Origin of the sequence: Marinicella litoralis (assembly GCF_002591915.1) — a bacterium.
Taxonomy (GTDB): domain Bacteria; phylum Pseudomonadota; class Gammaproteobacteria; order Xanthomonadales; family Marinicellaceae; genus Marinicella; species Marinicella litoralis.
The window spans coordinates 5,836-63,506 of sequence record NZ_NIHB01000007.1; the positions used below are offsets into that span (position 1 = coordinate 5,836).

The following is a 57,671-nucleotide window of genomic DNA, read 5'->3' on the forward strand; positions in this document are numbered from 1 at the left end:
CATCGGTGTCATTGCCCGTCAAGTCGACACTGGCCAATGCACTGTCCTCATCGGTTGAGGCTGAGGTATCATCCACTGCATCAGGGGCATCATTCAAGCCATTGATGGTGATGGTGACCGAAGCCGTATCTGAACCGCCGTTGCCATCGGTGACTGTATAGCTGAAAGTATCGGTGGTGCTGGCACCTGCGGCCAATGAATCAAACTGACCGTTGGGATCATAACTCACGGTGTCATTANGAATCAAACTGACCGTTGGGGTCATAACTCACGGTGTCATTATCACCATTGATTGTCACAGCACCCAAAGTACCAGTGGTGTCGATGCTGGAAATTTCAACATCATCACCATCCACATCGGTGTCATTGCCCGTCAAGTCGACACTGGCCAATGCACTGTCCTCATCGGTTGAGGCAGAATTGTCATTATTAGCTACTGGAGGCGTGTTTGACACTGTTGGAATGTAACAAATTTCCAAGCTCCAAGAATCAATACTTCCGCCATCCAAATTGGCCGCATCATTGACAGTCATGGTCCAAACACCGTTTAAATTTTCATTGTCATAATCGGCCAAAGAACCGGTGGGTTGATAACTCAATCCATCTGTAGGTGGACAAGGAGCAGAAGTGACTGGATTCGTTGCATCATCATCAAATCCAATGTCCCAGTCATCTTCATTAGAACATCTTCTTGGCATCAGGTTAACCGTTGAAAGCTCTGGAGATTCCAATCTGAATGACAAATCATTAATCCAGGTGTGGGTTCCGGTGAAATTAATTACATTGACATCTGTGATGGTTCCGTCATCTGCAATGTTCAATACTGAATCCACATCTCCGGCAGCAGGGCTGTCTGTAATCGTTTTAGGCACATCAGAACTGTTGTAAACTTGACAAACCTCAGTGCCTGTTGTGAAAGAATAGACCGTCGATGCACCATTACCACAAGAGTTCACTGCGGTTACCCGCCAAAAATAGGTGGTGTTTCCACTCAATAAAGTTGTTACATCATAAGTAGTGGTATTGAGTCCTGATACTGTCTCAACAATGTTATTGAAACCTACATCTGTTGCCACTTCGATGGTATAACTAGTGGCTTGACTGGCAGCTCCCCAAGTCAATGTTGGCATGGTTGCCACCGATGTTGCATTGTCAGCAGGTGAACTCAGCACTGGATTGCCAGCTGCTGCCAGAACTGAAAATGACAAACTCAAATCATCAGTTATACCAGCATCAATTGAATCAGTTCCCGTAGCTATTAAATTGTAGCTACCTGGTGTAATGGAACCAATACTCGAAATATTTAAATTGGTCGTGTCTGCTGGCGCATTGACCGGATCGACTGAGTAACTGCATGAGCCACCCGATGGGCAACCTGAAACCGTCATTTCAGTGGAATTTCCGAAATCTGCCAAAGTAAGGGCAAAAGCAGTTGAGCCTTGGTTGGTACAAACTGAAATTGTATCATTCGCGGTTGACAAAGTGGCTACAGGACCCACGTTAACGGCCGCAATGGCAGCGGCTGCATCAATGATGCCATCGCCACAATCATAAGTGGTGATACAATCCGACCCGCCAGGAAAACTACGGGCTGATGATTTAATGGCCGCTTCTACTTCAGCTGGTGTCACAGCCGGGTTCACTTGAAACATCAAACCGACCACCCCGGCTACATGAGGGGCTGCCATCGAAGTACCTTGATAATAGACATAGGTATCCGCACCTGGTGTCGTCGTTCCATCATTTAATGTGGATGCCACACCATCTTGACCAGTGCCAACTGTGACATCACCACCAGGAGCGGCAATATCAATCAAACTTCCATAGTTGGAATAATAGGCCCTGTCAGCATTTCGATCGGTTGAAGCCACTGAAATCACATTGTTACAGTTACCTGGGTTAAAACCGGATACATCCGCATTTGAATTACCCGATGCGACGACCACGACTGAACCATTGGCAACCGCTGTATCAATCGCTGTTTGTGTGGCGGCACTACATGCACCAGACCCACCTAAACTCAAATTCATCACTTGTGCAGGGTTGGGATTATTGGGCACTCCAGTAACAGTACCTCCAGAAGCCCAAACCATACCATCCGCTATGTCTGAAGTATATCCGCCACACTTGCCCAAAACGCGCACAGGAACCACCTGAGCATCAAATGCCACCCCAGCAACACCCGCATTGTTATTTGTCACCGCTGCAACCGTACCAGCCACATGCGTTCCATGCCAACTAGAATCACTGGCAGCTCCACAACCATCAGATGCAACAACCCAATCACCAGGATCTGAAGCATCAGCATCTCGGGCATCACCATCATTACCCACAAAAGGGTCATCAATCATGTCATAGCCACCCACAATATTGGCCGCCAAATCAACATGAGGCCGATAACCAGTATCCAATACTGCAATGGTTACGCCAAGCCCAGTACTGACATCCCAAGCAGCCTCTAAGTTGATTCCACCGATGGCTTCATAATAATGCCATTGCAAATTGTAAAAGGTATCATTAGGTATAAAAGACTTTTGCATGAGTTTATCTTCTTCTACATATTCAATGGAAGAAGAAAGAGACAGTTGCTTGATGATGTCCATCATTTCAAGATCACTGTAATTTTGAGTCAATTTAATCACTTGAGAGCCATCATGCATAAATCGTGCATGCGCCAATGGAACCCCTGCCAGTGATGACAAAAGACTTAAATTTTGTGAAGATTCATAGACAATCGCACCGTTCCCTTGTTTGTATTTGATAATGAGTCTATCGACAAGTCCGCTGGCATCGGCTTGCGGTGCAAACACCATACCTAATGCAACTGACAATGCGGTGGGTTTTAAGTACGATTTATATTTCATTGTGGTTTCCTCTATTTTTGATTTCTGCATTGTTTCTTCAAACCCATTGAAATCATGGTTTTGAGAACCATTGCGTGCCTATGACACATGATTAAGATTGAAAAAATGATCAATATCAAAGTTATATCAAAAATAAAGAAAACAAGCAATCAGCCACATTCAAAAACATAGAATGTCAGACTGATTTATAATAAAAACTGTGACCGAACACTTGTTTCAGCCACTGTTATGTTCACGCCCCAAGAAGTATTAAATATTCTTTAAAGGGCTTGATTCCTTGTGCCAGTAATTTTATTTACTGACAAACATCAACCTGAAAACCATCTATAAACAAATAATCCTGAACATGCACGTAGAAGGTATGATCAACCGAGGTGTCATCACCACCATTTGCCGTGCCACCGTCATCTTGAAGGACTACAGTCACCTCAACCACACCACTGTTGCCACTGAATCAATAATTCATTGCCCCGCAGCTAACCATTTTGATGATATTCAATATGCCATCAGCATCATTTAGAATCACTACCAAATTTGTCACCGCTTGTGAAGCAATATAGAAAAAGGAAAGGAACAAATTAATGGAAAAGCACCTGCAAACTGAATGAGGCAAGTGCTTTATTTAAATTTTTAAGTTATTGAATCAGAGGATTGACAAAATTTTCCATAACCACTTTTGACAGCAAATCCGGTGGCAAAAGGCCTTGTTTCAAAATAAAATCATGAAAATCTTTTTGCTTGAACTGGTCTTTGAGTTTCAGCTCTGTGCTGGCACGCAGTTGCAACAGTTTTTCGTACCCATAATAATAGGCAGTGGCCTGAGCAGGTGAACGGAAGGTATACCGATCAATCTCAGTTTGGGCATTTAAGTCATCTTCACCCACATCCTCCATCAACACACGTTTGGCTTCCGCAGGCGTAATCAAGCCTAAATTAAGCATCGGATCCAGCCAAATTCTTGCCGCGCGCAACAAACGGGCTTGTAATGAATAAAGCTGTCCCTCTAGGGGCATATACTCTTTACTGATGGCCTCTGCATACAATGCCCACCCTTCAACATTGGCAGAATTGAAGGCAAACATGGCTCGCGCTGTGGAGACTCCGCCGCGTAACATGGTGGTGAATTGCATCTCATGACCTGGCCTGGCTTCATGCGCAGACAAAGTCCACATCATGGCTTTGAAAGCATAGTCATTTTTAGGCCAACTGCCATCTTCATTTTGTTCAATTTTTGGCACAATGAATTCAGGAAATTCACCGGTATTGCCCACCAGCCTGGGTACATCTAAATGTGCAGCTGGTTGTTGTGCGGTTTCTGCTGCCGTTGCCATTCTGGCACGAGCAGGTTCATTAGGCAGTGAAATCAACCCATGCCTTTTAATGATGTTATCCAGTTCACGCATCACGGCGGCATATTCTTCCATCAATGCATCGCCATGGATTTGCTCTTCTTTTAATAATGCCATCACTTCACGATAGTCACTGGTTTCATAACCCATTTTCTGGGCCACCAAAGGCGCCAATGCCATCATTTCAAAACGAATGTTCATGAATGCCACCTGGCCAATTTTAATCAATTCTTCAGGGGTCGCATTCACGCCATAATTTTTTAATTGCAACTCATACAATTCACGCGGCAACATGGCGTTTTCTCGGGTATGAGGTAAAATATTTTCTTTAACCCACACGTTATAATCAGACAGTTGACGCTGTAATAACTGCAAAGAATCTTCGTATCCAGTTAAATCTGTGGCTGCAAAAACTTGAGATAAACCTTCAATAAACACTGGGGAACGTTGGATGTCTTGTTCAACCTCTCCTTTGTATGGCTTAATCAGTCCCTTTTCGCCCATGCGTTCAGTCAGGCGTTTTTTAGCCAGTTCAACCAAAGGTTCATAACCTTTCGCTTCTCCGGTGTATTTTTTCAACCTAACCAAAGCGGCTTTTTGCCTTTCAAATGGCACTTGCTTATCCAGTTGACCATTGAATCCAGCGAACACCAGACCAATCACATTGCCATAAGGCAGTACTTTTGCATCATTGACTTTAGTGGCTTCAATGCTGTCCTTAACCGACTGGATCATGATTTCAATGTCTTGTTTGACTCTTGGGTCTTTTTCCTTTGATAGGTGCTTATGCAGCATTTTTAAATTGGCTTCTGCATTTTTAAGCTGTCGTTGAACCAAGTTGTCTTTTAAATCAAAAATCTCTTCATCATAACCATCAACGCCAGATTGACCGGAAAATTCAGGGGCGAATTTTGCACCTGATTCTAATATTTTATATGCAATTTCATTCGACCTCTTAACCCAGTCTTGTTCTTCAGCAAAAAGCTGAGCACTGAAAGTGAGCAAAGCGAATGTGATCAAATAATTCATTTGTTTTTTCATTGATATCAACCCTAAATAAGTCAAATAATTATAAAGTCAACTAGACATTATCGCATGGGCTGGAGGTAACGAATTCAGTGTTTGCTTGCTTACGTTGTGAAAAAATTGTCTGATGCGACTCCTTCAATCAGACTAAACATCACAATTGTTTATAAATCAAATCCTGCCAGGACCAAGTCATGATCTGACGATGCGAAAGGGCTGATTTGATAAAAACTGGCGGGTTTAATCTCACCCCCTTCTTCCCAAGGTTCTAAGTTATAGTCTAACTCCCTGAGGTGAATTGAATTGATGTGCCATTGTACCAAACCAGTGGCAACCTTGGCCGCTGCTGAATTGACCAAGACATAATCCAATGAACCCAGTTGGCCTCGAAAGCTGGTGGTCCAGTTACTGGGGTTTAGGTATGAATCAGCTAAGTTTTCAAATCCATTTTCTTGCAAAACAAGTATTGGATCTTCTTGCTGATAAGCATTTAAATCACCGGTCAAAATACTGATTTCCACCCTTTCTCCTGTGGGGTCATTATTTAGCCATGTTGAAATTTGCTGTGCGACTTCAACGCGAACCGCATTGAAGCAGCCTTGGCCATCTTGTTGGTCTTTATTGTCACCTTCTGCATCCCTGCAGTTTTTTGACTTCAAATGTGCAGTGGCTACATTAAAAAGGTTGTTATTCTTTGATTTAAACGTCTGCACGACCACAATTCGGTTTTTATTTTCTTTAAATTTTGGATTGGTTTTGGCATTCAGTAAAGCGTATTCCCCTATGGCAGACACTTCATTCGCTTGATAAATCAAACCCACTTTAATCACATCTTCACCCAAAACACCGGTATCGACATAAGCCCATTTTTTAGATCCTGCAGCTTGGTTCAAAGCTTCAACCAAGCGCAAGCCTGAAATGTTATTGTTCTCCAACTCTTGAAGCCCAACTACACTGGCATCAGCTTGGTTAATAACATGTACTATTTTTTCAAGTTGCCGGTCGTATTCATCCATTGAATCAGCACCACGACAACCAAAGTTTTTCAAGGGTCCACATATGTCTTCACCCTGATCGATGGTTGTGAAATAATTTTCAAGATTGAAATTAGCGATTTTTACCAAACCACCTGGATCGGATGGGGCAGATTGGTTTTCCAATTTTGAAAATTGTAATGCTTCCGTTGGTTGTAATTTATATTTTCCAAAAGCAAAATGCATCACACCTACAGTATTCAACATTTGCCCTACGGCTAAAGGATTCAGTCCATTGACCTCGTTCACACCATCGCTACCTACAGGTAATGGCACAGGAAATTGACTGTTGCGTCCATCGTCAATGGTTAGCCTATTTGCCTTGTTGTACTTACTGTGTTTATTGATTGCTTTTCCTGGGCGATACATTGCCGTTGGTGCCATCAACAATTCGGATGAAACAATCAACTCTCCGTATTTTAAGTATGGGTACAAATCTGTGACAACCACAGGTTGGTTGAAACCAACACGCATGCCTTCTACTTGTTCCAAGTTAAATCCATTCAGAGGCATTTTCAATAAGTGTGCAGCTGGTAATTTGACTTTTTTAGCACAGGTTTTCATGGCGGAAATTGACACCAATTGCGTTACGTCAAATTGCTCGCTTACCCTGCCCTTAATAAGCATCAAATCGCCCAATTCAATCAACCTCTTTGCATCGTTGCTTTGAATGAACAAGCCCTCAGAAGTTTTGCTGTTGCCATCTGATTGTGGTTGCTGGACAAAAAAGCCACCCAGCCGTTCTTTGCCTCTGAAATCACCAGTCACTACGCCTTTCACAATAACCTCTTCATCAAGCAGCTTTGAGGCCGACTGCGAACCTTGAATCAGGTGGATGGGAGTAAATTGACTTTCACAACTAAAATCAGTTGCTTGAATTGACCCGTTGAATATCAACAGCAGGGTGATTAAAGAAAATTTCATTGGGTGATTTCTTGACTGGTAAATTGATATATTAGCATGCCAAAGGGCGCAATCAAATCTCAGTTTTTATTTGAGTAAAAAAAACCCAGGCTATGACCTGGGTTAAGGGGGGATTTAGACCCGAAGGCCTATGAAAAATCTATTCAATACCTGGAGAGCATGCATCTGAATTTCCGGCATGAATATTATCATCAATGCATGCAATTAAATGTGAATCACTGTAAAATCATTGTCTTGTAACAAATCACAACCTTTCATTTGCTTGAAAAGTGATACCCTAACGACTGAACACCCTATAACAACGGAGAAAACATGAAACAAATTTTAACTGTATTAATGGCTGCATTGGCATTGAGCTTAAGTGCATGCAGTGATAATAATGCCGATGAAGCTGAAACCAAAGTTGAAGAAGCACAATCTGAATTGAGCCAAGCGGTTGAAAAAACAGCTGACAAAGCGGAAGAAATAAAAGACAAAACAGTGGCTTTAACTAAAGAAGGCTTTGATGATACCAAAGATGCTGTCAACGATTTATCTACAGCCACCAAGGATCAATACCAAGAAGGCAAAGAAAAGGCTGGCGAGATGATTGAAGACGGAAAGCAAAAAGTAGATGAAATGGCTACAGCGGTCAAAGAGAAAACCAGTGAAGTGGTTGAAGACGCCAAGAAAAAAGCCGATGAATTAACAGATGACGATGACGATGGTAACTGATTCCAAAAGTTAAGTCATATTTTCTAAGCCATTGCTGTCTTTTACTGCAATGGCTTTTTTAATGCCTGACATTCTATGGAATTAATAAACTTTTATTTATAGATTGAGTCTATAGAAGGATTAAGCCACAATAGCCATTGACTCAGTGGAACTGTTTATGAACCTACCTTTATTTATTGGACTAAGATACACCAAAGCCAAAAGAAAAAATCATTTCATCTCTTTCATATCATTGATTTCAATGGCTGGAATTGCTTTGGGTGTGATGACTGTGATTGTTGTGATTTCAGTCATGAATGGATTCAACAAGGAATTTCAACAGCGGATGTTGAGTACCGTTTCCCATGCCACCATTTCTGCCTTCAGCGGAGATCACTTAACCGATTGGCAACAGGCCATTGAAAAAGTCACCAAGAAACCGGAAGTTTTGGGAGCAGCTCCATTCATCAGAACAGAAGGCATGCTACAAGGATACAAAACTGAAGGTGCAATGATACAAGGGGTGATGCCAGAACTAGAAACTGAAGTCACCGAATTTCAGAATGCCATGCGGTATGGCGCCCTTGATGATTTACAGGCTGGTGAATTCAACATGATATTGGGGGTTGATTTAGCTGCCCACCTTGGTGTTGGACCAGGAGATACCGTCACTTTATATGTACCAGAGTTTCGCACCACAGCCGTGGGAGTCACCCCTCGACTGAAACGTTTTACCGTGACAGGCATATTTGAGGTGGGTATGTATGAATATGATTATAAATTGGCTTTGATCCACTTAGAAGATGCCAGAAGATTGTTGCGCATTCCAAAAGGCTCAGCCGAAGGCGTCAGAATCAAAGTCAATGACTTGATGCAGGCTCCCAAAATTGCCCGTGATTTGGCACCTGAATTAGACGGTTTTTATCGCATCAGGGATTGGACCCAAGAGCATGTTAATTTTTTCAAGGCCACCAGAACTGAGCGCATGGTGATGTTTATCATATTATCCATGATAGTAGCTGTGGCTGCATTCAACATATTATCCACCTTGGTGATGTTGGTGACAGAAAAACAGTCAGATGTGGCTATTTTACGTACACTGGGTATGTCGAGCAGTCAAATCATGGGAGTGTTCATGGTATCCGGCACCTTAATTGGGTTGATTGGAACCGCCATAGGTACTGGCTTAGGTATCATCACAGCCATCAATATCAACAGCATCATGCAAACATTAGAAGGTTGGTTTAACACCGAGTTTTTATCGAAAGATGTCTATTACATCACTGAAATCACAGCAGACCTCAGATCTGCTGATGTGATGATGATCGTATCAATCGCTTTTGGTTTGTCAATTTTAGCCACGCTTTATCCCGCATGGCGAGCATCTAAGGTTGAACCAGCGGAGGCATTGAGGTATGAGTGATTCAGTGGTATTAAAATGTGAAAACTTAAGCAAGTTTTTTACTGATGGACAGCGAAAAATACAAATTTTTGAGGGTTTAGACTTTCAAGTCAAAGCCGGTGAATCTGTAGCCATTATGGGAGCATCTGGATCAGGAAAAAGTACCTTGTTGCATTTGCTGGGTGGTTTAGACACTGCCAATGCGGGTGATATCAATATCCAAGGCCAACAGCTGTCAAAGTTGAGCGGTAGACAACGAGGCCTTTTGCGAAACCAACATTTGGGCTTTGTTTACCAGTTTCATCACTTGTTGCCAGAGTTTTCTGCCCTCGAAAATGTCATGATGCCATTGCTGATTGGTAAGACAGCAAAAGCCGCAGCCAAACAACAAGCCACTGAAATTTTACAACAGGTAGGACTTTCCGATCGATTAACTCACCGACCCGCGCAATTATCCGGCGGGGAAAGGCAAAGGGCCGCCATAGCCAGAGCCATGGTTACTTCTCCAGCTTGTATTTTGGCCGATGAACCCACTGGCAACTTAGATGAAAAGACTGCCAGTTCGGTCATGGATTTACTGATCAACCTCAAAGAACAGCTGAACACATCGTTGGTACTGGTCACCCATGACCAAAAAGTGGCCGACAAGATGCAGCACCAATATTTATTACAACAAGGGGCATTGATCAAATTAAGTTAAAACTGACTCCAATGGATGCACTCATGTTTTTATTGGGTGCCATGCAAATTCTGTGGTGGCCACTGCTCACTGAAGTGACACTGATGATTGCCACTGGGCTGTTGTTCCTCTGCTCATTATTAAAAGCCCGATTCAATCATTTAATTCCTGTAATATTTTTTATATCTGGTGTGCTGTATGCCATGTTGGCCTGTCAAATTCAACTGCAAAGTGAAATTGAAACGCCCCAAAAGCGTTCTTTTCAAGGTCGCATAGAATCCTTACCAAAACACACGGCACAAAAGGTCAGCTTCATAAGCAGCCATTCGGAAAGCAAACAATCCTTTTTACTTAATTGGTACTCAAAAGGCCAATCAAAACAAGTCGACTTCGAACCCGGAAACCTGTATCAATTTGAAGTCAGTCTAAAACCGCCCCATGGCATGGCCAATGGCATCGGCTTTGACCGTGAAAAATGGTTGTTTCGCAACAGAATCGATGGCATTGGAACCATCAAAAGCATGGACTTGATTGCTGAAAAAACTCGCCCACTTTCTTCAAATATATTGAATCAATGGCGCGCTACAACTGGAAAATCAATTGATCAACATTTTAAAGAACAAAGAATCAATGGTCTTATCCATGCACTTTCTATCGGCGATAAATCACATTTTGAGCATCAGGATTTCCAATTATTTCAAAACACAGGTACTGCGCATTTAATCGCCATTTCTGGTTTACACATCGGTATGGTTGCGCTTTTGGGTTGGTTATTGGGTGGGCTGGTGTTTCAACTCTTGCCACAACAAATCATCCCAAAATCCTTGATTCAAATTTATCTTGGGCTCTTATTTGCTGTACTTTATGCCGCATTGGCTGGCTTTGCGGTTTCAACCCAAAGGGCGCTGATTATGTTATTGGTTTACGCCTTGTTTAAAATTTTCAGGAGAGCCAGCTATGCCTGGGATGTGTGGTCAACTTCATTGTTGGCGGTGCTGTTACTGGACCCATTGAATGTGTTGGATGCTGGTTTTTGGCTTTCCTTTACAGCGGTTGCTGTGTTGATTTTATCGTTCAATGGCATTTCTAATACACACAGCCGAACAAGTAATTTCATTGTTATGCAGTGGCGATTATTACTTGGTATGTTGCCATTGAGTTTATTGGTATTCTCCAGAGTAAACTTGCTGGCACCGCTGATTAATTTATTGATGATTCCATTGATGACTTTTTTACTGGTACCGATGATTATGTTGTTGCTAATCATTGGTACTTTATTCAATTTCATGCCTGAAACATTGATCGATTTACTGTCCTGGAGCAGTCAACTTTTTCTTGACTTGCTGACTTGGTTTGCACATCATGCATCATGGCCAATCCATGTTGCTGTCAACTCATGGTGGCAATTGGCCTTGTTGGGCATGGGAACAACCTTGTTTATTTTACCCAAAGCCATTCCACAACGTTTTTGGGGCCTTCCGCTGATTCTGATGGCAATAATCCCCATTGAAGACAGAATTAAATTGGGCCAATTTAATGCTTATTTTTTAGATGTGGGCCAAGGTTTATCGGTGGTCATTAAAACCCAAAGTCATCAGCTCATCTACGATGTGGGGTCAGCCTATGAAAGTGGATTCAATATGGCTGATGCAATCACCCTTCCATGGCTACAACAACAAAACATCACTGACTTGGATGCATTGGTGCTTTCGCATCAAGACAATGATCACTCTGGTGCTGAGGACTCATTGTTAGACAACACCTCTGTTGAAACCATTTGGGGAACTGAAAAACACCACCTTCCCTGTATTGCTGGCACGCAATGGCAATGGGACAATGTTACATTCAGTTTCTTAAGCCCTTACAATTTGACACCTTATCTGAAGAACAACAGTTCTTGTGTGTTAAAAATCAGCGGCACTGACTTCAGTTTATTACTCACTGGTGATATTGAAACTCCGGTTGAATACAGGTTGTCACAAGCCGCTCCTGAACTCATCCAAGCTGATGTGTTATTGGTACCTCATCATGGCAGTAAGACATCATCATCTGCTGAGTTCATTCAAGCCGTTAACCCACAATTAGCCATTAACTCATCGGGCAAATACAATCCATTCAACCACCCAGCCAAGCAGGTGGTCGATCAATACACCCAACTCGGCATCCCACTGATCGATACCCAAGACAGTGGCATGATTACCTTGAATACTTATCCAACACTACAATATAAAAGATTTCGCAATGAATCAGTCAGAATTTGGCGCAAAAAAAAGCCCGAATAATTCGGGCTTTTCATACTATACATAAGGACTGTTTAGTCTTGTATAACCAATTCAGTTCTTCTGTTTTTAGCGCGACCTTCTGCCGTATCATTGGTGGCAATTGGGCTTAACTCACCATAACCTTTCCAAGTCATGCGATCAGCTGCAATGCCATGATCGACCAAGTAGTTATAAACCACTTTAGCACGTCTTTCTGAAAGATTTTGATTATAAGCTTCTGAAGCAGTTGAGTCAGTATGACCGGCCACTTCAACCACCAATGTGCCATGATCACCCATGGTTTTAACCGCTGCATCTAAAATGGCTATAGACGTAGGCTTTAAAGTGGCTTTATCAACATCAAAATGAACACCTTGTAATTCAATCACAACTTGAACTTCGCAACCATCGGCATCAACCACAGCGCCAGCTCTTGAATTTGGACATTTATCAACAGAGTTCATCACACCATCATTGTCATCATCGCCATCAACATCGTGACAACCATACATGTCGACTGCCATACCAGCTGGTGTGTTAGGACAACGATCGGCTTGATCACTTACACCATCACCATCTGAATCCAGCTGAGGTGCTGGTTCAACAATGGGAGCAGCAGCTTGGCTTGTTTGTGCATCACCCAAAGCAATACTTACACCCATGCTGTATTGAAAATCATCATAGCTATTCGAATTATTGGTGTAATCATCCGTATCAAGTCTGTATTTAACTTCTGTAATGAAACCAACACGGTCAGTCATTGCTTTGCGGATACCTACACTGACATTCAACATTAAATCAGAAGAATCGACACCTCTGGCTGCACCACTGCCGTTGTGGTCCAAATAACCAGCACCCAATCCAATAAATGGTCTTAAGCTGGTTCCATCATTAAAATGGTAACGGCTCATCAAACCCAATCCAGTTTGCTCAACTGCACCACTGCCACCTTCAACATCAAAATTAACATTGTCCAACTCTAAATCCAAAGACCAATTTTCATTGATGAATTTACCAAGACCTAAACCAAGCCCAAAATCAGACTCTAAATTTTTTCCACTGTCCGGTGCATTAAAGATAAAACTTGGTGAAAACATCCAACGATCATCATAATCATTGGCTAAAGCAGCCCCTGCAACGCATGACAAAGTTAATCCTAACAATGTTTTTTTCATTTTTCTCTCCTAACGAGTTTATAGATTTAATAGCTAATTATAACATATACAACACAATTGGAATATTTATGACAAACAAATTAACATTTAAATGGCTTTTAAAAACCTGAGACATAAAATAGGTATTTTTAGATGTTAATATGACTGAATGTTGGTGCCTGGCTGGATAATAATCATTGGAAGTCTTGTTGGTCTTATGTTGTTAGGCTTTGCCCTTTATTACTGGCATCAAATCAAACAAATTAAAATCGATATGCTGGCTAAAACCAATGAATTAAATTCATACAAGAAGCAACAGCAGGTGGCCAAAGCAACCCATTTGAGTGCGGAAGCCGCCAATGCAGCAAAAATCAAATATTTATCCGGCATTTCTCATGAACTCAGAACCCCGTTGAATGTAATCATGGGTTATGCCCAACTGTTAGAAAACAAAACAGCAACAGACGACCCCAATCACCACAGTTTTCAGTTAATCAGAACCAATTGTGAGCACCTTACACATTTGATTGAAGGCATTTTAGAATTTTCTGCCATTGAATCTGGAAAGCTGCGTGTTCAATCCGACGTCTTAGACCTGAAACAGTTACTGAACCACATGGGTCATATGTTTTCTTTGCAGGCAACCCAGAAAAACCTTCAATTCAAATACCACATCAACGAAAACTTACCTCAATTCGTAAAAACAGACCCCAAAAGGTTGAAGCAAATTCTGATCAATCTGTTATCCAATGCCATTAAATTCACTGCCAAAGGATGCGTCAGCTTTGATGTGAGTTACCGTTATCAGATTGCCACTTTTGTGATTAAAGACACCGGCTGTGGCATAGCTTCCAGTGACACCGAAAGAATATTTCAACCCTTTGAGCGCATTCAAACAACTGCAAGCAATATTCCTGGCACAGGTCTTGGTTTAACCATTGCCAATTTACTGGTTGAGTTGCTTGGCGGTGAATTGAAAGTAAAAAGCGAACTGGGTCAAGGCAGTGAATTCACCCTAAAATTAATGCTTTCTGCACAAAACCCACCCACAACATCTGATGAATTTAAAGTGACACCAGAAGATGGCAATCACCATAAAATTTTAATTGTTGATGACATCGAAGAACACCGAACATTGATTCAAAACATCCTACAACCCTATGGCTTTAAAACATGGGTTGCCAAAGACGTATCATCAGCCAAAAAAATGATTGAAAAACATGGATTTGATTTGATGTTGTTGGATGTGGCCATGCCTAATGAAAATGGCTGGGCTTTGGCACAATGGTGTACCGAACAAAATCATCCTTGCAAAATTTGTATGATCTCTGCCAATCCAAGAGACATAGACCCACAAAGACACCCGCATCACCAAGCTTACATAGCAAAACCCATACAGATCAATCAATTATTAACCGTCATCAATCAATTGTTAAAATTGGGGTGGGATGACCAAAACAGTCAACCGTTAGAAACTTCACAACCAAAACCAGTAGTCAGAATCAAACGCAAAGACCGCTTGGCTTTGACTGAATTGGTTGAGATTGGTCACCTCAATGGGATTGAAACCTATTTAAATACCATGTATGAAAATCATTTAATCAGTGACACCGAGTTGAAACAATTACTCAAACCCATCAAACAATTGAATTTAACCCAGTTCACTACAATCATTGGCAACCATGACAAAAAATAAGCCGACCATCCTGGCAGTCGATGACAATCCCGACAGCCTCAATATCTTGAACCTCACATTAAGTGCACAAGGATTTACTGTATTGGTGGCAAACAGTGGGGTACAAGCCCTGAACATATTGCACAAAGTACAACCGGACTTAATTCTATTAGATGCCATCATGCCAGAAATGGATGGCTTTGAAACCTGCCAAGCCATCAAACACATCAACCCGGATGCGCCAATCATTTTTATGACAGGTCTCAGCGACACTGAACATGTGGTACAAGGCCTTTCTCGGGGAGCTGTCGACTATTTAATCAAGCCATTGAACCACGAGGAATTGATCGCCAGAGTCAAAGTGCATATCAATACTGCGCAACAGACACGCATCAGTAAACAAGCCCTTGAATCCGCCGGACAACATTTGGCCACCATCACTTCGGATGGACAAGTCATTTGGACCACTGCGCAAGCCAATACCTACATCAAAGCATTAAACAAACAAGACCTTTTAACTTTGATTGCTTGGTTAAAACAAGCAGAAACAACTGACCTGCTGGAACTGTTGCATGAGGACAGTACATTAAACTTAACCTACCTGACCTTACAAAAAGACGGCTCACATCTGATTAAATTCAAAGCATCGGACTTGAAATTAGAAAAACAAACTTTGAAACTTAAATTGAAAATCACTCGCCGTGAGTCTGATGTGCTTTACTGGGTGGCCAAAGGCAAAACCGACTGGGAAATTTCAAAGATTCTCACCATCAGTGAACGAACAGTCAATAAACACCTGGAACAGATCTATCGCAAGTTGGAAGTTAACAACCGCACTGCTGCCTCAGCAATGGCCTTGAATGCATTGAATTAATGAACGGTGCTTTTACACAATACACTTTATAATCAGATAAATTTTCCCAGTCACCTCAAGAGCCCATGAAATGGTAAACATCGGTGTCTCAAGGTATTGAGAATCTAAAATATCAATTGATTTTCCGATTTGTGATTGAAAACATAATTAAAAATAAGAACAAAGACAATGAAAACAGCGCACTTAATATTTCCCCACCAATTATTTAAAAACCACCCATTGATTCTTGCCAAAGCTGAATGTTGGTTGATAGAAGTTGATCTTTTTTTAACACAATATAAGTTTCACCAACAAAAAATAGCTTTTCACAGAGCCAGTATGAAAAGCTTTGCTGAAACAGCCAGTAAACAAGTGGCTTCATTAACCTATATAGATGCACACGATGAATACGCAAAGCTGTCAAACTTAATCAATCATCTGGCACAATCAGGAATCCAAAAAGTCATAACCATTGATACCGTTGATGACTGGTTAGAACAAAAATTACAAAAGGCATGTGTAAAAAACGACCTCCAACAAGAAATTTTAGACAATCCAATGTTTTTATCAAAACCTGAAGTCATTGAAGGCTTTTTCCATGCGGATAAAAACAAATTTTTCCACCACCAGTTTTACCAACAACAACGTCGCAGCCTAAACATCCTGATGGAAAATGATAACAATCCCACTGGTGGCCAGTGGAGCTTTGATGCAGACAATCGAAAAAAATACCCTAAATCCAAAAGCCCACCGAGTATCAAGTTTCCTGAAAAAAGCCAATTCCACCAAAAAGCAGAACATTATGTTGAGCAAAACTTCAGCGATCACTTGGGTCATTTAGATGAAAAAAATGGTCACCGAATCACCTATCCAATCAATCATACAGAGGCCGAAGCTTGGTTGGAGGACTTTCTGAACAGTCGATTTACAGAGTTTGGTACTTATGAAGATGCAATCGTAAAACACCACCTGATTCTTCATCACAGTGTATTAACTCCTGTGTTGAATGTGGGTTTGATAACACCTCAACTATTGATTGACCGCATGCTTGTGCACGCAAAAAAACACGACGTACCGCTGAATTCTTTGGAGGGTTTCATCCGCCAAATCATTGGTTGGCGAGAATTTATCCGTGGCGTTTATGAGTCAGTGGGTCGGCAACAAAGAACCCAAAATTATTGGCAATTCAAGCGGCCTATTCCTCAATCATTTTATACTGGAGAAACTGGTATCGAACCAGTTGATCTCACTATCAAGAAAGTATTGGATACCGGTTATTGTCATCACATAGAAAGGCTGATGGTGCTCGGTAATTTTATGTTGTTGTGTGAATTTGACCCAGACAAGGTTTACCAATGGTTTATGGAGTTATTTATCGACGCCTACGACTGGGTTATGGTGCCGAATGTATATGGCATGAGCCAATTTGCTGATGGTGGCCTTATGGCCACCAAACCCTATATCAGCTCCAGTAATTATATTTTAAAGATGAGTGATTACTCAGGTGGTAAACAAGCCATACATTGGCGTTCCATTTGGGATGGGCTATTCTGGCGTTTTATGCACAAGCAACGTGCTTTTTTCGAATCCAACCCGCGCATTGGCATGTTACTAAAAACCTGGGATCGTATGGACCAAAAGCAACAACAAAATCACCTTGAACAAGCCGAAAAGTATTTGTCATCATTGTCTTAAGGCCTATAATCAATTGTGACCAAATGATGACCAAAATTATGACAACCATCTCGAAAAAAAACACCCATTTTTTATCATGAAAACCACTGAGAATATAAAATGACCATCAACGATGTTTTAAAAATAAATGCTTTGAATTGTTTGCTGTTTGGCGCTCTTTTCGTTTTTATGCCTGAACCGATTTCATCCTTCCTCAGTGAAAATGCAAAAGCCCCCTTACTGGTGTTTTTGTCTCTTGGTGTGCTGCTCAATATCTATGGTTTATTGCTGTTGTGGTTAGCCAGTAAAAACCCAGTACCTCAATTGCCGTTACTCTTGGTGGCCATTGGGGATTTCTTGTGGGTGGTTGCCACCATAATCGTCATTCAATTAAATGTATGGATTACCAGCATCAATGGCATCACAGCTGCTGGTTTGGTGGCTATTCTGGTTGGCTGGCTAGGTTGGATTCAACTCAAACACTATTTAAGCAATAAACCATAAAAGAGCCAACCAAATTGATTCAATTTTTCACAGAAATCGCTGCGAATAAGGATTCGGCCCACAATGTATTATTCTGACTGCCAAAAAACTTCATCACCGCCATTCAACACCCTGGCAAGTACAAACAAATAATCAGACAGGCGATTCAAGTATTGGGTCACTTCACTTTCAATCTCATGATTATTGGCTGCTTGCCAAGCTTTTCGTTCTGCTCGGCGGCAGGTACTTCTGGCCAGGTGTGCGGCACATCCTGATTGACTGCCTGCCGGCAAAATAAACTGTTTCAACGGAGCCAATTGCTGTTGCCAATGATCAATCCACTGCTCTAAATTCACAATGTCAGCAGCATCAACGTTGTTACCTTTGTATTGTGCCACTTGCGCTCCCAAATCGAACAACTTATGCTGTATTTTAGACAGTTGCTTGTCTACTGCTTCGGAACTGTTCAAGGCACGAATCATGCCCAATTGGGCATTGAGTTCATCGACGTCGCCAATGGCCTCAAACAACAAATCTGTTTTACTTATTCTTTGTCCATTGGCCAAGCCAGATTCGCCTTGGTCACCACTGCGCGTATAAATTCTTGTCATTATGCTGTTTTTCCTGAAACTTTGGTTGAAAAGAGTGAGTTCTTTAGCGTATAGTTCGACAGATTTTTTTGCAAATACAATTTGGTCAAATGAAGAAAACTGTACTTAATGAAGCTCACCGCAAAGCAGGCGCCAAAATGGTTGATTTTGGTGGTTGGGACATGCCCATCAATTACGGCTCGCAGATCGAAGAACATCATGCCGTCAGACAGCATGTAGGGATGTTCGATGTATCGCACATGACAGTGATTGATGTTGAAGGTCCTGAAGCAACAGATTTTCTATACCATTTATTGGCCAATGACATCCGCAAACTCAACATCAACCAAGCCATGTACAGCACCATGTTGAATCATGAGGGTGGCATCATTGATGATTTAATCACATATAAAATTTCTGACACCGCCTATCGAGTGGTGGTCAACGCAGCCACCAGAGAAAAGGATTTGGCATGGTTCGAAAAAGAAATTGCTGAATTCGATGCTTTTATGAAGGAACAATCTGATACAGCCATGATTGCCGTACAAGGCCCTGAAGCTATGGCAACGATTCAACCTTTGATTGATTTGGATTTAAGTGAAACCAAACGATTTTACGCATCTCATAATGAAGACATGTTTGTAGGTCGTACAGGTTACACCGGCGAAGACGGGGTGGAAATCATTGTGGCCAGTGAAGCCGCCGAATCATTGTGGGAAAAACTGATTGAGGCGGGTGTTCAACCTTGCGGTTTGGGTGCTCGAGACACCCTTCGCTTAGAAGCTGGTATGCATTTATATGGTCAAGACATGGATGAAAACATCAGCCCATTAGAATGTGGTCTGGGCTGGACCGTACGCCAGGAAAACCATGAATTTAACGGCGCAGAAGCACTTCAAACTTTGCGCGAGGCAGGCATCAATAAAAAATTAATCGGTTTGGTGTTAGAAGGACGTGGCGTCCTGCGACACGACCAAACTTTGATAGATGATGAAGGCAACCAAGGCATCATCACCAGCGGTGGTTATTCACCATCCACAGAAAAAGCCATAGCCATGGCCGTCGTAGATAAAGGCATGAATGCTGATTCAGTCCAAGTACAGATCAGAAACAAAAGCTTGCCTTGTCGCATTGTAAAATTACCTTTTGTCAGAAATGGCAAATCATTGATTGAGGATTAAAGCATGAGTTATGTTCCAGATAATTTAAAATACACCGCCAGCCATGAATGGTTAGAAGACCTGGGCGATGGTGTTTACCGTGTTGGCATCACTGAATTTGCACAAGCACAATTGGGTGACATTGTTTTTGTTGAATTGCCAGAAATGGATGAATCTTACGCACAAGAAGATGAATGTGGCGTGGTCGAATCAGTAAAAACAGCTTCAGACATTTATGCACCTTTGGTTGGTACCGTTACCGCCGTCAATGATGCATTGGAAGACACCCCTGAATTAATCAACGATTCCCCATTTGATGATGGCTGGATTTTTGAATTTAAAATTGATGAAGATGCAGATTTAGACTCCTTGCTGAGTGCAGAGGATTACCGCAACTCAATTGCTGATGAAGACTGAATTCAAGTCATAGACCTCCTTACAATAGACCTTAAAATACTATGCCATTTATCCCTCACACAGAAGACGAAATCAAGGAAATGCTGGACACCATCGGGGTTGACAGCATCAACCAGTTATTCGATGAAATACCAGCAGAGTTGATTTCTTCTAAATTGGATCAAATTCCAGATCGCATGAGCGAAATGGAAGTGACCAGGCACATCAGCAATTTAGCCAAAAAAGATGGAACACCCATGTGCTTTGCTGGTGCTGGTGCATATGAACACCACATTCCCGCTGCAGTCTGGCAGGTAACCACCCGTGGTGAGTTCTATACGGCTTATACACCTTACCAACCAGAAGTGGCCCAAGGCACCCTGCAAGTGATTTATGAGTTTCAAAGTATGATGGCTCACTTAACAGGGATGGATGTCTCTAATGCATCCCTCTATGATGGTTCTTCCGGTTTGGCCGAAGCGGTGCTAATGGCTGTGCGAGCCAACCGCAAAAGCAAAAGTAAAACCATCTTGATACCGAAAAACATTAACCCGGTTTATACCCAAGTGGTGAACAACATCGTCAAAAACCAAGAGATCAATGTAATCGGTGTCGACTTTGATCCTAAGACTGGTTTGGTTGATCATGCACACCTGAAATCATTTTCCGGACAAGACATCACTGCCGTTGTGGTACCACAGCCAAACTACTTTGGTTTGTATGAAGACGTTCATGCGATGACTGATTGGGCTCATGAACAAAATGCTTTGGTGGTTGGTTTGGTTAATCCGATGTCATTGGCGTTGTTATCCGCACCCGGTAATTGGGGTGAAAACGGCGCAGACATTTGTTGTGGTGAAGGACAGTCCATGGGCGTTCCCCTGTCTTCAGGTGGACCTTATTACGGCTTCCTTACATGTAAAGAAGCCAATGTCAGGAATATGCCTGGCCGTATTGTTGGCATGACCACAGACTTAGATGGCAAGCCAGGTTTTGTTTTAACCTATCAAGCACGTGAACAACACATTCGCCGCGCTAAAGCGACTTCAAACATTTGTACCAACCAAGGATTAATGGTCACTGCTTCAACCATTTACATGTCATTATTGGGTTCAACTGGTTTGCGTAATGTCGCAGCCAACTGTATACAGAACACAGATTCACTTAAGCAAAAACTGGCCCAAGTTGCTGGTTTAAAGTTGTTGTTTAAAGGGGCTGGCTTCCATGAATTTGTGGTTCAACTTGAAACAGCCAAGGCCGCAGATGTGGTGGAAAAAATGGCAGCACGTGACATCGTCGCTGGAGTAGATATATCAGCACAGTATCCAGAGATGGGACAATGCTTACTGTTGTGTGTAACTGAAACCAAAACTGCTGCCGATTTAGATGACTTTGTCGCCAACTTACAGGCCTGCCTGTAAGCGCTGAGCATGACTTATGTTTTTCTTTTTAGCCGATTCTATCGAATCGGCTTTTTTGTGGGTTCGTCATTCAGCTGAGATTATTTGATGCTAAAATAAATCCATGATAAAAAATCTAATCGACAAAATTTTTTTCGCAGTGGGCGTCATGTTGTTTTTACAATTACCCCATTTTATTGATCAATACACCCAACGCATGGGTGGCTATGCTGATTCTCAAAAGCAACAAATCCAAGAATACCAAACCATTGCTGACCAACATTTTAATGGTGATCTGGATGCGTATATGCAACGTTTGCAACTCAATGCCGATCCAGCAGTGGCTGAATCGGCAGAGCAAATGGATCAACGATTAAAAAATGCAGCTTCGATAGAAAAAGAACTCAAGGTGTTTGAACAAGAAGCCTTGTGGTATCAGGTCCCCTATTTCATCTCACACATCAGGTATGATTTAGCCAAGGGCACTGCAGAAAACTTCTCACCAGGTTTGCCGCTTAATTTATGGGCATGGGGTTATGGCCTGATTGGTGGTGTCTTATTCAGCCTGCTATTCAATGGGGCAGTTAAATTACCCCGTGTAGTCAGAAGAAAGTCAAAGCAACAATCTTTTTCTAGGCCGAATTGATTGCCCTGGCATTCATTTTCAGAATTGACCCACTATTTGAATGATTGATAATAATGGTAAGTTTTTAACACTCAATCAAATCCATCAATATAAATCACATCCCCTAATGTCTCACAAAAACCAGGAACCTGAACATGGGTCATAGCAACATCGTCCAAATACCATCCAGGGTTATTTACACTGCCGTCAGTTGAATAACTGAAGCGAATCCTGACATCTTGTCCATTGTAAGCCGATAAGTCCATGGTGTGTTGCTGCCATGTACCATTGGAACCCGAAAATGCCGGGGTATTTTCAGTATAACCACATTGATCTGATGTGTTTCTGAAGGTATCTGGATAGGTGGGTGTTATGTCTGGCATCAGCCATGGACCGTCAGCCACACTGATTTCAACCAAGCCACCGTCGTACCTGCTTTCAATGTCATAAAGGGTGTTAAAACTCAAAACAGAAGCTTGCCCTTCAGTCAAATCAAGGGGGTCAGAAGTCAATTGGTTACAGGCATTGTTTTCATTTTGAGACCAATAACTGCGTTCTCCATTAAACACTTGGTCAGTGATTAATTCCCAGCCTAAATGTCTGGTGGCTTGACCTAGACCAGAATCACCCGTTTCAGCCCCAACTGACCACACACCATTGGTTAGATTTCCATAAGCTTGGTTGGACATTTTTAATGAATTGTTGTCTTCCTGAGCATTATTGACATCGATTGATTTAACCAAGTAATGGTAGTTTTGCTCATGTAAAACAGTGTAATCAGTCCAAACAAGATCCGTGATTTCTGTAGCCACCAAATTTGTCGGACCAGGTTCAAAGGCCTCATCTGTGGATCGATACACATTGTAGGCCACTGGTGAACCACAATAGGAAGAAGCTGCACTCCAGTTAACGGTTAAACTACAAGTATTCATCGCATTATCAACCACTGAGCTGATGCCATTGAAGGCAGGGGCTGCTGTACATACTCCAGTGGTTTGGGCTTCACTGCATGTGCTTCTTGCTGATTCACACACACCTTCTGCATTCACTTTAGAAACTTTATAGCCTATGTCAACCAAACCAGACGCTGTCAAATCGGTGAATTGTTCATCGCTGATTTGGTCGGCAATTTGAATGAAGTTATCAGCAGCACATCCACCTTCTGATCGATAAACGTTATACGATTCACCCGCCTCCAAACTGTCTGTCCAAGTGAGTGATATGCTGTTGTCACCACTGGCTTGTGCCACCAAATCAGTCGCTGGTGTCGTGGTTGGACACAACAGCGGATCTAAAATGAACAAACCACCGGAAATGTCACTGACAATCACATTGCCACTGGCAAAATAAGGGTAGTTACTCCAAGCACCGTTGAACACATTGTTGTTATTGCTGGGATAGGTATCAAAATTTGCCACTTCTGTTAGGTTGCCATTTCCTATGTCTGAAATTTCAACCACACTTAAGCCACTGGTGTAATTTGAAAGGTATGCAAAGTTGCCTCTGATGTATAAGTTGTGGTCAATTGAAGCTTCAGGCCCTATGTAACTACCAACAATTTGAGGGGTTTCTAAATCAGCCAGGTCCCAAATATAAGTTTTGGTGTTGTGGCCAAAATTTTGCTCATCCAACTCATCATTCATCAAATAATAACGCTGATCTTCCGTTAACCAACCTTGGTGAGTGTATCTTGAATCAGTATAAGGCGTTCTTGATATCTGTCGTGGAATTGATTTGTCACTGACATCAACAATAGTTAATGTGTTTTCATTGGAGTTGAAACAAATTTCTTGTCCTACATAAGAGACATCGGGTCCAACATACATCACACATTGAGCGTCATGGGTATATCCATCCGCACTGAAACAGCCTTCATTGGTGGGTGCAACAGGATCAGTCAAATCCATCATATGTAAACCACCACTGCAATTGGCCCCCACGGCATAAGCAAAGCCACTGTCTTCATTGATCACAATATTATGCGCATTTCCAAATTCCGTGTAATTGGCAGTTGCGGTAAAGTCCACCGGTGGATTGGGGACATTCCTGAGTTGGGTCAAGTCAAAAATTTGCATCCCATGACCACTGGCCTCTGAGACAATATAGGCATGGTTGTTGTAGGTTTTGATGTCTCGCCAACTGCTGTTCCCTGTGGCAGTGGATAAATGACCAAGGTATACTGGAGCGGTCGGTATCGAAATGTCAACAAATGCAGTGCCTGTACTTAAACCCATCAAGGCATATTCTTTGCCATCAAGTGGATCGGTCCACCCCCAAATGTCATTGCCAGAACCATTACCGGTTCCCATGTCTTCTAAGTGAATTCGGTGCAACAAATCGATGCTGTTACAGGCGTAAAAATCTGCCATGCCATTGATACATTCGGTGAATGGGTGGGCAATGGTAAGCGGGGTGAAGAAGGAAATTATCCAGGCTATTTTCTTAGACATGCATTTTATCAATTATAACTAGCTTGTAAAATATCACATTTCACTGATTAAAACAGTGATGCGCTGCAAAAAAAGCCAGCTGAAGCGCATTATACAGAAAAACATCAAAAACTTAAGGGTTACCCACCTTCATCCTTGGCTGGCTGCTTCCGCGTCCTGCTATCGCAGCACACCTACATCCTTGGCTGGCTGCTTCCGCGTCCTGCTATCGCAGCACACCTACATCCTTGTAGGTGGCACAGATGTTAATTTAAACTACAGTTAAAGGTAGTCGTTCCAATCTTTAACTCGATCAGCTTGGGCTTCCAAAACTGCATCAACATCACCAGATAATTCAATGGTTGAAATTGAGTCACCACCAACAATTGAATTAACCACAGCCATATCGGCATCAGATTCCACTGCACCAAATACCGAATGTTTACCGTCTAACCACGGGGTTGCTACGTGGGTAACAAAAAACTGACTGCCATTGGTACCAGGTCCGGCGTTGGCCATAGACAGCACACCCGGTTTATCATGTTTCAATGAAGCATCAAATTCATCTTCAAATTTATACCCAGGACCACCTGTTCCAGTACCGATTGGACAGCCACCTTGAATCATGAAATCAGGAATCACACGGTGAAATGACAAATCATTGTAAAATCCGTTTTTCACTAAATTAACAAAATTTGCCACTGTGACAGGTGTTTTGTCGTCAGTTAGATTGATGTTGATGTCGCCTTTGTTGGTTTTGATGGTCGCTTTGATCGCCATTGATAATTCTCGAAAAATTTAATTGTGCCTTATAGTAGGGTTTAAACGCCAGCTTTCAAGGGTAATGGTTACATTAATCTACAGGAAAAACCGTTTGCTGATTATCAATGTATGCCTTATCATAAAATCCTGTTATATCAAACGCAAACAACATGAAATTCAGATTCACCTGCTTTACGTTTTTAATTAGCACTTTAATCAGCACTTTTGCCACAGCTGACATACAACAAGACATCATAGATATCGAGGGTAAAATGCTCGACTGGCGGCGGCACTTGCATCAAAATCCAGAACTAAGTAACCGCGAATTTAAAACGTCATCCTATGTAGAAAAGCACCTCAAAGCCTTGGGCTTAGAAGTCAAAACAGGCATAGCCTATACGGGCGTCGTCGGTATTCTCAAAGGTGACAAACCTGGCCCTACTTTAGCGTTGCGTGCTGATATGGATGCGCTACCGGTAACTGAACAAGTGGACTTATCCTTCGTCTCCAAAGCCACAGCAGAATACCGAGGAGAAACGATCGGCGTGATGCATGCTTGTGGACATGATACCCACGTGGCAATCTTGATGGCAACCGCAGAAGTTTTTGCCAAAAACAAAGCCGATCTCGAAGGCACTTTGATGTTTATTTTCCAACCGGCTGAAGAAGGTGCTCCAGGAGATGAGGAAGGCGGTGCTGAACTGATGTTGGCTGAAGGTTTGTTCAATGACATGAAACCTGATGCCGCTTTTGGTTTACATGTATGGTCTAAGGTGAATTCAGGCATTCTTGCATTCAGATCAGGTCCTTTTATGGCAGCCGTCGACGATTTTGAACTTAAAGTCATTGGTAGACAGACTCATGGTTCAACACCTTGGTCCGGTATCGATCCAATTGTAACTGCGGCACAAATTATCAACTCTGTTCAAACCATAGTGTCTCGTAGAACAGCCATAACGACAGCTCCAGCAGTGGTTTCTTTTGGTGCAATCAAAGGCGGGATCCGCAATAACATCATTCCAGATGATGTGACCATGGTCGGAACCATCCGGAATTTTGACATGGATATTCGTGATGACATTCACCGTCATTTAGGCAATATAGTCAGCCATGTAGCACAGGCCAATGATGCTGATGTAGAATTTAAAATCAATGAAGGTTATCCAGTCACAGTCAATGACCCAGAGTTGGCAGAAAAAATGCTGCCTTCACTCTACAAAATATTTGGTAAGGACAATGTGGTAGATCCTGGTTTAATTACAGGCGCAGAAGATTTTTCTTATTTTGCCAATGAAGTGCCGGGCATGTTCTTCTTTTTGGGCATTACACCACAAGGCAAAGATGCCAGTACGGCACCATCCAACCATTCTCCACACTTCTATGTAGATGAACCCGCCTTATTGAATGGTGTTAAAGCTTTCGTACAATTGGTTCAAGATTACTGATTCATGCGGTTTTTGCCCCTTTGTGTGCTCATTTTATTGAGTGCCTGCCAAGTCAGTAAAAGACCCAATTTGGCAGAACTGTATCAGCAACACGGTACCGATCACAGCAACACCCCTTTGATACTGATCCATGGCACCATGGGCAGTAAATTACGCCTCATAGAAAGCCAGGAAGAAGTCTGGCCAGGCAAGATCAACCAGCTGATTTTTTCAAATTACAAAAACTTGGCCAATTTAATCGAGCCATCAGGTATGGCTTTGATGGCCTCAAAAATTGAATCCTATGCCATATTTGATTCATATTCAGGCCTGAGTGTCTATGATGAAATCATTGAAACATTGATTGAATTTGGTGAATACCAATTGAATGTAGTTAATCTTCCAGCAATGCCTGGCAGAAACTTATATGTTTTTAATTATGATTGGCGTCAAGACAATGTCCACAATGCGCAAGTCTTGGCTCATTATATCGACCAGGTATTGATTAAACACCCCGGCCATACCCAAGTAGATGTGGTGGCACATTCAATGGGTGGATTGATATTGCGTTATTACCAAAGGTTTGGCGACAAAGATGTGCTGACTGAATTGAATCAAATTAAAAATGGCAACCCTTACAGCAAAGCCAGTGTTATCAGACATGCTGTGTTCCTCGGCACGCCACAACTAGGAACCGTAAAATCGGTAAAACGATTACAACAGGGATTTGATTTCAACCTCAGAAATATACCGGTTGAAGTGCAAATAACCATGCCCAGTGTATACCAATTATTGCCCCATCCAGACAGCCAGCCTGTGGTCAATGTTGACGGAAACCCCATGGAATTGAATTTATACAATGTTGACTTTTGGCAACAAAACCAATGGTCGATTTTCAATCCAGCAGTTGAAGAACGAATCATCAAACAAGCCACAGATGAAGCCAGTGGTAAAGCACAAGTAACCACATTAAAGCTGTTTTTTGAACATCAACTCGCCCGCGCTGAATTATTTTGGGAAGCCCTTTCACCCGCTTATGAAGTTGACCATGAAGGTTTTATTATTATGGGAGGTGATTGTAAGAAAACGTTGAATAAGTTAATCGTTGAACGCAACGGTGCTGCCGTCAAACTTAATGATGATTTTAAGCCAGATGATGCCTACGAAATTCGTGCATTGCATAAATCCATTTTATTTGAACCTGGAGATGGTCAAGTCAGCAAGTCGTCTTTATTGGGACAAATTCATGATTCCAACACCCACAAAACCACGAAAACCATTAAAATAAAGTACCCAGTTTTCGTCTGTGAAGAGCACCTTAAACTGACACAAAATCTTACGTTCCAAGACAATTTACTGCATGTTTTATTGAATGAATAAAACAAATTAATTTACTTAGCACTACGAACATGTCGATTCAATACAGCACTTAATGCTGAAACATCCCCAGAACGAAAACCAACTTTTTTCTCTTTTTTCAAACGATTTTAAATTTATCCCGAATGTATAAGTAATTCAAATTTAAACACTGAGAAACAAAATGAAAACACATCACCTATTTTCTGGTCTTATTTTTACTTTCATTGCATTTTATGCACATTCAGCCAATTTCATCGTAGATCGATTTGAAGACGCGCCTGATGACCTGCCTGGCAATGGCGTCTGTGCAGCCACCAATATGGTTGGAGCCGTCTGTACGTAAAGAGCAGCCATCATGGAATCAAATGCCCAAGTCGGCTCAGACACCATCCTTATCCCACAGAACACCTATGTTTTATCCAACACGGGTGAAGATGATAGTGGTTTCCTGGGCGATTTGGACATCACCGGTGAGCTCATCATCATCAATGGAATCACTGGCGGTTTTGTGATTGACGGCAATGGTTCAGACCGAATTTTTCATGTGCATTCCGGTGGGGATTTAACCTTGATCAATGCCACATTGACTCATGGCGTCGCCAATTCACCCAATGTAATTGAAGGCGGTGCAGTCAAAATTGAAAACGGTGGTTAATTTGCCACCGATGAAGTTGTATTTGTTAACAACTTAGCCAACCGAGGTGGTGACATCTTCAATGATGGTACAGTGGTGATTGGAAACTCATATTTTCACCACAACGCAGTCACCAATTAAAACACCCCACAAAACCTCAATTCAGTGGGCAGTGCCATACTCAACAGGGAAATTTTATTGTTCGCAACCAGTACCATTGCCCACAATGGCCAACTGTTGGACAATCCAAGCAATGCTGTCCAGACCAGCAGTCAATATGCCATGCATTTTAACCTGAATGGCAACAATGCGGCACCACCGGTCAGTTTTATCTTTAATTCCACCATTGCCAACAATGGTTTTGCTGGCATCAGATCAGACCGTGGTTTTACTGACATCAATCAATCCACCATTGCTAACCATGAAAGCAGGGGTTTGCGGTTTACCAGAAATGACAATCATTTGGACGAATTACAACTTAAGATACGCCATTCTTTAATCGTAAACAGTGATTTTCAGGACTGTAATGATCCCTGGGTATATCCAGTCAGCGAAGTGGATTTAGTGAATAACTACAATGCCAGTACCGATGAGTCTTGTGGTTTTTCTGGCATGAACGACATTGAAAACATCAACAATCCAATCAATGGCTCTTTGCATATGTGGGGAGGTTTTGCGCCTACCTTGATGATAAACGCAAACAACAGCGTCATCGATGCTGCCAGCAATGGTTGTACCGATGAAGATCAAAGAGGAGAAACTCGCCCCTTGGATGGTAACAACAATATGGTTTCAAGTTGTGACATGGGTGCTGTTGAGTTCAACCCAATGACTGACCCAAATGATTCAGATGTTATTTTTAAACACGGTTTTGAAGATTGAATCCCAGCCACTGACAAAAACAGTAACCAGGAAATCAATTAAGAATTTCCTGGTTGCCTTTAAACCTGGGTTCCACCCACCGTTAATTTATCTATTTTCAAACTGGGTTGACCAATGCCAACAGGGATGCTTTGACCATCTTTTCCACAGACACCCAAACCTTGGTCAAATGCCAAGTCATTGCCTACCATACTGACTTGTTGCATAGCAGCTGGACCATCGCCAATCAAAGTGGCACCCTTAACAGGGTATGAGATTTTACCATGCTCAATCATGTATGCCTCTGAAGCAGAAAACACAAACTTACCGTTGGTGATGTCCACTTGACCGCCACTGAAATTAACCGCATACAAGCCCTTTTCCACCGAAGCGATGATTTCATTGGGATCATTTTCGCCACCCAACATATAGGTGTTGGTCATCCGTGGCATTGGCAAATGAGCAAATGATTCTCGTCTTCCATTTCCAGTTGTTGGTACGCCCATTAACCGGGCATTGAGCTTGTCTTGCATGTAGCCACGCAGGATGCCATTTTCTATCAAAACATTTTCTTGTGACTGAGTTCCTTCATCATCTATGTTCAAGGAACCGCGCCTATTGGGTAAAATACCACTGTCAATGATGGTGCATACTTTTGATGTGACCTGTTGGCCCACTTTCCCTGAAAAAGCAGACGAGCCTTTTCGATTGAAATCTCCTTCCAATCCATGTCCAACCGCTTCATGTAACAGCACACCCGGCCAGCCAGCAGCCAAAACAACAGGCATTTCACCCGCCGGTGCTTCTTTGGCCTGAAGGTTGATCAAAGCGCCATGGATGGCTTGCTCAATATAACCATCGGCATAGCCTGCTTTAAACACATCATTCAACAATATCCGTCCACCACCTCCAGCATAACCCATTTCCATGCGACCTTTGTCATCGGTACAGATGACTTGGATGCTGAGCTTAACCATCGGTCTGATATCAGCCGCAAAGACACCATCCGTGGCTGCTACCATGATTTCTTCTTGCGATGAAACCAATGAACAGATCACTTTTTTAACTCGGTGGTCTTGTTTCCTGGCTTTCACATCCATTTGATTCAATAAATCCAAGATGGATTGGTTATCTACACCAGTCAATACATCTTTGGGAGTATAAAGATCAGGTGGCTGATGTTGTTTAAGGTTCACTCCTTTGTGAGTGGATTGACTTCTGGCGATGCTGCGAGCTGTATGAACGGCATGATTGATGCTGTTTTTATTCAACGCATCGGTATAAGCAAAACCTGTTTTTTCACCTTGATTGATGCGTATTCCGACCCCTCGATCAATGCTGTGGCTGCCTGATTTGACTTGCTGATTCTCTAACACCCATGATTCTAATCGTGATGATTGAAAATACAAGTCGGCAAAATCCCCACCTGTGGATAAAGCATCTCCAAGCATTTGTTCAAGGTCATTAACACTTAAACCACCTGGTTCAAGAAAAGTTTGGCTGGTTTGTTTGATTGACATTATTTTATGGTTCCCTCTTAATATTTATGAGGTAAGTTAATAACATGGATGAAATCACGTAAGCAACGAAATAGTAAACACCAATTTGCAAAGTGGCATCTGTAGCGCCACCTGACTTGGTGGTGAAATAAGTCACTAAAATGGCGATAACAAAAACATCCAACATGGACCACTTTCCAATGGCCTTAAGTACTTTAACGCTTTTCTGTGAAAAGTGTAAATTCTGACTGAATAAAACCACAGACATCATTAATGATTTAAGGATGGGGGTTAATATTGTAAATACAAATATGACAATGGCAATGGCCATTTGCCCAGAGTCATATAATTTTTGCAGGGCCGAAACAATGCTTTTGGATTCAAACTGAAATACAGTTTGTCCCAGAACAGGGATCTCCTGATAAGCAATGATGGCCAATATTGGTGCAAACCAGCCTGTAATCAATGCCACTATAGTGACCAGTAACAAAGCCATCAAAGATATCTTTGACTTTAAGAACCCATGAATTAAAAACATCAATACCAATGTGGCTATAAATAACTTGGTGTATTTATACGCCAATTTATCATGTGACTCTGCTTTGGTTTTTAACTCACTCAGTGCATCCAGTTCTTCGGTGTGGCCAGGATACCAACCAAATGTAATGGTTTCTAGCACTTGTTTACTCTTGGATTTAAAATTATCTGACATTGATAGTTTTTCAGACAACTCACCAATTCGATGTTCATAAGCCAAAGACTGCCCCCATGATTCATAAGCCAAATAAGTACAAAAACTGACCACTATCAACAAGTATAGGGTTTGGAACAGGTTATTTTTATTCATCGGATATCAACTCTATTTGGGGATCATCCCAGGTACCAGTGACGTGGTAGATGATTTCATTTTTATTTTTTAATTGTTTATCGAACAACCCTTGTACCAAAAATCCAGCCGCTGCACCCACTGGACCACCAGCAATGGCACCAATGGTTGGGAATGTTTTTCCAATTTGAGGTCGCACAGTGATGGTTTGATTATAACTTTGTTCAGCAAAGCCCACATCACCTTGAATGTGGATTTTAGCAGAAGAAGCTTTGATTAAAAAATCTTGTGTGTTGGCCACACCATCGGTAATCACGAAATGACCCTCCATACTTCTGAACAACAGGCCTTCTGCCAACACATCCCTGAAATCCAACAGCAACCTTCTGGGTAGATTAGTTAGATTAAACAGGCCCAAAACACGACCAAAACCTGGTTGTTGATCCAACACTTGGCCTTGTCCAATTTTAATGTCCAATTCACCGTCAATGTTGGCCATATCAAATTCACTGGGTACACCCGTCCAAATCGCATTCATTTCAATCAAAGTCTGGGCATTGGTGATTGGAGCGTTGAATCCCACATTACTCAAAAAATCCGCAATTTTCTCAGAAAACATCACCACATTAAAATTGGATTGTCCCATCGGTCCTGAGGCTTTGTTCCATGCGCCAGATATGTTGATTTCTGCCAACTCTGATTTGATGCTCATTTGTTCGACTTTGATGCCATCAGCGACGTTCCTCATTTCCATTCTTAAAGCACCCAATGGAATGCCAGCGTAACTGAAATTCTCAGCCCACAGGTGAATATCAGGCACCGCTGATTTGGTTGATGTGGGTGAGTGGGTGTTGTCGTTTTGCACGGAATCTATCCAGTTCAAATGATCGAATTGCGCAACAATGCCTTTGCGGCCTATGTCATCAGCAATGGTGACCAAGCCTTTGATTGCCTGACTGTCTACATTGATTTCATAACTGCTTGCTTGCCGGACGATGTGAAGATCAATTTCAGTGAACTCACGAGACATGAACAACAACTTTTCTATACTGACCCTGACTTCAGAAAAGGGTAAATTTTGACTTTCATTGGCTGTTTTATTTTCTGCCATTAAGGCCAACCATTGGTCTAGATCTAAAACTTTGATGTACCCACCAAATGGAGCTTCACTGGGTGATTCGGCATTGGGATCAATGAATTTTAACTGCGTCAGGTGGTAATCACCTTCTGTGGTATTGATGATTGATTCAATTTGGTTGTTGTAATTGATTTCCACCTGGGATTCTTGGCATGGAATGTTGCATTTGATGGAAAATGTTTTTTGTTCACCTTCAGACTTGTCTAAGGGCGCTGGTAATAAGCTACTGACCCCTGACAGGTCTGATTGTGCGGTCATAAATAATTGGTCTTGTTGGTTTTTAATCCATATATTCCAAAATGACTCGCCTTCAATCGGCAGGATTTGGTTCACTTTATTCAATAAATATTCAGCATTCAAAAAACCTGCAATATTCACATCTATGGACAAGCCAGTTGCTGTTTTGGTGGCTATTTTTCCATTCAATTTAACCGGAGCCGATTGCAATTCTGCTGCCAAGTCATCTATCAGTAAATCATAGCCATCCAATTGGACGGGGCCATTGATATGGTCAAGGCTAAAATGTTCGGTTTCAAATGTACCTTGGTTGAAGTTAATTTGTCCTTGTGGGTTAAAATCAGTTTTTTTATCACTTTTCAATGAAATATCAAAGTTCAATGCAATCTGTTGATCACCACTTAATGTGATGGCATCACTTAATTTGATGTTATTTGATAAAGGCGATTGATTCAGGTAATCCAGAAGTTGGTTGTTTTTTGCTTTTGCAGTCATCTCAACAGATAAAATGCCCACATCCAATGAATCGATATCAACCTGGCTCTTGGCTATTTCTATGCCCTGGGTTTTGGCTTGATTCACCGATACATGGACCTCATCGTGGGTAAATAAAGCGGTGGCATTCAAGTCCGATACAACAGGCCAATCTGGACGAAATTGGTTGCTTGTATTTCTAACATAAGCCCTGGAAACAAACGCTGCGGCACCACTTTTAAATGCTTGTGGGATCATGTCCCCATTGACAAAAACAAAGCCCGTTTCAACAAGCCCTTTGAGTAAGCTGTTGTCTAACCAATTCAAAGTTTTTTCTTTCCATACATTGTGTGGCCAATATTTCCATAGCATACTCACATCCACATCATTCAGGCGACTGTTCAAAATCACAGAATTAACCGCTGTCAAATCAAGGTGCATCCAAAGTTGCAAGTCAAAATCTTCACAATCACACCAAAAGTTATTCAACCTGACCTGCCTATCAGAACTCGCAAAATCAACATCTAATTGAGCCGACAATTGTTGCCAATTCAAGGTGTCTCGATAAAGCGCTGGTGCTGACAAATGACCTGAACCGGTATCAAGTAAAATGTTGGCTTGATTTGTAGTTAATTTGACTTCGCCTGACAGGCCTGCCAAATCAAAGGACTCATGCTTCACGGCCAAGCCTTCGAATGCCACAAAACCTGATTGCAACTCTGCGGCGGCGTGATCAAAACTCAACTCAATGTTCGACAAATCACCCCTCAACTGATCCAATAAGCTTTGGTAATATGCATTTTGCGGTTTGATTTCCAGCAAAAACTGAGTCATTAAATCAATCGGCAAACCTCCACTTTTGATTTGACTGATTGTTCCATTGCGTTGTACATTGATTTCAAAATCATCATGGTTAACACCATTGACTGATAAATCATCAAGTTGCCAATGACTTAACCAATGCTTGTCATCTCCTTGGTGCTTCACTTTTAATTGAAATGACATTCCTTGCTCAGGATTTGACCAATTAAGGTCACCCAATGCATGGCTGACATAACCATTTTCTGCAGTGACCCACAGTTGACCATCCAGGTAGCCGTTTGGAAACTGAATGTCTGTTACCAGTTCATTCAGTTGGTTTACCTCAAATTGATGAAACTTTATATACCATTGTGCATTACGGGTAAGGCTCTGAGACCTTTGACTCAGGCTTCTTACTTCAATGTTTTGGTTGTCTTTGGCACTGTTAATCAAGAGCTTGAAAGCCCTTTGGGTTTTATCTTGTTCCAGCAAGAAATCAGCTTTTAAGCCAGCCAATAAAACTTTGCCTTCTTGGTTGGCTATGTTCAAAACCAATTCATCCACCCGCAGCGAACCGGTAGTGAGTACCCGATCCAACATGTCTGTGAATTTCGCTTCGTCTTGTTGGTTGTTGATGGTTATGCTGGCACCATCCGCCGATTGGATCATGCCCAATTCTGCATTGTTGATGCTTAAATCAATCCCTGTGCGACCGCCAGGCAGTAAATACTGGTAGACATTTATTGATAAACTGGCGGCTTCCAATTCAATATTTTGCTTGCCACTGAGGGTTAAATTCTTTAACTGGAAATAAGGTCCATAACCATTCCATGAACCATCAATTTGATCAATATTGACTTCCAAGTTCCATTGTTCTTCTAAAAATTGTTCCAATTGCTTTTGGTACAAAGATTCAAATGGTAACAACAAGCTTAATAAACCAACACAAACTCCAGCCAAGACCACTGTCAATGCCAGTAAGCCACGAATTTTTACCCACAACTTAAACAACCAATGATGTTTTTTCGTTTTGGTCATTGATCCAAATCCTTAAAGCAAGACCACATCATGTTGATGCCTCTCATAACTGTCTTCCGCTTGAAAACTGATTCTTTTGCCCAATGCTTCTTCCATTTCAGCCAAAGTTTCAGAATGTTCATCAATGATGTATTTGACCAAGCGAGATGAACCTATCACCATCACTTTGCTGGCTTTGAATTGTTTAACAGAACGAGTGATTTCCCGAAATAATTTAAAACTGATGGTTTCGATGGTTTCAATGGATCCATTGCCTTGGCATTTATCACAAGGTTCACACAACAGGTCATTTAAATTCTCAGTGGTTCGCTTACGAGTCATTTCAACCAGCCCCAAACCTGTAAACCCAAGTACATTGGTTCGGGCGCTGTCAGGCTCAAGACATTCTTCAAGGGTTTGTAAAACTTGAATTTTATGAGATTTTTCAATCATATCAATGAAATCAATGATGATGATGCCGCCTATATTCCTCAGCCTTAACTGACGGGCAATGGTCTGAGCTGCTTCTAAATTGGTCTTAAATGCAGTGTCTTCTAATGACTTATAACCCACATATTGACCGGTATTGATATCTATGGTGGTCATTGCTTCATTTTGATCAAAAACCAAATTACCACCTGATTTTAATGGCACCCTTTTACTGATTGAACGATCTATTTCATCATCAATGTGAAATTGATCAAACAAAGGTCGAGTGGATTTGTATTCAATCAATTCACCAGACCAATCTGCTGCATAATCTGCTACAAACATTCTAACGTTTTGGTAGATGTCGTAAGAATCTGTGGTTATTTTAGTCAAGTTTTCGTTGATTTGATCTCTGACCACTTTTTTGGCCAATGAAAATTCACTGTAAATTAAACAGGGTGACTTTGATTCATTGATACGTTGTTCAATTTGTTGCCACAACCGTTGCAAGAAACGCCAATCATGATACAAGGCTGTATAACTCACTTGTTCGGCATTGGTTCTGGCTATTAAGCCAAATGCATCATTGTTCTGGTTGATCTTCATCAACAACGCAGTCAGACGGTCACGTTCTGACTCATCTGTGATGCGTGCTGAAATGGCCGCTAAAGACGGGGAATTGGGCAACATCACCAAGTACCGACTGGGAATACTGAGTTGCGTTGTGATCCTGGCTCCTTTGCTGCCTATTTGGTCTTTAAACACCTGCACCACAATTTTTTGCCCTTCATGTAAAATGCGAGCAATGGACCCTTCAGCCACTGTGGTGGATTCTATGTGTTGTTCAGCGATGTCCGAGACATGAATAAAAGCCGCTTTTTCTTGTCCAATGTTTACAAAGGCTGCTTGTAAGCCTGGCAACACTTTTTCTACGGTTCCTTGGTAAATGTTACCTACGATAGAATGTTTCTGTCCGCGTTCAAGCCACACCTCAGAAAGCATGCCCTCCTCGACCAAAGCCACACGCGTCTCAAATCCATTGCTGTTGATTAATATCTCTTTGGACATAAGCTCACCTTTTCTACAATGTCTTTAAGACATCTAATGGACTTATTATATCCAGTTTATTAAGCAGTTGTGAGGTCTCAAACAAGGGTAAACCCATTATTCCAGAATAACTGCCACTGATGTGCTCGATCCACATCGCAGCATAACCTTGTATACCGTAAGAACCCGCTTTATCCATCGGCTCTCCAGTGGCTATATAAGCATGTATTTGTGCTTCATTAATTTTTGCAAACTTGACATCACTGCGATTCATCAACGAATGAACCTTACCCAGGTAAACAACCGTCACTGCTGTATAGACCTGATGACTTGATCCTGACAGTTGATTCAATACAGCAAAAGCCTCATCAACACTTTGTGGCTTGCCCAAAATTCGATCGTGATGTACCACAGTGGTGTCTGCCGTTAGTATAGGCCACTTTATAGACACTTGGACTTGAGCTGCTTCGGCTTTTTCAATTGACATCCGATGGCAATATTGATCGGCAGGCTCATTGGGATAAGGTGTTTCATCGATATCCACCGCTTGCACCTGTACCTGCCAGCCTAACTGCTCTAGCAATTGTTTGCGCCTGGGTGAAGCTGACGCCAACATCAGGGTGGGATGGGTAGATTTATTCACGGTGATATGGATGGTTATTCAGCATGCTGTACGCTCGATAGATTTGTTCTGCCATAATGACACGGACCAGCTGATGCGGAAATATTAATTTTGATAACGACCAAGTCTGTTTGGCCAGTTTTAAAATTGACTCATCTAGGCCGTCTGCACCACCAATGATGAGATTGATGTCTTGCCCCTGCATTTGCCAATTCGCTAATTGTTGAGATAAAAAAGTCGTGCTGATAGACCGACCCTTTTCATCCAACGCAATGTTCAAGGCGCCAGGTTTAAGTTGTTTGGAAATTATCTGGGCTTCGTGTGACTTTATTTGAGCAATCGACAGGCCTTTTTGTCTCGAAACTGGGTTCAATTCAACCAAATTTATTTTGAGGTGAGCGGGCAGTCGATCGTTGTAAGTTTGATAGGCAGCATTCACCCAATCTGGCATCTTATGCCCGAGTGAAAGCAAACTGATTTTCATTCTTCAGTTGATTCTTTGATGTCCCAAAGGCCTTCCAGATGATAAAACTCACGTGCTTCAACACTCATTACATGTAAAACCGCATCACCACAATCCACAATAATCCATTCATCAGAATTCATGCCTTCTGTACTGAGTATTTCACCACCATTTTCTTCAATCGCTGCGACTGCAGTTTCAGCCAAGTGTCTCATGTGTCGGTTTGAACTGCCGCTACAAATAATCATATAGTCAGTAACTGCAGTCAAATGACTGACAGGTAAAGTGATGACATTTTGCGCTTTGGCTGATTCGACCGCTTGAGAGATGATTTCTGAAATTGAGTTGCTTGGGTTGGTATCTTCTATATTTTTTTGCACAAATTAACAGTTTAATAAAACGGAGGCATTTTAACATGTAAAACTTGAAAACATGAAATGCTTTTACTGATAAGTCGCAGCTATATGGACATTCCGAAGATTTAATTGAAAAATTTGTTGGTATTTCACCTCTTTTGCTGTCAACTCTTGTTAAACGCATCATTGAATATCAAATCATGAAAAAGACATCATCAGCTGCTTAGATGAAAAATCTATTCACGCGTTTCATGGAATTATAACCCACAAATTGATACAATCTTCACACAGCCAAAGGCATCATATGACACTCCAAAACAACAAAATATACCCACCGATTAATATGTCAACACCTATCAGCAAGACGCCTTTGATTCAAAACGGCAGTGCCAACGCAAAAAGGAATGAAATCAAAGCCCATTTCATGAGTACCTATACACGGTATGAAAATTTATTTGAATGCTTAGCCAATGACGAAGCCTATTACCTCAAACCTGAATCATTGCGCCACCCATTGATTTTCTATTTTGCCCACACCGCAGTCTTTTTTGTCAACAAACTGCGAGTGGCTAAATTAATTGAACACAACATCAATGACGACATTGAGTCAATGATGGCCATTGGTGTCGATGAAATGTCTTGGGATGACTTGAATGATGGCAATTATCAGTGGCCCAGCGTTCAAGAAGTCAGAAATTATCGCAAGCATGTGAGTCAACTGGTGTTGAATTTAATTGATCAATTACCATTGACCTTGCCCATTGGGTGGGATGACCCCTTTTGGATCATCTTGATGGGGATTGAACATGAACGGATTCACTTAGAAACTTCTTCGGTATTGATCAGACAATTGGACATCCATCAGGTCAAACCTCACAGTGAATGGCCTCGATGTCAAAATGACAACCCTGTGGTTCAAAACAGCTTAATTCATATTGATGCTGGCACCATTCATCAAGGTCGCCAGCTGCCCAGCGAAACTTACGGCTGGGACAATGAGTATGGGAGTTTGGAGACTGAAGTCGCTGCTTTCAAAGCCAGTCAATATTTGGTTTCTAATCACGAGTTTTTATCATTCATCGAAGATGGTGGCTATCAAGACATTCAATGGTGGACCGATGAAGGCTGGCAGTGGAAGCAATTCAAGCAAGCTGAACACCCCACGTTTTGGTTGAAAAAAGCAGGCCAATGGTATTACCGCAGTATGACAGAAGAGCTTCCCATGCCTTGGAGTTGGCCAGCCGATGTTAATTACCTTGAAGCCAAAGCTTTTTGTAATTGGTTAGCAGCTCGGACTGGAGAGCCCATCAGATTACCAACCGAAGCTGAATGGTTTCGCTTATACCAACACACCATCAACACCCACTATCCACATTGGGACCATACACCTGCCAACATTGATTTGGCTTATTTTGCCTCGTCTGTTCCCGTTGATCATTTTACTTTTGGCCAGGAGCAATTTGGCGACGTTATTGGCAATGTGTGGCAATGGACAGAAACAGCCATCGATGGTTTTGCAGGTTTTCAAGTTCATCCAGCTTATGATGACTTCTCTGTACCCACCTTTGACGGCCAACACAACCTGATCAAAGGTGGCAGTTGGATCAGTACCGGTAATGAAGCCCATAAGGATTCAAGATACGCCTTTCGCAGGCATTTTTTTCAACACGCAGGATTTAGATACGTCGAATCGGAGCAACAAGTGAACCAAAATTTTAACACCTATGAAACGGATGAACTCATTTCTCAGTACCTCGAATTTCATTATGGCAATGAATATTTCAATGTACCAAATTTCCCCAAAGCCTGTATAGATACTTTGATTCAATATGTTGATTTATCCGAACACAAACGCGCATTAGACTTAGGTTGTGCGGTAGGAAGGAGTTCTTTTGAGTTGGCGAAGTATTATGACCATGTTGATGCCCTGGATTTTTCTACGCGCTTTATTCGCAATGCCATTAACTTGGTAGATCATGGTGAAGTTAAATACATGATTCCTACTGAAGGCGAACTGACTGAAGTCAAATCCTTCAGCTTGTCTACATTGGACTTGGGAGAAAAAGCCAACAACATCGAATTTGCACAAGGTGACGCCTGTAATTTAAAAGCCAAATATGATCATTATGATTTGATCTTTGCTGGCAATCTGATAGATCGGCTGTACCAACCCAAGCAGTTTTTGTCCAGCATCAAAGACCGCATCAATGCTGGTGGTTACCTGGTTATCACATCACCTTACACATGGCTGGAAGAATTCACTGAAAAACAAAATTGGTTGGGTGGCGTTAAAATCAACGGTGAAAATCACACCACTTTGGACGCCCTTAAAGAACATCTAAAAGCAGATTTTGAATTGGTGGGTCTACCTCAGGATATACCCTTTGTGATCAGAGAGACAGCGCGAAAACATCAACACACAGTCGCTCAGTTAACAGTCTGGAAAAAACACAAATGAATTTCGAGCCGTTTAAGATGGCTCAATTCAGTGGCCAATGGCCAGCTGGATCATTACACAATATGCACAGCAGCAACCCACAACCAATGACATGGGATGAAGTGGCTGAATTGACTCAAGTTGATGTGGTGGCTGTGCTTAAAAATGCGCCCTTAGGTTATGAGTCCTCACAAGGCAATGAAAAATTACGCCATAGCCTAAGTCTTCATTATCACAAGCAAATAAAAACCAATGACATTGTGCTTACTTCAGGCGCACAAGAAGGGATATTTTTAACCATGCATGCTTTGTTGGATCCGGGTGATCATGTGGTGGTTATAACGCCTTGTTTTGAACCTTTACACAAAGTGGCACATGATTTGGGTGCAAAGGTCAGTACCTGTCAATTAAAACCCCAAGATCAATGGCGTATAGATTGGCCTGCTTTGACTTCATGTTTAAAACCAGAAACCAAGTTATTGATTATCAATTTTCCACATAACCCAACCGGCTCACACATCAGTTCTGCTGATTTACAACGCATCGTTGAATTGTGTGAAAAGAACCATTGTTGGCTGTTTTCAGACGAAGTGTTTCGCGGCTTGGAACACCAAGTCAAGCACAGATTAACTTCAGCAGCTGATTTGTACCACAAAGCCATAGCCATTGGGGTGGTATCAAAAGCCTTGGGGTTACCAGGCATCAGGGTGGGGTGGGTTTCTACGCAAAATCAGTCATTGGTCGATAAAATCATGGTGATAAAATCACACCTTTCCATTTGTCAAAGCAGTTTAGATGCACAGTTGTGTCAAACACTGGTTCCACACAGCGAACGTTTGTGGCAAAGGCATGTTGAAATCATCAAAACCAATAAAGCACTTGTAGAAAAATATTTAGATGGCCACTCACAACTTCACTGGCACCCGCCACAAGCTTCGGCAACTGGCTTCGTCCAATTGAAAAACAAAGTGGCCGCAGGGTTTGTTGATGATTTAGCCAAGCAATCATCCATCATGGTGATGCCCAACGAGGTCTTTCTGACGCAACAACAAGGATTCAGGTTAACCCTGGGCCAAAAAGGGTCGGCTTCCCTGTTGTCGACAATTATGAAGCCCTAACCACAGCGTTACCTTTGAGCAATGAAGCATAGGAAACAACCTGATTGCGGCCTTTGTTTTTTGCTTCAAACAAAGCCAAGTCAGCGTGGGTCAACAACATCGAAGTCTTATAACCAGAAAACCCATTGCTGCTGATGCCAAAGCTGGCTGTGATGTTGAAACTGGCACCAGAAGGTGAGCAGTCTAATTCGGTGATCGCTAGGCGCATTTTTTCCATCAAAGCAATCATTTTCTGGTGAGTGATTCCAGGCGAAACAATACAAAATTCTTCGCCGCCTAAGCGTGCAATCATGATGTCGTGATCAGCTACATTTTCACAGGTAATGATGACTTCCCGCAACACCCAGTCACCGACTAAATGGCCATGCTGGTCGTTGACATTTTTAAAATGATCCAAGTCCATGATGGCTAAATTAATGGGCTCTTGCTTTTCCTTACAGCTTGCCATCATTTGTTTCATTCGTTCTTCAAATGCTTTGCGGGTAAAGACTTTGGTCAGATGGTCAATTTCCGCCACTTCTTTAAAATAATCATGTCTTTTCTTGATTTTATAAGTCCAGACACCTAACAACAGCAAAACACTGACAATCAACAACATCATCAATTGTTGCTTTTTCGCGGTTTCAACTGACAGCCTATTTTCTAACACCAACAGTTTATTGTTTTGATTCAATTGCTCAATCTGTAATTCTTGCGCTAAGTTGGCATGTTTGACACGATAATAAGCTACTTGGGTCGCCAATTTTCGTTCAAACACAGCCTTTTCAATCTCATTTTTCTTGGCTAAAAATAAATAAGCGGGTTGCATCGTATTGGCTTCCAGACTTAATTGAATCAGTACATTGAGCGCTAAAATCAACTGCTCTGACTCTCCAATACTGATGTTTTCTGCAATGGCCAATTTTCCATAGGACATGGCTTGCTTATTCATATCAGCAATCCAATACATATGCGCCATCAAGGCATGGTAATACACTTTGATGTTTTTAAATTGTGTTTTAATGACCTCATCTTCTAAAGACTCCAGTGTATCAACTGCTTGCAGTGCCTGAGCCGAATCATGGCTGTCTTTTTGAGGAAATTGATAGCGAACTTGATCTAATTGTAAGAACAGCGAGGCAATGTGATTTTCAACCGCTTCACAGCGTTCAATGGCTTGTTCAATTTCATTGATGTACTCAGCGCCCTTTCCTTGCCTCATCAATATTCTGTATTTGTTAAAACCACCCATGCATTTGTCATCTTCAGTAAAATCACCTGAGATCAGCAAGTCTGCGTATTTTAAGGCAATTTCATCTTGATTCATTAAGCGATACGAAATGGCAGCCACGTTATTGGTCAGTGACCTCAGGTAATCATCTTCTGTATTTTCTGTGATCTGAATCGCTGTGTTCAAATTTTTCAGCGCAGGTTCAAAATCACCTGTTATGACTTGTAGGTTCGCCAGAAACTGAACAACCCTGGCTTTGTATTCAGGTGTCTCACACAGTGCCTTGGTTTGCTTCAATGCATTGATTGATTGGGAGTAATCACCTTTATAACTTTCTTTATAAATAGACAAGTATTGATACAGACATTGCTCATCGGCTGACATGGTCGCCATCAATGGTTGCATGGCTTCTAACTTAGCTCCAAACTCATCTTGTTGTACTTTTCGGATTTTCTCCAAATCAATGAGCTGGGCTTCCAATTGATTGATGTTTGGATTTTGCTCACTGTCATTGATTTCGGCATAAGCAGGAGCAAAGGCCATAAAACCAGCGATTAAGAATTGTTTGAATGATTTAACCATTAAATAAAAAGTGCCCGTGAATTTTCAAAGGCACTGTGTCATGATATTGAATTGATATCAATCGTCGTCATCACCAGGATGGTGTGCACACTTAAGCTCGTTGTCTAGCGATAACAACTGCTGCACTTGATCATCCGATAATTGACTTGCAATCTGGTTATTTTGATGAACAGAGTCGGTTTGACCTATGTTTTCTAATATTTTTACTGGTTTATTCATAACACCTCTATTGTGATTTTTAAAAATAAATTGCTGGCACCTCAATGCCAACAATCAATCTATTCTAACATCAATTTTATCGAAAATTCGAATCAATCCATGACGACTTTTCGATTGACCATTCTTGAGATAACTGTTGATTAACACCGGCTTTAATTTGCCTGCCTTTAAGTAATTTTAAGTACTCATTGGCTGCATTTGCAGCCACATTATTTATTTGACAAAATGCATATACCACATCAATTTTAAAATCTTCAAAAGCCGCACTTATCATCATCTTTTTGCTTTGATGCCCCCAATACTGACGTCGCCAATCGGGAGATATCATGATGCCAACTTCAGCAACACCCCGGTTATTTTGATCAAACCATGTCAAACCAGTGATACCAATTTTATCTTGCTTATCCCCATGAACAATCACATAAGTCAGATGATGAGGATCTGGTGTCTGCATGACTTTGATTGTTTCATGCAATTGTTTATTGGCCTGGGCTTTAGTTAAGGGCCTGCCTATGTATTGCATGATGTCTTGATTGCTATACATTGCATAAAAGAAATCCATATCCGATTCATCCAAGGGCTTAAGGATGATTGGAACATTTGGCTTTGAGATGACAGAACGCAATTGACTGAAAAATGGAACTATGTCCTACCCTGTAATGTTTTGAATTTGACCACCTGATTGCGACCGTGTTTTTTGGCATCAAACAAAGCCACATCGGCATGGGTTAATAACAGTGGCAAAGAATAACCTGAAGTCACTGACGAAGTGTAGCCAAAACTGGCTGTGACTGAAAGTTTAGCGCCTGACTCTGAACAATCCAAAGTTTCAATGGCAGAACGCATCATTTCTAATTTGTTTCGCATCGTTTCACAATCCACATCCGCCATCACAATACAAAATTCCTCACCACCCAAGCGCGCTAAAATCATATTTTCCTCGACCAATTCTTTGATGGCATAAACGACGTTTTTCAACACCCAGTCACCAATCAGATGGCCATGACTGTCATTGACGTTCTTGAACAAATCTAAATCCATGATGGCTATATTGATGGGGCTGTTGGTTTTTTCACAATTTTCCAATTGGACTTTTACTTGTTCCTCGAATGCTTTGCGAGTTAACACCTTGGTCAAATGATCAATTTCTGACACGTCTCTGAAATAATCATGCCTTTTCTTGATTTTGAATAGCCATAAAACCATCATAGCCAAAACAGTTAAAATCAATAAAATGATCAACCTTTGGTTATTGGCTTCTTGGTTAGCTAACTTTTTCTCAAGTTCCAACACTTCTTTTTGCCGGTTCAATTGCTCTATTTCAAAAACCTTGGCTAAATTTGAATGCTTAACCGCCATAAACGCCATCTGCTTGGCTTGTGTTTCGTCATACATACTCAATTGAGTTTTGTTTATTTTCTTCAAATAATTATATGAAGATTGGAAGTCTCCATTGTCCTTAGAAACCTTCTCCAACACCTCCAATGCCATAATCAGTTGTTCAGTATTTCCTAAATCTTGATTCAACTTCAATGCATTTAAAGCATGACTCTGAGCCAACTTATTTTCACTCTTAAACCAATAAAATTTAGCTTTAATCGCAGCGAATATACCAAGTATGTTTTTATAAGGACTGTTTTGAATTTCTGCATCAATGTTACGAATTTCAGCTTCAATTTCGCCCAATGCATTTTCATCCAATCTGTCCTGAGCCAATTTCCATTTAATGTTATCTAAAATTAAGAATTGACTGTATAACAAATTACCACTGCTTTTACATTGTCCAGACATCTCTTTAATTTCAGAAAATTCTTTTGGTGGGTTATTACCATCTAAATGATGCACATTACTGCTGTAATGCAAATGACACAAATTTTTATCTGTCGGTTCAAGGTTGTACAAAAGTTCAGAATACTTAACACCTAACTCTCTTTGATCCAATAAATTATAAACAATAGCTGCCGCTGAATAAGCTAACGTTTTGGTTGTTGTATCAGCTGTTTGTTCGGCATTTTGGATCACCAAATCAATATGATTAGAAGCTTTTAAATAATTTCCACCAATCACAGATATATTAGCAATCAAGGCATTCAGCCTTACCCTTACTCTTAAATCATCACAGCTTGGAATCAAATTTTCCATTACCTTAATTGCTTGCTTAGATTCTCCTTTAAATGCTTTTTGATATGCCCTTAAAAATGCATAATGACATTGTTGATAAGATGACATTTTCATTTGTTCAAAAGCCAATGCATCTAAACCATCACCAAATAATTGAGGATTGTTAATTCTCAACGATTCCAGCCTTAATAATTCATCAGTGATGTATTGCGGTTCACCAGATGATTTTACTGAAATTTGAGCAAAAGAAGTACAGACACACAAAAAGAGCATGAAAACTAAACATGCTCTTCTATTCCAATCTATCTCTTGAATCATTAATACGTTCTAACGAGTGGTTGGTTAATCCTCGTCGTCATCGTCTGGAAACAGCACGCATACTAAATCATTATTTTGTGCTTTTAGTTTATCAAATGCGTGATCACTATATTTAGCAACCTCAAACATTTTATCAACCGAATCAAACTGCTGTATTGATTGTGTTTGTCCTATTTTTTCTAACATTGAAATGTTAATTTTCACTGGTCACCTCACTTTTTAGTTAATAAAATTATTATTCTTTATCGCAAAAATCTTAACACGACTCATTAATCGACAACAACTCATTTATTTTTTGGTCATTTTTAGATTTTTCGATTGCTGGCGGAATCACCAATGTTGTTTTCAACGTCATGTCAGCTTGAGCCAAATCTCTTAAGGAAAGCCAATCCGCTTTGAATCTTTCAATGGGTAAGACTGCGCATTCATACAGTGCCACTTGGTGATCTGCCGGATAAAAGTCTAACAACATGTTCACCAATAATTGTTTGGCTTTTTCACTGGTCTCAAAAACCTTCAAACTGCGGTCACCGGCAATCCCTATTTGCCAAAGAATCAAGTAAGCACTTGGATCAAACTTGGTTTGATTGAACATGAAGTTATTCGCTTCAAAATGAGCACATCCGAAGGTCCCAGGATCAATTCCCAAATCAGCATACAAACAATCCTCTGCAGATACCCCTGGTTCCATATGGGCCCTAAAACCTTCTGCCCGAGCCATCTTGATGGTTTCATGCGGGGTTAATGCAAACACCCCAGGGTGTCCGTAAAAAGCGCCCACCACCTTTTTACCTGCACGCACTTGACTCATGATGGCTTCATTCATTTCTGCATAGGTTTGCTTGCGTGATTTTCCCTCTGCATACAATGACTGTAGGCTGGTGACATTGTCATTCATGGTAGCCACCCATTCTTCGACCAATTGATTGGAAGCAGCAACGAACACAACGTCGGCTTGTTCTATAAAATGCCTTGATAAGGGTGTGATGTGCGAACCCAAAGTCATACCCAAGCCCACATTGACTAAACTGCCTTTCATTATTTAAGTAACTCCATATTAAAATCCCACCGGATGAGGTTAAGATGTTTGGTTAATTTAGATGTGTTCTCAACAGGCACAAAACCCATCTTTTTATAACTGGTGTTGGCAGCAACATTGTCACCGCTGATATAAACCGTACACACTTTAACCGGAAAAATATTTTTTACCAAATGCAGGGCTTCCATTTGCGCCCAACGACAAACACCTTGGTTTTGAAAAGTGGGCAAAATAATCATGCCTGATTCAATGTGACATGACTCAGCTTTCCAATGCATACTTAACAACCCCACCCTTTGCTTGCCATCGGCCGTCATAATCACTTGATAGATTGCTTTGTTTTTATCTGCTTCCGCCCTCATTTTACCACCCAGGCCATTTGCTTGGTGGTCGGTTAAAACGGCGCCAATGTGACGCATAATGACAGGGTTTTGGTACAAAACGATGACGAAAGTGTCATCAGTTTCTGACAGCGGTTTTAATTTAAAAGTCATGGTCATATTATCCTGGTAACTTGTCTCAGCTTTGCCTATCGATATGATACTATAAACCAAAACCACGCAGAAAAACCATGTCCCAAACCTACCTCATTTTATTGATTATTTTGTTGTTATTAATCTCATGTACTTGGCTGTATATGTGGCACAAAAAACAAAAAAGAAATCAAACTTTCAAGCTAGAAACACCTGCGCAATGGGTGACTTATATCAAAAACAATGTGGCCATCTACCATTTCCTACCGCAACATTTACAACAAGAGCTTTTGGGGCATGTGAATGTGTTCCTTGCAGAAAAATACTTCTCCGGGCATGCAGGTTTAACCGTAACTGATGAAATGCGTGTGACCATAGCAGCCCAAGCCTGTTTGTTGTTATTGAATCGTAAGCACAATTATTTCACCCATTTAAAAACCATCATGATCTACCCTGCCGGTTTTAAAAATCCCAAACATGAAGGCCCTGGTCATCATTTAGGAGAGTCCTGGGTTCGCGGCCCTGTGGTGCTGTCTTGGAATGATGTTAAACATGGCGGCATGAATGCCAAGGATGGAACCAATGTGGTGATACATGAATTTGCCCACCAACTTGATCAAGCCGATGGTGCCGGTGATGGCCGGCCATTGATTGAAGGGGGACAGCTGAGAACGTGGGGTAAAGTTTTAAGTAAAGAATTCAGCAGTTTAAAAACCAAAGCCAAACTCAGGAAACGTACTTTTTTTGACCATTATGGTGCAACCAATCCCGCTGAATTTTTTGCAGTCATCAGTGAGCATTTCTTTGAACAGCCCAAAACGTTCAGCCGCAAACACCCTGATTTATACCAAACCCTTAAAAACTACTACAAGCTGGACCCTGTTACTTGGCTGATTACCTGATTAAATTGATGTCTTATCTACAAGCCTGTCACATAAAATTCATCCAATCAAACGATAATGGCCGTCGAAAGTAGAGCCATTAGCGGAACCTAAGTAACTTTTTACAGTCTTAACCGTTAATAAGCATAACAATAGATATAAACACATTGGCGGGAATTGACATGATTAGTTTACAACACAGTTTTTTGACTTCATTTTTAAAAGCCAGTAGCCTTACGGTGCTGATGATTGGTGGATTACTGGCACAAAGCTATGCCACCACAGCCCTGTTCTCTGACACAGTGATGAAAATGAACATAGAATTCAGTTCCACTGAAGACAACAGCGAAAAACCACAAGTGGCTTCGATGACTGTGCACAATGAACAAGAGTCCAGCATTGCCTTTGGTGACCACCAAATTAACATCAAGACCACATTCATTAAATGGACTGAAGATGCCGTTGAACCAGAACAAATTCTCGCTGAGCTAAAGTTATTAAAGCTTGCTGACAATGGAGACATCATCAATATGCACAAACCCACTTTGATGATTGACAAAGATAAATGGGCTGAATTCAGAATAGCGCCCAGTGATGAGATGGAAGGCATCGAATTTAAAATGAAATATGAAGATTACAACCACGCTGAAGATGACAATGCGATGAATGATGAACCCGCATGGCTGAATTGGGATTTAAAATCTGCCGAAGCAGAAGTTTGTTAAGACATACTCATTAACCCGCCCTGAACATCCAGGCATATATGCACAGCCAATTTCAGCGAATCCCAAGGACGGGTTTGCTGATACCGAATCCAAATCCCAACTCAGTCATAGTCAAAGATTCATGGACTGAACACATTACCCCCAAAACAACATTAAATGAATGGTTTCAAAGTTAAAGTGCTTGTTGTTGAGTGATTACTCACAATCAACTACTTTCCCGCGATTCAATACGCCTTTAGGATCAAACACTTGCTTCACTGCTTGCATCAATTTAATTTCTTCGGCTGATTTTGAATAAGGCAAAAAGGGTTTTTTAATTAAACCCACGCCATGTTCCGCAGAGATACTGCCTTCAAATGTGGCAATCAAACCATAAACATGTTCATTAACCTTTTCACATTGTTGTTTGAATTCAGTGGTTTCCATGTTTTCTGGCTTCAGAATATTTAAATGCAAATTACCATCACCGATGTGTCCAAACCATATGGTTTCAAAATCAGGGTATTCAGCTGCCAACACATCTTCAAGTTGTTGCATGAACTCAGGCACCCTTGAGATTTTTACTGAGATGTCATTTTTGTACGGCGTAAAATGAGCAATCGATTCAGAAATGCCTTCGCGGTATTGCCACAATTGTTGGGCTTGATCGATACTTTGCGCAATGATGCCATCAGTGACCCACCCTGCTTCCATGCCGGATTCAAACACTTGCATGGCAGCTTCTTCGTCATCATCAAATTCCAACAGCACATAAAAAGGATGGAGGGCTTCAAAAGGGTTTTCAAACCCACGGTGTTGCATCACCCGATGTAAGGAACGATCTGAAAAGAATTCAAATGAAGACAACAACAATGACTTTCTGGCCAATGCGAAAACCGACATCACCGCTTCCAATGAGGACAATGCCAATAACATCACAGCTTGGTTTGGAGGCGTCTTGATTAATTTAATTTCTGCCTCAACCACCACACCCAAGATGCCTTCAGAACCAATGAACAAATGCCTGAAATCTAAGCCACTGGCATTTTTTACTAACCCATTGTTCAGTTTTAAAATTTCACCGGCACCGGTAACCACAGTTAAACCCAATACATAATCTCTGGTTAAACCATAACGCAAGACTCGAATACCACCGGCATTGGTCGCAATATTTCCAGCAATGTGGCTTGACCCAGACGAGGCGAAATCCACGGGATAAAACAAGCCCTGTTCTGTCGCAAAATGCTGCAATTGTTCTGTGATAACACCCGCACCCACTCGCACTGTTTGGTCTATGGGGTTGAATTCAGTGATTTGATTAAACCGCACCATGGAAATAATCCATTCACCCTTGGTCGCCACTGCGCCTGCGCTGTAGCCAGTGCGTCCACCGGAAGGAATGACCACACAATCACATTGATTGGCCACCTGGATGATTTTTTGCACTTCTTCTACGTCATTGGGGAAAAAGACCACTGACGCATTGCTCTGGTGAAAGCGGGTCCAATCTTGGCCAAATTGCACCAAATCATTGGGCTGGGTAGACCAAGCCAAACCGCTCAGTTCTGATTCTAATAAAGAAGACAGTTCATCTGCTTGCATATCTGTTAAAATCCTGTTTTTAAGTTAAAAACACGTCAATCAAAGGCGCAAAGAATATGACCAAACTGTCCCTAAGTAAAGAAAAAATCAAGGTTGTTTTGTTAGAAGGTGTTCATCCAGATGCTGAAAAATTATTCAGAAAAGATGGTTATGACAACATCCACGTTTACAACAGCACACCCAATGACGATGAATTACAAAACATATTGGCAGATACCCACATCCTAGGCATCCGCTCCAGAACCCAACTCAAAGGACAAAATCTGGATACTTGTGAAAAATTAATGGCAGTGGGTACTTTTTGTATCGGTACCAATCAAGTGGATCTAGATCAATGCAAATCACAAGGCATTCCCGTATTCAATGCCCCTTTCTCAAACACCCGAAGTGTGGCTGAGTTGGTGATGGCAGAAATTATCTTACTGCTTCGCGGTATCCCAGAAAAAAATGCCAAGGCACATCGTGGGCAATGGTTCAAATCAGCTTTGAACTCCAATGAGACCAGAGGCAAAACTTTAGGCATAGTTGGATTTGGTCACATCGGTTCTCAACTGTGTATCTTGGCCGAAGCCATGGGTATGAAAGTAAAATACTACGACATCGAAAATAAATTACCCTTAGGCAACAGTGAAGCGGTGGGTTCTTTGGAAGAACTGTTACCCCAAGTTGACGTGTTGTCACTACATGTTCCCGACACCGAGCTCACCCAAGAAATGATTGGCGCCAAAGAATTGGCCTTATTACCCAAGGGTTCATTCTTGGTCAATGCGGCTCGCGGACAAATAGTGGTGATCGATGACTTGGTTAAAAGTTTAAAAATGGGTCATTTAAACGGTGCAGCCATTGATGTTTTTCCCACAGAACCTGCCAGTAACAACGATCCATTTGAATCACCCTTGCTGGCATTTGACAATGTCATACTGACTCCCCACATTGGCGGCAGCACTCAAGAAGCTCAAGTCAATATCGCCAATGAAGTGGCCGATAAATTAATCAAATATTCCAACAATGGTTCCACATCATCTGCGGTTAACTTCCCTGAAGTCTCATTACCAGCCTTGCATGCAGATTTAACTCGGGTGATGCACATCCATGAAAATAAACCAGGCATGTTAGAACGGATCAATCATGCATTTTCCAGTCAATCCATCAATATCGCTGCAATGTACCTGCAAACTTCTGGAGATGTGGGCTATGTCATCATGGATGTGAATTGTGAATCTTCTGATTCCATAGTTAAACAACTGAATGACATTGATGGCACCATCAGGGTTCGGGTTTTGCATTAATAAAAATTAACCACAGGATAAATTAAGAGGTTCTTATGAAAAATAGTTTTCACTTCAGCATCATTTTCCTGCTCATCAGCACATCAGCCGTGGCCAACAGAACCAGTAAAAAACTGCATCAAATTTTAGAGCAAGTGGTTGCAGTTCAAACAGCCCTCAGCCCACAAACGGCCAGTTATTTAGGTGATCAATCCAAAGCCGGTCAATTGGATGATGTGTCGGCAAAATTTTACCAGCAACAAAATGCGAAACTTCAGCCATTGTTGGACCAGCTGAATCAATTGAAAGTCAACAAGCTGGATTTTCAAGACCAAATTTCATTACAAATGCAAAAATCATTTCTGCAGGAAATAATGGCTGACAACAGATTCAGAACCTACGAAATGCCCATCACTGCTGAAGGCTCTTTTCATGTGCAATTGGCGACCATGCATCGGTACGCATCCTTTCAAACTGTGGATGATTACAATAACCACTTGAGTAAAATGAAACAAATACCGCGGGTTATGCAACAACACATGGATAACATGCAAGCGGGACTGTCGCGTGGCTTCAGCCAGCCGAAGGCCATCATTCAACATTACCCTGATTTTGTGCAGACTTACATCAAAGACAAAGCAGAGGAATCCAATTTCTATCAACCGTTTTTAAATAAGCCCAAACACATCAGTAGTGAGCAGTTTACTGAATTTCAACAACAGGCAAAAACCATCATCAACAATGCCATCAACCCAAGTTACAAAAAATTCAAATCTTTCATGGCTGACACCTACCTACCCAATGCAAAAGATGACATAGGCGCCTACAGTTTTCCCGATGGCAAAGCTTATTACCAGCAACAAATTAAAGCTTACACAACGCTTGACTTAACCGCAGAGGACATCCACCAAATAGGCAGGAGTGAAGTTAAACGAATCCGCGCTGAAATGGAAAACATCATTGCTGAATTAAATTTTGAAGGCAGTTTTGCAGATTTCCTTCTGTTCCTCAGAACCGATCCGCAATTTTATGCCACAACGGCCGAAGACTTACTCAAAGCAGCGCGCGACATTGCCAAACGCATGGATGGCAAGTTACCTGAACTGTTTACACGTTTACCTCGTCAGCCATATGCAGTCAACCCAGTACCCGCTGGCATTGCGCCCAATTACACCACAGGACGGTATGTCCCAGCACCCTTGGATTCAACTCGACCCGGACAATATTGGGTCAACACCTATGCTTTGGACAAAAGACCCTTGTATAACTTAGAAGCTTTGACCTTTCATGAAGCGGTTCCAGGCCATCACTTGCAAGGTGCCTTAACCAAAGAATTGACCGATTTACCTAAATTCAGACAACATGCTTACATTTCAGCCTTCGGTGAAGGTTGGGGCTTGTACTGTGAAAAGCTGGCCAAAGAAGTGGGGTTTTATCAAGACCCCTATGCAGAGTTTGGACGCTTGACCTATGAAATGTGGCGTGCCATGCGTTTGGTGGTCGATACCGGCATGCATGCAATGGGCATGAGCCGAGAGGAAGCGATTAAACTGATGGAGGATAACACGGCATTATCCAAACACAATGTGCGCACTGAAATTGATCGCTACATTGCATGGCCAGCCCAAGCACTGTCATACAAGCTCGGTGAAATTAAAATTTGGGACTTGCGCCATCAAGCAGAAGCTGCACTGGGTGCATCATTTGATATACGCACGTTTCATGACACCCTACTAAGTAGCGGCTCAGTACCATTGGATGTTCTGGAACAAATCGTTGAAAGATACATCATTGACAACAAAGAATAAGTAAACAAAATCATGTGTATGTTTTTTAATAAAGATTAAACACCAATTTCATACAAAAATTTTACCCACAAAAAAACCGGCTTGTTGATACAAGCCGGCTCTATGTAAATCCCTATAAATGAATTACTGGTCGTCAAATCCACCGTTAAATATTTGATCCATACCACCTGTAATGTGCCCCACTCCCGCAACAGTTGGATTACCATTTTTATTTGTATACCCTGCCGTAACTTTATTACTGGCCAGTTTTTCAATAAAGACATTGCCACCAGCAATCAATCCAGAGTTCTCATCTAATGTGGCGTCTTCAACATTTACCTCAGAACCCACAGTGATTGATTCAAAAAACTCCACAGCTGAGATGCTCGTGCCAATGTCATCATAAAACAGCGAGCTTGTGGTGTCTAAACTGACACCAAACAAATCAACAATTGGGTCATTAATCGCAGACACATTGCCATTGATTTTGACCCCATCATAATCAACTTCACCACGGGCATATAGTCGGGTGACAATCAACTCACCATCACCATGATCATAGCCTTTGAATTGAAGTTGTATGGATTCGTTGATCCCATTGGTAATGACACCATCAGGATCAAGCGTTTGTGGAGTGACTTGCAAACTGGCACCTGCCACATTGAAGAACGGATAGGTAAAATCATTCGGTGTCACTGGCAGGGTGAGGTTGATACGATCTTCAAAAAAGCGAATTTTATCTGCCGAAATGATCCCAGACACGTCATCTACAGTGCCCTCTACTTCAATACTAATGCGTTCTTGAATGTCCTCAGCACGGCCTCTGATGTACCGCGTCAGTTGATCAACAACAACCTGTTGCCCTGACAGGACAAAACCGTCGTCATCATCCAATTCATCAATCATACCAACCACAATAACTGTTCCATTGGGCGAGTTTGATTGTACACTTCGATCCACACAATTGATTTGTGTGACAGAGTTGATGGTGTCATTGAGCACAAAACCTGAGACTGGATCAGCAAACACTTCAACGTAGTCATGATTGGCTAAACTGGCATTACACGCGCCAACGTCACTGGGTGAAAATTGAATCCATTGGTTGTTGATACTGAATTGATTGTTCGACAAATTTTCAACATAACCACTTAATTTCCATTCTGTCAGTGAAGGCACCACTTCAACCCGAGTCATGACACTCAATGAATGACTGTCGACATAACCACTGATTAAGACTGTGTCGCCCACCGATAATCCAGCCTGCGATAAACCATTGGCAAAGTAAGTTTTACTGGAAGTTGCTCCTTCAATGTTGAAAATTTGCAGAGGGTCGACAGATAAAACGGGGCCCATATGGGTGTTGATAAAATCAATTTCCTCAAAAGTGCCAGACGTTAAATTGGGGTTGGTGTCTGAAATCTGGTACCTGATTTTATAACCCGTTCCACCCTGGGCATCTGGCTGTTGACTGGGCTTGCCATCTTCCATAAACAAAGTGTTTTCATCAACTTCAAAAGTGCGCGATAAATTAATCTGATACCCCGTTCCGCCTTGGGCTTTTATGGCTTTGCTTGAATCATCTGCCACCGCTGATTGGAAATTAATTATAAGTAAGGTAAATATTAAAGTCTTCATAATGATTTTATAAGGGGTTTTCGTCATTGTCAGCTTTATAAAAATAGATTCCAACGCCTATATATGGAATCAACTCTTGGTCATCCTCTAATTCAGAATGTTGAATTAAGTGTTCGATGTATTCATCCACGTCATTAGCCAACTCCTGACTCTTTTTGCGTGCATAGGATTCGGCTAAATTAGCCAATGATTTAGGTAATTTGTCATGTAATACAATTCTTTGGAACCGAGGATGGTCACGATCTGGATCGATGTTGTGATCTATGGTTTCCAATAGGTATTGTGTTGATAAACCCAAAAAATCGACATTCTGAATGTCATCCGGGTCATTTTCAGACAGGTAAAATGGCTTTATCAGCTCAACCTGATTATCAGAATTAACCACCACAGCCTCAGCTTGCAACAATTCATCCAAAACCGATTTATAAGTCGCTCCACCAGAGTATTTCTCGACTAATTTGGTGAAATTGATGTTTGAATCATCTTCGATGGCGATGATCTTTGGCTTTCCATGGTGGTTTTGGTAGTCTTTATCTTCCACCCAACCGGTTAAAACGCGACCGGCACGGTGCCATTTCCGGTGGCTGTTGTCTGCATTGAACAAGTTCAGTTTTAATTGTTGGTCAACTTGAATTCTAGAAAGGCCGGTAATAACCGCTATTCTGGACTTGGTGGGTTTCTTGTTATTGATGCCAAAATACTTATTGGCCACATCAACATACACCCATTTCAAAATATCACTCACCACATGAAATGGCACATTCAAACGCAACAACATCCTGACCAGTGGTCTGAATATTTGAATCAACATTTTTTTTATAACGTCGTTCAATGAAGCCGGCATTAAGAATGATTCCTATGATTTAAAATGAGGTGAATGTAAAAATACTACCAAAGATTATAAGTAAAAATCATTTAAAGTAAATTTATTATCAAATTTAAGTCATAAAAAAAACCCCGCCGAAGCGAGGTTTTCATTCTTCCCCCAATTAAATGTGATCAATCAGAGGGTGATCTCATTGGTACATTCAACCGTTGAACCTTCTTCACAGACACTGAATGTATAAGTTGAATTTTTACTTACATTGTAAGTAGCAGATCCATCATTCACTGTGGTGTTATTCAGGCTGCCATTGATATATACATCAACATTGGCAGTGGTTCCACCTGTCCATGACAAATTGGCTTTGCGGTTACCATTGCTGCGGCTACCAGTCAAGGTCATGTCAGTGCCACCTGGAGGCTCAGTTACGCCACCTTCACAACCATTGGCTGTCAAGTAATCACTGGCCGCTTTGGCTTTAACAATACCATAACCAAAGTAATCGTCTTTACCTGAAGCACCTGCATCTTCTGCTGAAGCTTTCAATGCATCACGAATTTCTTGACCGGTACAATCGGCATGATTTGACCAGACCAATGCAGCCACACCAGCAACTGCAGGTGTTGCCATTGATGTACCACTCATGTAGCCATAATCACTGGCGCCGATTGAAACCGAAGCAGTAGAAGCGCCCAATAAGAATGTACGGTCTTCAAATGCTGCACCAACCGCTGGTATCGATGTTGCATTGGGATCGCCCAATGTTCCATACAACATACCTGGCTCATTATTGATGATAATGGCACCTGCACCGCCTGAGTTTTCACAATTGGC

Annotated in this window: 50 protein-coding genes (1 of these 50 running past the window's edge); 24 read left to right on the forward strand and 26 right to left on the reverse strand. The window is 41.6% G+C overall.

Going from position 1 to position 57,671, the window contains the following annotated elements:
• Both CCS90_RS13985 and CCS90_RS13990 read right to left on the reverse strand, forming a co-directional pair.
• Positions 1-265, reverse strand: a 265-nt coding sequence (locus CCS90_RS13985) for an Ig-like domain-containing protein (protein ID WP_143751569.1), incomplete at its 3' end; no start/stop codon positions are given.
• On the reverse strand, positions 237-2,894 hold the full coding sequence (locus tag CCS90_RS13990; protein ID WP_099020200.1) for a S8 family serine peptidase: 2,658 nt from the start codon (positions 2,892-2,894) through the stop codon (positions 237-239). The genes CCS90_RS13990 and CCS90_RS13985, both read right to left, overlap by 29 nt.
• Positions 2,895-3,210: 316 nt before the next feature.
• On the opposite strand from CCS90_RS13990, the gene CCS90_RS14985 reads away from it, so the two are divergent.
• Positions 3,211-3,384: a hypothetical protein gene (locus tag CCS90_RS14985; RefSeq protein ID WP_162846844.1), complete on the forward strand. Its 174-nt coding sequence runs from the start codon at positions 3,211-3,213 to the stop codon at positions 3,382-3,384.
• Between the two features lie 115 nt (positions 3,385-3,499).
• On the opposite strand, the gene CCS90_RS13995 is transcribed toward CCS90_RS14985, so the two are convergent.
• Complete coding sequence (locus CCS90_RS13995) at positions 3,500-5,254, reverse strand: DUF885 domain-containing protein (protein WP_099020201.1); 1,755 nt, start codon at positions 5,252-5,254, stop codon at positions 3,500-3,502.
• A gap of 149 nt (positions 5,255-5,403) precedes the next feature.
• Complete coding sequence (locus tag CCS90_RS14000; RefSeq protein WP_099020202.1) at positions 5,404-7,197, reverse strand: ExeM/NucH family extracellular endonuclease; 1,794 nt, start codon at positions 7,195-7,197, stop codon at positions 5,404-5,406.
• A 312-nt stretch (positions 7,198-7,509) separates the two neighbouring features.
• On the opposite strand from CCS90_RS14000, the gene CCS90_RS14005 reads away from it, so the two are divergent.
• The 4 genes from CCS90_RS14005 (at position 7,510) to CCS90_RS14020 (ending at position 12,253) form a co-directional block, all read left to right on the forward strand.
• Complete coding sequence (locus CCS90_RS14005; RefSeq protein WP_099020203.1) at positions 7,510-7,911, forward strand: hypothetical protein; 402 nt, start codon at positions 7,510-7,512, stop codon at positions 7,909-7,911.
• Positions 7,912-8,068: 157 nt separating this feature from the next.
• Positions 8,069-9,313, forward strand: a complete 1,245-nt coding sequence (locus CCS90_RS14010; protein ID WP_246027023.1) for a lipoprotein-releasing ABC transporter permease subunit — start codon at positions 8,069-8,071, stop codon at positions 9,311-9,313.
• Positions 9,306-9,992, forward strand: a complete 687-nt coding sequence (gene lolD, locus CCS90_RS14015) for a lipoprotein-releasing ABC transporter ATP-binding protein LolD (protein WP_099020204.1) — start codon at positions 9,306-9,308, stop codon at positions 9,990-9,992. Before CCS90_RS14010 ends, lolD begins: the two co-directional genes overlap by 8 nt.
• A gap of 11 nt (positions 9,993-10,003) precedes the next feature.
• Entirely contained in the window at positions 10,004-12,253 is a 2,250-nt protein-coding gene (locus CCS90_RS14020; RefSeq protein ID WP_099020205.1) for a DNA internalization-related competence protein ComEC/Rec2, read from the forward strand.
• Between the two features lie 32 nt (positions 12,254-12,285).
• Here the strand turns inward: CCS90_RS14020 and CCS90_RS14025 are convergent, their stop codons facing one another.
• On the reverse strand, positions 12,286-13,407 hold the full coding sequence (locus CCS90_RS14025) for an OmpA family protein (protein WP_099020206.1): 1,122 nt from the start codon (positions 13,405-13,407) through the stop codon (positions 12,286-12,288).
• A gap of 196 nt (positions 13,408-13,603) precedes the next feature.
• On the opposite strand from CCS90_RS14025, the gene CCS90_RS14030 reads away from it, so the two are divergent.
• The 4 genes from CCS90_RS14030 to CCS90_RS14045 all read left to right on the forward strand — a co-directional run bounded on the left by CCS90_RS14030 (position 13,604) and on the right by CCS90_RS14045 (position 18,092).
• Positions 13,604-15,082: an ATP-binding response regulator gene (locus tag CCS90_RS14030; RefSeq protein WP_162846845.1), complete on the forward strand. Its 1,479-nt coding sequence runs from the start codon at positions 13,604-13,606 to the stop codon at positions 15,080-15,082.
• Positions 15,069-15,935, forward strand: coding sequence for a response regulator transcription factor (locus CCS90_RS14035; protein WP_099020208.1), 867 nt, complete (start codon positions 15,069-15,071; stop codon positions 15,933-15,935). The genes CCS90_RS14030 and CCS90_RS14035 overlap by 14 nt, the downstream gene beginning before the upstream one ends.
• 168 nt (positions 15,936-16,103) lie before the next feature.
• Entirely contained in the window at positions 16,104-17,609 is a 1,506-nt protein-coding gene (locus CCS90_RS14040; RefSeq protein ID WP_099020209.1) for a cryptochrome/photolyase family protein, read from the forward strand.
• A gap of 99 nt (positions 17,610-17,708) precedes the next feature.
• Positions 17,709-18,092, forward strand: coding sequence for a hypothetical protein (locus CCS90_RS14045; RefSeq protein WP_099020210.1), 384 nt, complete (start codon positions 17,709-17,711; stop codon positions 18,090-18,092).
• Positions 18,093-18,160: 68 nt separating this feature from the next.
• Here CCS90_RS14045 and CCS90_RS14050 read toward each other — a convergent pair whose 3' ends face one another.
• On the reverse strand, positions 18,161-18,682 hold the full coding sequence (locus CCS90_RS14050; protein WP_099020211.1) for a cob(I)yrinic acid a,c-diamide adenosyltransferase: 522 nt from the start codon (positions 18,680-18,682) through the stop codon (positions 18,161-18,163).
• An 89-nt stretch (positions 18,683-18,771) separates the two neighbouring features.
• Between CCS90_RS14050 and gcvT the strand changes: the two genes are divergently transcribed.
• From gcvT to CCS90_RS14070, 4 genes are all read left to right on the forward strand, one after another.
• Entirely contained in the window at positions 18,772-19,842 is a 1,071-nt protein-coding gene (gene gcvT / locus CCS90_RS14055; RefSeq protein ID WP_099020312.1) for a glycine cleavage system aminomethyltransferase GcvT, read from the forward strand.
• Between the two features lie 3 nt (positions 19,843-19,845).
• On the forward strand, positions 19,846-20,238 hold the full coding sequence (gene gcvH, locus CCS90_RS14060; protein WP_099020212.1) for a glycine cleavage system protein GcvH: 393 nt from the start codon (positions 19,846-19,848) through the stop codon (positions 20,236-20,238).
• Between the two features lie 41 nt (positions 20,239-20,279).
• Entirely contained in the window at positions 20,280-21,638 is a 1,359-nt protein-coding gene (gene gcvPA, locus CCS90_RS14065) for an aminomethyl-transferring glycine dehydrogenase subunit GcvPA (RefSeq protein WP_099020213.1), read from the forward strand.
• A gap of 103 nt (positions 21,639-21,741) precedes the next feature.
• Positions 21,742-22,263 (forward strand): DUF2937 family protein, encoded by a 522-nt coding sequence (locus CCS90_RS14070; protein WP_099020214.1) that lies wholly within the window; start codon positions 21,742-21,744, stop codon positions 22,261-22,263.
• A gap of 71 nt (positions 22,264-22,334) precedes the next feature.
• Here the strand turns inward: CCS90_RS14070 and CCS90_RS14075 are convergent, their stop codons facing one another.
• Entirely contained in the window at positions 22,335-24,692 is a 2,358-nt protein-coding gene (locus CCS90_RS14075) for a choice-of-anchor B family protein (protein WP_099020215.1), read from the reverse strand.
• A 261-nt stretch (positions 24,693-24,953) separates the two neighbouring features.
• The gene (locus tag CCS90_RS14080) at positions 24,954-25,451 is read right to left on the reverse strand and encodes a peptidylprolyl isomerase (protein WP_099020216.1); all 498 of its coding nucleotides are present in this window, start codon (positions 25,449-25,451) and stop codon (positions 24,954-24,956) included.
• A gap of 152 nt (positions 25,452-25,603) precedes the next feature.
• On the opposite strand from CCS90_RS14080, the gene CCS90_RS14085 reads away from it, so the two are divergent.
• From CCS90_RS14085 to CCS90_RS14100, 5 genes are all read left to right on the forward strand, one after another.
• Positions 25,604-26,878: an amidohydrolase gene (locus CCS90_RS14085; protein ID WP_099020217.1), complete on the forward strand. Its 1,275-nt coding sequence runs from the start codon at positions 25,604-25,606 to the stop codon at positions 26,876-26,878.
• Between the two features lie 3 nt (positions 26,879-26,881).
• Entirely contained in the window at positions 26,882-28,237 is a 1,356-nt protein-coding gene (locus tag CCS90_RS14090; RefSeq protein WP_099020218.1) for an esterase/lipase family protein, read from the forward strand.
• A gap of 160 nt (positions 28,238-28,397) precedes the next feature.
• The gene (locus CCS90_RS14990) at positions 28,398-28,559 is read left to right on the forward strand and encodes a hypothetical protein (protein ID WP_162846846.1); all 162 of its coding nucleotides are present in this window, start codon (positions 28,398-28,400) and stop codon (positions 28,557-28,559) included.
• A gap of 12 nt (positions 28,560-28,571) precedes the next feature.
• Entirely contained in the window at positions 28,572-28,871 is a 300-nt protein-coding gene (locus tag CCS90_RS14095; RefSeq protein WP_099020219.1) for a hypothetical protein, read from the forward strand.
• Positions 28,872-29,048: 177 nt separating this feature from the next.
• Positions 29,049-29,732, forward strand: a complete 684-nt coding sequence (locus tag CCS90_RS14100; RefSeq protein WP_133566503.1) for a choice-of-anchor Q domain-containing protein — start codon at positions 29,049-29,051, stop codon at positions 29,730-29,732.
• Between the two features lie 59 nt (positions 29,733-29,791).
• Here the strand turns inward: CCS90_RS14100 and tldD are convergent, their stop codons facing one another.
• Genes tldD through rsfS form a run of 7 tightly spaced genes read right to left on the reverse strand, consistent with a single transcriptional unit; the run spans position 29,792 to position 38,644 of the window.
• Complete coding sequence (tldD, locus tag CCS90_RS14105) at positions 29,792-31,231, reverse strand: metalloprotease TldD (protein WP_099020221.1); 1,440 nt, start codon at positions 31,229-31,231, stop codon at positions 29,792-29,794.
• Between the two features lie 4 nt (positions 31,232-31,235).
• The gene (locus tag CCS90_RS14110; RefSeq protein WP_099020222.1) at positions 31,236-32,057 is read right to left on the reverse strand and encodes a paraquat-inducible protein A; all 822 of its coding nucleotides are present in this window, start codon (positions 32,055-32,057) and stop codon (positions 31,236-31,238) included.
• Positions 32,050-35,724 carry a YhdP family phospholipid transporter gene (locus CCS90_RS14115; RefSeq protein ID WP_099020223.1) on the reverse strand — a complete coding sequence of 1,225 codons (3,675 nt, stop codon included), beginning with the start codon at positions 35,722-35,724 and terminating at the stop codon, positions 32,050-32,052. The genes CCS90_RS14110 and CCS90_RS14115 overlap by 8 nt, the downstream gene beginning before the upstream one ends.
• Before the next feature lie 12 nt (positions 35,725-35,736).
• Positions 35,737-37,200: an Rne/Rng family ribonuclease gene (locus CCS90_RS14120; protein ID WP_099020224.1), complete on the reverse strand. Its 1,464-nt coding sequence runs from the start codon at positions 37,198-37,200 to the stop codon at positions 35,737-35,739.
• A 13-nt stretch (positions 37,201-37,213) separates the two neighbouring features.
• On the reverse strand, positions 37,214-37,822 hold the full coding sequence (locus CCS90_RS14125) for a Maf family protein (RefSeq protein ID WP_246027024.1): 609 nt from the start codon (positions 37,820-37,822) through the stop codon (positions 37,214-37,216).
• On the reverse strand, positions 37,815-38,285 hold the full coding sequence (rlmH, locus tag CCS90_RS14130) for a 23S rRNA (pseudouridine(1915)-N(3))-methyltransferase RlmH (RefSeq protein WP_099020226.1): 471 nt from the start codon (positions 38,283-38,285) through the stop codon (positions 37,815-37,817). The genes CCS90_RS14125 and rlmH overlap by 8 nt, the downstream gene beginning before the upstream one ends.
• Entirely contained in the window at positions 38,282-38,644 is a 363-nt protein-coding gene (gene rsfS, locus CCS90_RS14135) for a ribosome silencing factor (RefSeq protein WP_246027025.1), read from the reverse strand. Before rsfS ends, rlmH begins: the two co-directional genes overlap by 4 nt.
• A 319-nt stretch (positions 38,645-38,963) precedes the next feature.
• Here rsfS and ovoA point away from each other — a divergent pair, with 319 nt between their 5' ends.
• Positions 38,964-41,078: a 5-histidylcysteine sulfoxide synthase gene (gene ovoA, locus CCS90_RS14140; RefSeq protein ID WP_211337042.1), complete on the forward strand. Its 2,115-nt coding sequence runs from the start codon at positions 38,964-38,966 to the stop codon at positions 41,076-41,078.
• Positions 41,075-42,175 (forward strand): pyridoxal phosphate-dependent aminotransferase, encoded by a 1,101-nt coding sequence (locus tag CCS90_RS14145; RefSeq protein ID WP_099020228.1) that lies wholly within the window; start codon positions 41,075-41,077, stop codon positions 42,173-42,175. The genes ovoA and CCS90_RS14145 overlap by 4 nt, the downstream gene beginning before the upstream one ends.
• On the opposite strand, the gene CCS90_RS14150 is transcribed toward CCS90_RS14145, so the two are convergent.
• From CCS90_RS14150 to CCS90_RS14175, 7 genes are all read right to left on the reverse strand, one after another.
• Complete coding sequence (locus CCS90_RS14150) at positions 42,162-43,967, reverse strand: tetratricopeptide repeat-containing diguanylate cyclase (RefSeq protein ID WP_099020229.1); 1,806 nt, start codon at positions 43,965-43,967, stop codon at positions 42,162-42,164. The genes CCS90_RS14145 and CCS90_RS14150 overlap by 14 nt on opposite strands.
• Before the next feature lie 57 nt (positions 43,968-44,024).
• The gene (locus CCS90_RS14995) at positions 44,025-44,186 is read right to left on the reverse strand and encodes a hypothetical protein (protein WP_162846847.1); all 162 of its coding nucleotides are present in this window, start codon (positions 44,184-44,186) and stop codon (positions 44,025-44,027) included.
• 76 nt (positions 44,187-44,262) lie between these two features.
• Positions 44,263-44,811 carry a GNAT family N-acetyltransferase gene (locus tag CCS90_RS14160; RefSeq protein WP_257205624.1) on the reverse strand — a complete coding sequence of 183 codons (549 nt, stop codon included), beginning with the start codon at positions 44,809-44,811 and terminating at the stop codon, positions 44,263-44,265.
• Positions 44,812-44,828: 17 nt separating this feature from the next.
• Positions 44,829-46,481: a GGDEF domain-containing protein gene (locus tag CCS90_RS14165; protein WP_218961670.1), complete on the reverse strand. Its 1,653-nt coding sequence runs from the start codon at positions 46,479-46,481 to the stop codon at positions 44,829-44,831.
• 168 nt (positions 46,482-46,649) lie between these two features.
• Positions 46,650-46,829, reverse strand: coding sequence for a hypothetical protein (locus CCS90_RS14880; RefSeq protein WP_133566504.1), 180 nt, complete (start codon positions 46,827-46,829; stop codon positions 46,650-46,652).
• A 52-nt stretch (positions 46,830-46,881) separates the two neighbouring features.
• Positions 46,882-47,664: an SAM-dependent methyltransferase gene (locus CCS90_RS14170; protein WP_099020233.1), complete on the reverse strand. Its 783-nt coding sequence runs from the start codon at positions 47,662-47,664 to the stop codon at positions 46,882-46,884.
• Positions 47,664-48,158, reverse strand: coding sequence for a GNAT family N-acetyltransferase (locus CCS90_RS14175; RefSeq protein WP_162846849.1), 495 nt, complete (start codon positions 48,156-48,158; stop codon positions 47,664-47,666). Before CCS90_RS14175 ends, CCS90_RS14170 begins: the two co-directional genes overlap by 1 nt.
• Positions 48,159-48,235: 77 nt before the next feature.
• On the opposite strand from CCS90_RS14175, the gene CCS90_RS14180 reads away from it, so the two are divergent.
• Entirely contained in the window at positions 48,236-49,039 is an 804-nt protein-coding gene (locus CCS90_RS14180) for a M90 family metallopeptidase (RefSeq protein ID WP_099020235.1), read from the forward strand.
• A 161-nt stretch (positions 49,040-49,200) separates the two neighbouring features.
• A complete protein-coding gene (locus CCS90_RS14185) occupies positions 49,201-49,743 on the forward strand; it encodes a hypothetical protein (protein WP_099020236.1) in 543 nt (180 codons plus the stop codon).
• A 195-nt stretch (positions 49,744-49,938) separates the two neighbouring features.
• Here CCS90_RS14185 and CCS90_RS14190 read toward each other — a convergent pair whose 3' ends face one another.
• The gene (locus CCS90_RS14190) at positions 49,939-51,324 is read right to left on the reverse strand and encodes an FAD-binding oxidoreductase (RefSeq protein WP_099020237.1); all 1,386 of its coding nucleotides are present in this window, start codon (positions 51,322-51,324) and stop codon (positions 49,939-49,941) included.
• 56 nt (positions 51,325-51,380) lie between these two features.
• On the opposite strand from CCS90_RS14190, the gene serA reads away from it, so the two are divergent.
• Both serA and CCS90_RS14200 read left to right on the forward strand, forming a co-directional pair.
• Positions 51,381-52,613, forward strand: a complete 1,233-nt coding sequence (gene serA / locus CCS90_RS14195; protein WP_099020238.1) for a phosphoglycerate dehydrogenase — start codon at positions 51,381-51,383, stop codon at positions 52,611-52,613.
• 35 nt (positions 52,614-52,648) lie between these two features.
• Positions 52,649-54,400: a DUF885 domain-containing protein gene (locus CCS90_RS14200; protein ID WP_099020239.1), complete on the forward strand. Its 1,752-nt coding sequence runs from the start codon at positions 52,649-52,651 to the stop codon at positions 54,398-54,400.
• A 123-nt stretch (positions 54,401-54,523) separates the two neighbouring features.
• On the opposite strand, the gene CCS90_RS14205 is transcribed toward CCS90_RS14200, so the two are convergent.
• From CCS90_RS14205 to CCS90_RS14215, 3 genes are all read right to left on the reverse strand, one after another.
• Entirely contained in the window at positions 54,524-56,014 is a 1,491-nt protein-coding gene (locus CCS90_RS14205; protein WP_133566505.1) for a DUF5666 domain-containing protein, read from the reverse strand.
• A 7-nt stretch (positions 56,015-56,021) separates the two neighbouring features.
• On the reverse strand, positions 56,022-56,825 hold the full coding sequence (locus CCS90_RS14210; protein ID WP_143751567.1) for a DUF6502 family protein: 804 nt from the start codon (positions 56,823-56,825) through the stop codon (positions 56,022-56,024).
• A gap of 192 nt (positions 56,826-57,017) precedes the next feature.
• Positions 57,018-57,671, reverse strand: the final stretch of a protein-coding gene (locus CCS90_RS14215; protein ID WP_099020242.1) for a S8 family serine peptidase. Its footprint extends 1,116 nt past the window's final position; the window shows 654 of its 1,770 coding nt (coding positions 1,117-1,770); the start codon falls outside the window, past its right edge — the gene reads right to left on this strand; the stop codon is at positions 57,018-57,020.

What these genes read in the sequence shown, in the direction of transcription:
- CCS90_RS14985 (WP_162846844.1), top strand. Translation starts at nt 3,211, where the DNA reads ATGCACGTAGAAGGTATGATCAACCGAGGTGTCATCACCACCATTTGC.
- CCS90_RS13995 (WP_099020201.1), bottom strand. Translation starts at nt 5,254, where the DNA reads ATGAAAAAACAAATGAATTATTTGATCACATTCGCTTTGCTCACTTTC.
- CCS90_RS14000 (WP_099020202.1), bottom strand. Translation starts at nt 7,197, where the DNA reads ATGAAATTTTCTTTAATCACCCTGCTGTTGATATTCAACGGGTCAATT.
- CCS90_RS14005 (WP_099020203.1), top strand. Translation starts at nt 7,510, where the DNA reads ATGAAACAAATTTTAACTGTATTAATGGCTGCATTGGCATTGAGCTTA.
- CCS90_RS14010 (WP_246027023.1), top strand. Translation starts at nt 8,069, where the DNA reads ATGAACCTACCTTTATTTATTGGACTAAGATACACCAAAGCCAAAAGA.
- lolD (WP_099020204.1), top strand. Translation starts at nt 9,306, where the DNA reads ATGAGTGATTCAGTGGTATTAAAATGTGAAAACTTAAGCAAGTTTTTT.
- CCS90_RS14020 (WP_099020205.1), top strand. Translation starts at nt 10,004, where the DNA reads ATGGATGCACTCATGTTTTTATTGGGTGCCATGCAAATTCTGTGGTGG.
- CCS90_RS14025 (WP_099020206.1), bottom strand. Translation starts at nt 13,407, where the DNA reads ATGAAAAAAACATTGTTAGGATTAACTTTGTCATGCGTTGCAGGGGCT.
- CCS90_RS14030 (WP_162846845.1), top strand. Translation starts at nt 13,604, where the DNA reads ATGTTGTTAGGCTTTGCCCTTTATTACTGGCATCAAATCAAACAAATT.
- CCS90_RS14035 (WP_099020208.1), top strand. Translation starts at nt 15,069, where the DNA reads ATGACAAAAAATAAGCCGACCATCCTGGCAGTCGATGACAATCCCGAC.
- CCS90_RS14040 (WP_099020209.1), top strand. Translation starts at nt 16,104, where the DNA reads ATGAAAACAGCGCACTTAATATTTCCCCACCAATTATTTAAAAACCAC.
- CCS90_RS14045 (WP_099020210.1), top strand. Translation starts at nt 17,709, where the DNA reads ATGACCATCAACGATGTTTTAAAAATAAATGCTTTGAATTGTTTGCTG.
- CCS90_RS14050 (WP_099020211.1), bottom strand. Translation starts at nt 18,682, where the DNA reads ATGACAAGAATTTATACGCGCAGTGGTGACCAAGGCGAATCTGGCTTG.
- gcvT (WP_099020312.1), top strand. Translation starts at nt 18,772, where the DNA reads ATGAAGAAAACTGTACTTAATGAAGCTCACCGCAAAGCAGGCGCCAAA.
- gcvH (WP_099020212.1), top strand. Translation starts at nt 19,846, where the DNA reads ATGAGTTATGTTCCAGATAATTTAAAATACACCGCCAGCCATGAATGG.
- gcvPA (WP_099020213.1), top strand. Translation starts at nt 20,280, where the DNA reads ATGCCATTTATCCCTCACACAGAAGACGAAATCAAGGAAATGCTGGAC.
- CCS90_RS14070 (WP_099020214.1), top strand. Translation starts at nt 21,742, where the DNA reads ATGATAAAAAATCTAATCGACAAAATTTTTTTCGCAGTGGGCGTCATG.
- CCS90_RS14075 (WP_099020215.1), bottom strand. Translation starts at nt 24,692, where the DNA reads ATGTCTAAGAAAATAGCCTGGATAATTTCCTTCTTCACCCCGCTTACC.
- CCS90_RS14080 (WP_099020216.1), bottom strand. Translation starts at nt 25,451, where the DNA reads ATGGCGATCAAAGCGACCATCAAAACCAACAAAGGCGACATCAACATC.
- CCS90_RS14085 (WP_099020217.1), top strand. Translation starts at nt 25,604, where the DNA reads ATGAAATTCAGATTCACCTGCTTTACGTTTTTAATTAGCACTTTAATC.
- CCS90_RS14090 (WP_099020218.1), top strand. Translation starts at nt 26,882, where the DNA reads ATGCGGTTTTTGCCCCTTTGTGTGCTCATTTTATTGAGTGCCTGCCAA.
- CCS90_RS14990 (WP_162846846.1), top strand. Translation starts at nt 28,398, where the DNA reads ATGAAAACACATCACCTATTTTCTGGTCTTATTTTTACTTTCATTGCA.
- CCS90_RS14095 (WP_099020219.1), top strand. Translation starts at nt 28,572, where the DNA reads ATGGAATCAAATGCCCAAGTCGGCTCAGACACCATCCTTATCCCACAG.
- tldD (WP_099020221.1), bottom strand. Translation starts at nt 31,231, where the DNA reads ATGTCAATCAAACAAACCAGCCAAACTTTTCTTGAACCAGGTGGTTTA.
- CCS90_RS14110 (WP_099020222.1), bottom strand. Translation starts at nt 32,057, where the DNA reads ATGAATAAAAATAACCTGTTCCAAACCCTATACTTGTTGATAGTGGTC.
- CCS90_RS14115 (WP_099020223.1), bottom strand. Translation starts at nt 35,724, where the DNA reads ATGACCAAAACGAAAAAACATCATTGGTTGTTTAAGTTGTGGGTAAAA.
- CCS90_RS14120 (WP_099020224.1), bottom strand. Translation starts at nt 37,200, where the DNA reads ATGTCCAAAGAGATATTAATCAACAGCAATGGATTTGAGACGCGTGTG.
- rlmH (WP_099020226.1), bottom strand. Translation starts at nt 38,285, where the DNA reads ATGAAAATCAGTTTGCTTTCACTCGGGCATAAGATGCCAGATTGGGTG.
- ovoA (WP_211337042.1), top strand. Translation starts at nt 38,964, where the DNA reads ATGTCAACACCTATCAGCAAGACGCCTTTGATTCAAAACGGCAGTGCC.
- CCS90_RS14145 (WP_099020228.1), top strand. Translation starts at nt 41,075, where the DNA reads ATGAATTTCGAGCCGTTTAAGATGGCTCAATTCAGTGGCCAATGGCCA.
- CCS90_RS14150 (WP_099020229.1), bottom strand. Translation starts at nt 43,967, where the DNA reads ATGGTTAAATCATTCAAACAATTCTTAATCGCTGGTTTTATGGCCTTT.
- CCS90_RS14995 (WP_162846847.1), bottom strand. Translation starts at nt 44,186, where the DNA reads ATGAATAAACCAGTAAAAATATTAGAAAACATAGGTCAAACCGACTCT.
- CCS90_RS14170 (WP_099020233.1), bottom strand. Translation starts at nt 47,664, where the DNA reads ATGAAAGGCAGTTTAGTCAATGTGGGCTTGGGTATGACTTTGGGTTCG.
- CCS90_RS14175 (WP_162846849.1), bottom strand. Translation starts at nt 48,158, where the DNA reads ATGACTTTTAAATTAAAACCGCTGTCAGAAACTGATGACACTTTCGTC.
- CCS90_RS14180 (WP_099020235.1), top strand. Translation starts at nt 48,236, where the DNA reads ATGTCCCAAACCTACCTCATTTTATTGATTATTTTGTTGTTATTAATC.
- CCS90_RS14185 (WP_099020236.1), top strand. Translation starts at nt 49,201, where the DNA reads ATGATTAGTTTACAACACAGTTTTTTGACTTCATTTTTAAAAGCCAGT.
- CCS90_RS14190 (WP_099020237.1), bottom strand. Translation starts at nt 51,324, where the DNA reads ATGCAAGCAGATGAACTGTCTTCTTTATTAGAATCAGAACTGAGCGGT.
- serA (WP_099020238.1), top strand. Translation starts at nt 51,381, where the DNA reads ATGACCAAACTGTCCCTAAGTAAAGAAAAAATCAAGGTTGTTTTGTTA.
- CCS90_RS14200 (WP_099020239.1), top strand. Translation starts at nt 52,649, where the DNA reads ATGAAAAATAGTTTTCACTTCAGCATCATTTTCCTGCTCATCAGCACA.
- CCS90_RS14205 (WP_133566505.1), bottom strand. Translation starts at nt 56,014, where the DNA reads ATGAAGACTTTAATATTTACCTTACTTATAATTAATTTCCAATCAGCG.
- CCS90_RS14210 (WP_143751567.1), bottom strand. Translation starts at nt 56,825, where the DNA reads ATGTTGATTCAAATATTCAGACCACTGGTCAGGATGTTGTTGCGTTTG.